Raw genomic sequence first — 57,671 nt, 5'->3', positions numbered from 1 at the left:
CGAAAGAGCCGTTCGTGCAGCAAGCGAGCGACTGGATAGCGGATGTGTTTTATGAACGGCTGCCCGAAGCCGGGTTCGAGGTGCGCGACGAGCAAATTTTCATGGCGTTCCAGCTGGAGCGGGCGTACAACGAGAAGAAGACGATTCTGGCAGAGGCCGGCGTCGGCACGGGCAAGACGCTCGTCTATCTGCTCTATGCGGTTCTGTATGCGCGCTATACGCGCAAACCGGCGATCATCGCATGCGCGGACGAGTCCCTGATCGAGCAGCTCGTGAAGGAAGAGGGCGATATTGCGAAGCTGGCTCGCCATCTGGACCTGACGATCGACGCCCGGCTTGGCAAGTCGCCGGATCAATATATTTGCTTGAACAAGCTGGACGGGGCGCGATTCGAGCGTGAAGAAGACGGAGAGCGGTTCATGGAGATGTACGACAGTCTTCCGGCGTTCGTACGTCAACCGGATTCCATGCAGACGTTCCGTCCCTATGGGAACCGGAAGGATTATCCGGATTTGACGGACGATCAATGGCGCAAGGTCGGCTGGGATGTCTTCCAGGACTGTCTCGTGTGCAGCCAGCGCCATCGGTGCGGCCAGACGATCTCGCGCGAGCACTTCCGCAAAGCGGCGGATATCATCATCTGCTCGCACGACTTCTACATGGAGCATGTATGGACGTACGAAGCGCGCAAGCGCGAAGGCCAGCTGCCGCTGCTGCCGGAACACAGCTCGGTCGTCTTTGACGAAGGCCATTTGCTCGAGACGGCAGCCCAGAACGCGCTAACCTATAAGCTGAAGCATGCCGTATTCGAGAATATCGTCACGCGGTTGTTGGAAGGCGAAGTGCGGGAGAAGCTGGCGTATGCGGTCGAGGATGCCATCGCCCAGAGCGAGAAGTTATTCGATTTGCTCGAGCGCAGCAGCCGCGCCGTGACGGGTTCGAACCGGAAGGATGTCGTCATTACGGACGCGCTGCTGAGGGAAGCGAACCGATTCAGATCGTTGTTATCGGAGATCGAGGAGGAGCTTGTCTTCGAGAGCGGCCTGTTCACCCTCGACGCCTACCACGTAACGATCGTGGAAGAGCATATCGAGATGATCCAGTTGGCGCTTGGGCTGTTCGTGCAGCCGAAGCAGCTGATCAGCTGGGTAGAGGAAGACCGTGACGGCTTGTCGCTCGTCATTATGCCGAAGAAAGTGAAGGAAGTGCTGGAAGAGCGGGTATTCAGCCGGAAGATGCCGATCGTCTTCTCATCGGCGACCATGTCCGTCGGGGGCTCGTTCGATTACATGGCCGGAACGCTAGGCATACGCGACTATCTCTCGTTCTCCGTCGCTTCGCCGTACGATTATCAAGCCCAGATGAAAGCCGCGCTGCTGCCGGATCAAGCCGACGCAGACAAGACCCAACTTGCGCTCGACCTGCTTCGTCTGACTGAAGGAAGGGCGCTCATCCTGTTCCCGTCCGAAGAACAGCTCCGGCATTTCCGGGCGTCCATCGGACAGCATCCGGAAGCGGCGGGCTACCGTTTCCTCTATGAGGGCAGCGCCGAGATCAGTTCGCTGATCTCGACCTTCCAACAGGACGAGCATAGCGTGCTGTGCGCGGTCACGCTGTGGGAAGGTCTCGACATTCCGGGACCGTCGCTGTCGCACGTCATCGTGTGGGAGCTTCCATTCCCGCCAAGCGACGCCGTCTTCGCCTCCCGTCGAGCGGATGCCGCGCATCCTTTCGAAGACGTAGACATGCCATATATGCTGCTGCGTCTGCGTCAAGGCATCGGCCGACTGATTCGTTCGCGCGAGGACGAAGGGTATATCTCCATCATGGGGCAAGCCCTTAATCAAACGGAGGTACGGTCGCGGATCGCCGCATTCCTGCCTCCGGGAACAGAGAGGAACGACTTATGCTAACCATTTCATCGTATACGGCTGAGCTGATCAAAGACCCGTTCGGCATTCTGTCTGGCACCCGATACGAATACGTGCTGAATCTCGATATTCCCGAGGACGATGAGCTGCACCATGAGCTTGGCGTTTATGTACGCGTCGTTTACAAGGAGCAGGATGGAGAAGGATCGATCGTGAAATACGACCTTCATGAACGGTCGACCGACCGTTATCTGGATTTCGACCTCGAAGAAGAAGAGGAGGCGTTCCTGCTATCGTTCTGCAAGGAGCGGACGGCGGAAGCGGAAGGCTAATAGCGCTAGCGGACAATGGACGTCTAGTCCGGCAGCATACGCCAAGCGTACAATCGCGAGATCGCGGGCTTTCTTTTTGCTCGCTAGATTGACGTTGCAATGAAACGTTTGCCGCACGAAGCGGCAGCCGCACCCTCGCTTAAGCGAGGGTGTTTTTTCATTGTTTAGGCATGCTTATGTGGTGGATCAAAACGTAAAGCGTGTCCGCGCAAGCGGACGTAAGCGAAGGTCAGTACGAAAGTACCAAGAGAGACGAAACGAAACAGGGTACCACCCCAAGGCGAAACGTAACGAACGAAGCTCGAACAAGAGCCAGTCCGAAGGACTAGCGGGCTTCCTTCGAAAGGACAGATCAACGACGGCCGCATACCGAGTCACGGTTATTCCGGGTGTCCAGAGGGACGGGTCCCTCGGAACCCCCTGGCGAGGGGGCTTGGGGGTGGAGAAAAACAAAAAAGACCTCCGACAGGGGCCTTATTTGTACAGCATTCTTCGGTTCAGCTGAACGTTAGTGCCGTATTTCTCGATCAGCCGCGCGGATTCGGCTTTGACGTATAGATGGATTTCTTTCAGGCGCTGATTGACGGGGCGGAGCGTCTCTTTCACTTTGCCGTCCACGATCACGTCGAACACGATCAACGTTATTCACCTCCTTCATCTTATGCTTTACCCAGCATAACGCCGACATATGAAGCAGTTGTCAAATCAATGTTAGCTTGCGGTCAATTTTCGGTTACATTGTTACCTTGGCGTTAAACTCGCTCGAGCCGAAACATTGCCATAATATGCGGTTTCGACACGAAAAAGACTGGCGGATAGCCTGTTTTATCGTTTTTTAAGGTGATTTTGACGAAATGGTGAAATGACGAAGGTGCACGGACGGATCGGAGCGCTTGTTGAATAGAATGTTGATGGGATGTCGTGGCATGTTGTGATAGGGTTGAATAGATGAAAAGCCCCTTGACGCAAGGGATCGTCAGTAACGGATCCGAATTGGCGCCGAGCAGGGGCTTTGGTGTTTCTTTAGAGGGACTTCCTTGCAAATCGCTACGGTCGCCGCGATAACGGGATGTTGGCAATGGTTAGGCGCAGGCGCGAAGGGTACGAGGAACGTCAAGCAGGGGCGTGTCGTTTACTGTTTGACTGTTAGCCTTGCGCTTGTACGACGTAAATCTCCGGTTTGAACGGCGCTTGCAGCCAGCTGCTCGCCGCGGCGAAGAACGATGTGAAATGCTCGCTTTTGCCGTGCAAGTCGATCGCTTCTTTGCTCGCCCATTTCTCCACGAAGAGGAAAGTGCCTGGCCGTTCAGCGTCTTCGTAGAATTTGTAACCCAAGTTGCCTTCTTCCTTAAGCGTCGCGTCGACAGCCGTGCGGGCCTTATCGAGGAACTCCTCGCGCTTGGCAGGGTCAATTACGAGTTCAGCGTGAATAATAATCATGCGGGTCATCTCCTAGTTGCCTGTAGGGCTGAGTTTAGTGGTGATTTGATTTGTATTGTACACCTCCATTAGAATGGAGAAAATTTAATGATATTAACCCTTCCTTCAGGGAGAGTTAAGCAGGAGCGATTATGCATATCGAACAATTGGAAAGCATCGTGGAAGTGGCCAGACTCGGTTCGTTAACCGCTGCCGCGAATAAGCTTCACGTGACGTTGTCCGCCGTCAGCCAATCCATTTCGAATTTGGAGGCGGAGCTAGGCGTGACATTGTTTACGCGTTCGCGTCAAGGCGCGACGCCGACGGCGGAGGGGCAAGCGGTCATTGCCAAAGCCTACGAGGTCATCGAGAAGCTGCATGAGCTCCGTGAAGAAGCTGGACGGTTCTCGAACGAGCAGTCGGGCGAACTGAAGCTGGCGACGATTCCTGCGCCGCTGTCCTTGTATATTGAGTCGATTTTGGGATTCAAGCGGGATTACCCGCAAGTTCAGCTCGAAGTGACCGAGAAGGGCTCGGAACAAATCGTGGAGGACGTCCTTCACGGTCGTGTCGATATCGGGCTTGTGATCTGGAGGGAGTCCGAGGCTCTTCAGCACAAAGGCTTGGCGTTCGGCAAGCTGCTTGAAGGCAAAATGGTCGTCTGCTCGGGCCGGAATTCACCGCTTGCGCTGACCAAATCGGTCAAGCCGGATCAGCTGCTCGGGCAACCGATCGTGTTGTATAAGGACGAGCATCTGCGTCGTTTCATGGATGAGTTCCAAGCCCGATACGGTCAAGTCGACGTGCTGTTCTCCACGAACAACCGGGATGCGATCATGCGGGCGATCGGCGAGGGGGCCGCTGTTACGGTCGGCGTGGACTTCTCGTTCTATAATCTGCCGGAACAGAAGCAGGATGACTTTCGCATACTCGATTTCGATATGCCTGACACAGAAAGGCTATATCTGGGGTGGATTCGTTTAAGCGAAGCGCGATTCGGAAACCCCGCCAAGCTGATCATCCAGCGTCTTCAGCATGCGTTGGAGAAGCTCTGAGCCGGAGGAAGCTTCGGCTTACGGCAATAGCCATGCCTTTAGTGAGAGTTAAGATAACGTAATGAAACGTAAATATGCATAAACATTCGCATACCACGCAACTAAAGGCGCTGTCATCATGATGTCCAAGTCGGCCGCGCTCGAGCTTGCTCCTTACGGCATTCGGGTCGTCGCGGTGGCACCAGGTGCTGTCGATACGCCGATTATCCAAGGTTACAAGGACAGCGGGCTGTTGGACAGCATGCGCGCGAAAGTCATGGGCGGCGAGTTGACCAAGCCGGAGACGGTCGCCAACGCCGTATACTTGGTCTCGCTCGAAGAGGCGGAGGCGATCAACGGCAGTGTCGTGATGGCCGATCAAGGTTATGCTTCCTTCAAATAATGAATAATCGTTCGAAAGCATACGCATCCACAGACCTTCCTTCACGGGAGGTCTATTTGCCTATTCTGAATCTCGAATTTCTTAATTTTGGACCGTTATTTTTTGCCTGCATAGGCAGGTTCCTTCCTCGATATGTTGAATATTCCTATCAGACACCGAGATTGAAGGGGGAAAGACGTAAAATGAACAGGGAGCCAGACACGCTGCCGGAAGCGCTTTCGCTTTCGGAACGGCAAGCTTACTGGTCGCCGGATCGAGTAAGGCATTATTATGTTCGCTTCGATGCGAATGGCGAGAAGACGTATGCATGTCCGCATGCTATATATAAATTTTACGAAGGCGACATGGAACAAGCGGGGAATTCGGCGACTGCTTGCGATAGCGGCTGGATGCGCCGCGGACTAGCGGAGATTGTCAGCCGCGCACAAGCGATCGGAGGTGCGCGGGAAGCCGAGGTAACCGATCCCCATACAGGCGAAATCTATCTGATTCGCGTCTATCCGGACGAGCAGGGCTTCTCCGCATTCATCGAACGTACGTCCGCATCCGGCACGCTGATGTCCGCAGCCGAGCAGATGGTCCAATCCCTCTTCGAGCATAGCCCGGATGCGGTGTATTTGCTCGATATGAAAGGCAAATATATTCAAGTCAATGCGTCTTGCGTGCGTATCTCCGGCTATTCGGCAGCGGAGCTGATGCAGCGCGATTTTTCGGGGCTGGTTGTCCCCCAGGATTTTCCTCGGGTAAGAGAGCATTTCTACCGGGCGGCTGAAGGCGCGGCGCAGAGCTATCCCGTTCGCATTTATCGGGCGGACGGCGCAATGCGCAATTTGCTCGTGAACAATTTCCCCATTATCGATAACGGCCAGATCGTCGGAGTCTATGGCATCGCCAAGGACGTTACGGGCGAATACGTCACCGAAGCGCTCTTGCGCAAGAGCGTCTCCCTGCTCGAGCAATCGCAGAGCATTGCGCACATCGGCAGCTGGGAGATGGATGCGAAGAGCAAACGGATGTATTGGTCGCAAGAGAGCTTCCGAATCTTCGGCATGCCGCCGTCGCGCGACGGCCATGTTGACCATAAGGGGCTATTAAAGGCGGTTCTGCCGGAGGATGCGAGTCGCGTATTAGAAGCATGGCGGGATGGCTGGCGCAACCATTCGTTCCAGTCGGAGTGCCGCATCGTGCGTCCGAATGGCGAAGAGCGCATCGTCTTCGTGAAGGGGCAGGTCAACGCCGGCGATCATAGCCGGATGACCGGCATCTTGCAGGACATTACCGTGCTGAAGAGCACCGAACGCCAGCTGTTGGAGAGCGAGCAGCGCTCTTGGTCGATCATCCATCATCATCCCGACGGGGTGTGCGCGCTGGATCTGGACGGGTCGCTGATCGGTGCGAATCCTTCGATGGAACGTCTGACTGGATATAGCGCCGAAGAATTGAACGGCCAAAGTTACGCGATGCTGCTTACGCCTTCCGAGGCGGAGCGGGTATCCAGGGAATATATGAATACGGCGGACGGCCAGGAGCTGCAGCGCATCGATTCAGAGCTGTTGCGCAAGGACGGGCAAGTCATCGTCGTCACCAATACGGTTGTGCCGATTATCGTGGGCGGCCGGAGAGTCGGGACGTACGTCATCATCAAGGATATGACGGACGCGCTCGAAACCGAGGAGCTGCTCCGCAAGTCGGACAAGCTCAAGGTGGTCGGTCAGCTGGCCGCGGCGGTTGCGCACGAAATCCGCAATCCGCTTACCGCGCTGAAGGGCTTCGTGAAGCTGCTGCAATCGCAGTACGACGAGGCGAAGGTGCCTTACTTAGGCATTATTCAGGAGGAGTTGTCGCGAATCGAGTTTATTTCGAGCGAACTGCTCGTACTCGCCAAGCCTCAGGTAAGCCGCGTCGCCCAAGTGGACGTGCGAGAAGTGCTGGAACAGACCATCATGCTGCTTGCCACGCAAGCAGTGATGAACAATATCGAGATCAGCCTTGTTGCCCAGGATGAAGCCGCTTTGATCTTAGGCGACGGTAATCAGTTGAAGCAGGTGTTCGTCAATTTGCTCAAGAACGCGATTGAAGCCTCCAGTCCGGGCTGTTTGATCGAGGTGGGTATTCATCTGACCGAAGAGGAGCTGCGTCTTCGCTTTGCAGACCAAGGCTGCGGCATGCCGGCGGAGATGGTAGGCCGTCTCGGCGAACCGTTCTATACCACGAAGGAGAAAGGAACCGGGCTTGGTTATATGGTTATGCGTCGAATTATCGAATCGCATCACGGCAAGCTCGCGATCAGCAGCAAGCTCGGCGCCGGCACGACGGTAGAGGTGATTCTGCCAAGGCGCCTGCAGGAACAGCCGATTCATCGAGTGCCTGCAGTCTAAGGTGGAACAGGACGCCCGCCTCGGCAATGTGACAACCCTAATCTCTTTCTAGTACAATAGAGTTCGTAGATACATACATTTCCATACCTATCTAACCGGGAGAGGACAATTCGGATGTCAGAGCAGGAACGGAATCAAGACGGAGGAAGAGAGCAGTTGGATACGGCAGAATTGCTGAATGCACTCATGGCGCTGAAGAAAGGCAACTTTTCGCACCGCATGTCTTATGATTATACGGGCGTTGCCGGGAAAATCGCGGATACCTTTAACGATATTATGGACATGCAGGAATCACTCGTGAACGAGATTCAGACGGTCGCGCGGGTCGTCGGCAAGGAAGGCAAGCTGTCGCGGCGGTTCGAGCACAAGAATAACGGAGGGTCGTGGGAGACCGCGGTCGAGTCGCTGAACGGGCTCGTCACCGATCTGATCCAGCCGACGAGCGAGATGGTTCGCGTTATCAATGCGGTCGCGCAGGGCGACTTGACGCAGAAGGTCGACCTCGAATTCGAGGGCAGGCCGCTGACGGGCGAATTCCTCCGTTCGGCGAGCAACATTAACATGATGGTCAATCAGTTGAGCACCTTCGCTTCGGAGGTGACGCGCGTGGCCCGCGAGGTCGGCACGGAAGGCAGTCTGGGCGGCCAAGCGGACGTGCGCGGCGTCTCCGGCACGTGGAAGGATTTGACCGACAGCGTCAATAACATGGCGAGCAATCTGACCGATCAGGTACGCAACATCGCGGCCGTGACGACTGCCGTCGCCAATGGCGACCTGTCCAAGCAGATTACCGTTAACGCGAAAGGCGAGATTCTGGAGCTGAAGAACACGATTAATACGATGGTCGAGCAGCTCTCGACGTTCGCCTCCGAGGTGACGCGCGTGGCGCGCGAGGTCGGCACGGAAGGCAAACTCGGCGGGCAAGCGGACGTGAAAGGCGTCTCCGGCACATGGCGAGATTTGACCGAGAACGTAAACTACATGGCGAGCAATCTGACTGAACAAGTACGAAACATTGCAGTCGTGACGACTGCCGTCGCCAACGGCGATCTGTCCAAGCATATTACCGCTGACGTGCAAGGCGAAGTATTGGAATTGAAGAACACGATCAACACAATGGTGGATCAGCTCTCGACCTTCGCCTCCGAGGTGACGAGGGTGGCACTGGAGGTCGGCACGGAAGGGCGCCTTGGCGGGCAAGCCGAAGTAACGGGCGTTGCCGGCACATGGCGTGAGCTGACCGAGAGCGTTAACTATATGGCGAGCAACTTGACGAACCAGGTTCGCGGGATCGCGGAAGTGACGACGGCCGTCGCCAAGGGCGATTTGTCCAAGACGATCACGGTCGATGCCAAGGGCGAAATTCTTCAGCTGAAGAGTACGATTAACACGATGGTCGATCAGCTGAGCAACTTTGCTTCGGAAGTCACGCGGGTGGCGAGAGAAGTATCGACGGAGGGCAAGCTGGGCGGCCAAGCGCACGTGCAGGGCGTATCGGGGACGTGGAAGGATTTGACCGACAGCGTTAATTTCATGGCCTCCACGCTGACCGACCAGGTGCGCAATATCGCGGACGTGACGACAGCCGTCGCGAAGGGCGACCTGTCCAAGCAAATTACGGTCAACGCGAAAGGCGAGATTCTCGAGCTGAAGAACACGATCAATGCAATGGTGGATCAGCTCTCCACGTTCGCCTCCGAAGTGACGCGCGTGGCGCGCGAGGTAGGCACGGAAGGCATTCTCGGCGGTCAAGCGACCGTACGGGGCGTTGCGGGTACATGGCGCGACTTGACCGAGAGCGTTAATAACATGGCTTCTAATTTGACGAATCAGGTGCGCAATATCGCGGTCGTCACGACGGCGGTCGCGAACGGCGATCTATCCAAGCAAATTACGGCCGACGTTCAAGGCGAGATGCTGGAGCTGAAGAACACGATCAACACGATGGTGGACCAGCTCTCGACGTTCGCCTCCGAGGTGTCCAGGGTCGCGCGCGAGGTAGGCACGGAAGGGAAGCTGGGCGGCCAAGCGGAAGTTAAAGGCGTAGGCGGGACATGGAAAGATCTAACGCAGAACGTTAATAACATGGCCCGTAACTTGACGGATCAAGTGCGCAACATCGCGGGCGTGACGACAGCTGTTGCCAGAGGCGACCTCTCGCGCAAGATCACCGTCGACGTCGAAGGCGAGATGCTCGAGCTTAAGAACACGATGAACACGATGGTGGACCAGCTCTCGACATTCGCATCCGAAGTCACGCGCGTGGCGCGCGAGGTCGGCACAGAAGGCAAGCTGGGCGTGCAGGCAGACGTGAAGGACGTCTCCGGTACGTGGAAGGACTTGACCGATAGCGTCAATAACATGGCTTCGAACCTGACGAATCAGGTACGGAACATCGCGGGCGTGACGACAGCGGTCGCCAACGGCGACTTGTCGAAGAAGATCACGGTCGACGTCAAGGGCGAGCTGCTCGAGCTGAAGAATACGATCAATACGATGGTGGACCAGCTCAACTCCTTCGCTTCCGAGGTAACGCGAGTAGCGCGCGAGGTCGGCACCGACGGCAAGCTCGGCGGACAAGCGCAAGTGCGCGGCGTCGGCGGCACGTGGAAGGACTTGACCGACAACGTTAATATCATGGCGACGAACCTGACCGATCAGGTGCGCGGCATCGCCAAAGTCGTGACCGCCGTCGCGAACGGCAACCTGAAGCAGAAGCTGACCGTCGATGCCAAAGGCGAGATCGCCGAGCTGACGGACACGATCAACAACATGATCGACACGCTGGCGACCTTCGCCGACCAAGTCACCACCGTGGCGCGCGAAGTAGGCGCGGAGGGCAAGCTGGGCGGGCAGGCGAATGTACCGGGCGCGTCGGGTACATGGCTGGACCTCACGTACAACGTTAACTATATGGCGAGCACCCTGACGACGCAGGTGCGGGCGATCACGAACGTGGCGACCGCCGTGACGAAAGGGGATCTGTCCCGTTCGATCGACGTCGCGGCGGCCGGCGAGGTTGCCGAATTGAAGGACAACATCAACGAGATGATCCGGAACCTGAAGGAAACGACGCGCATCAATACCGAGCAGGACTGGCTGAAGACGAATCTGGCCAAATTCTCGCGCCTGCTGCAAGGGCAGCGCGACCTGCTGGCGGTCAGCCGGATGATCCTCTCGGAACTGGCACCGCTCGTCTCCATGCAGCACGGCGTTATCTATATCAACGATAGCGAAGGCGGCGAGCCGGTACTCAAGCTGTTCGCCAGCTACGCGTATCAGAACCGGAAGCATCTGTCGAACGCCTATCGTCCGGGCGAAGGGCTCGTCGGCCAGTGCTTGATCGAGAAGCAGCGAATCCTGTTGACCAATGTGCCAAGCGACTATGTCGTCATCTCTTCAGGGCTTGGCGAAGCGACGCCGCTGAACATCGTCCTGCTGCCGATCATATTCGAGGATCAGGTGCTGGCGGTTCTGGAGCTCGCTTCCTTCCGCGCGTTCAGCGAGATCGACATCGCGCTGCTGGATCAGCTGACCGAGTCGATCGGAATCGTCATGAACACGATGCAGGCGAACCGCAGAACCGAGGAGCTGCTTATCCAGTCGCAGACGCTGGCCGAAGAGCTGCAGAAGCAGCAGCTTGAATTGAAGGATACGAACGAAGAGCTGGAGGATAAGGCGAAGCTGCTCGTTATCCAGAAGGCCGAAGTCGAGAGCAAGAACAACGAAGTCGAGCTCGCGAAGCGCTATCTGGAAGAGAAAGCGGAGCAGCTGGCCACCACGTCGCGCTACAAATCCGAATTCCTGGCCAATATGTCGCATGAGCTGCGCACGCCGCTGAACTCGCTGCTGCTGCTGGCCGAGCAGCTGGCCGAGAATCCGGATCAGAACTTGACGGACAACCAGGTCAAATACTCCTTGACGATTCAAGAATCGGGCTTGGACCTGCTTAACCTCATTAACGATATTCTCGATCTGTCCAAGATCGAGTCCGGCACGGTGACCCCGGATTATTCCGAGGTGTCGACGGCCGAGCTGGCTAACGGCTTGGACCGCACGTTCCGGCCGATCGCGGAGGACAAGAAGCTGGATTTCCGGATCATCGTCGAGCCAGACGTGCCGAAGCACATCGTGACGGACGTGAAGCGTCTGCAGCAGATCTTGAAGAATCTGCTCTCGAACGCCTTTAAATTCACGGATCGCGGGCAGGTAGCCATGTACGTCCGCGGTGCCGACCAAGGGTGGAGTCCGGACAATATCCATCTGGCGCAAGCGGATCATGTCCTCTGCTTCACCGTAAGCGATACGGGCATCGGCATCTCCGACGAGAAGCAGCAGATCGTGTTCGAAGCGTTCCAACAGGCAGACGGAAGCACCAACCGCGAATATGGCGGCACAGGGCTCGGACTTGCGATTTCCCGCGAGATTGCCACGATGCTCGGCGGAGAGATCACGCTCTCAAGCGTCGTCGGCAGAGGCAGCACGTTCAATCTGTATCTCCCCGTCGAAGGCGCGAATCATAGTCCGAACCCGGGCAGGTCGAAATACGTGCCGGAAGTGATCGATGTCGTACCCGCGCACAAGACGCGAAGTTACGCGCTGGAACTCGAGAAAGGCATCGAAGACGACCGCCACGACATTCAACCGGGCGACCGCGTCTTTCTTATCATCGAGGACGATAACAAATTCAACGAGATTCTGATCCAGCTGCTGCATAAGAAGGGGATTAAGGCTGTAGTGACCACGACGGGCAGCAATGCTCTGGAGATGGCGCGCAAATATCGGCCGGTCGGCATCACGCTTGATTTGCGGCTGAAGGACACGGACGGCTGGCTGGTCATCGACCAGCTGAAGAGCGATCTGGATGTCGCGCATATACCGGTGACGGTTATTACAGTCGAAGAGGACGAAATCGCGCTCAAACAGAAAGGCGTGTTCGATTTTATCCGCAAGCCGGTCACGAACGAAGAACTGGAGAATGCGCTGGATAAGCTGAACGGCTACGCTTCTGTCGAGGTTCGTCAAATGCTCCTTGTGGCGGGTCCCGAGGAGCGACGCACGCAATGGGTCGAATTGCTGGCTGGCAAGGACGTTCGCATCGTAACCGTCGATACCGCCCGCAAAGCGTTGAACCAGCTGAAGACGAAGACGTTCGATTGCGTACTGCTCGACAACGAGCTGCCGGACATGGAAGCGCCGCGCTTCGTGAAGGAGATGCAGAAGCAAGCAGCGAATAAAATGAAGCCGGTCGTCGTGTACCGCAGCCGCAAGCTTCCGGCCGAGGAAGAACAGGAACTGGACGAGCTGGAGAAGTCGGCGGTGTTGAAGGAAGCGAAGACGTCGCTCCAGATTATCGAGGCGACTTCGCTCTTCCTGCACCGCAAATCCGAGAATTTGCCGGAATCGTCGAAGGAAACAGTCGTCAAACTGCATTCCTCGGACGAAATGATCGCCTACAAGAACGTGCTTGTCGTTGACGACGACATCCGCAATATTTTTGCGCTGACGACGATTCTGGAGCGACACCATATGCGTGTTATTCCGGCCGAGAACGGTCAAGACGCGATCGACACGCTGAAGCGGAATCCGGACATCGACATCGTGTTGATGGATATCATGATGCCGATAATGGATGGTTACGAGACGACTCGCCTCATCCGGCGCGATCCGCAATTCGCGGGATTGCCGATCATCGCGCTCACGGCCAAAGCGATGAAAGGCGACCGGGAGCTGTGCCTGGAAGCGGGTGCGTCCGATTATATTACGAAGCCGGTGAACAGCGCGCAGCTGCTGTCGATGATCCGGAGTTGGCTGGATAAGGGCGAGAACGAGGCATAAGAGCTGCAAGTCGCGGGCGATTCGAATGGCGTCAACCATAACCGACAAGGGGTGGCAGCATGTTTGAGAAGGATTTGCTGAAAGGGAAGGTCGTTCTGATTACCGGCGGCGGCACGGGACTCGGCCGCGCAATGGCAGAGAAGTTCCTCGACTTGGGCGCTAGAATCGCGATCGCCAGCAGGCGCGAAGAAATTCTCGCCCAGGCGGCCGCGGAGATGGGAGGCGAAGGTCGGGAAGTCTTCTATACCGCATGCGACGTCAGAGATCCGCACCAAGTCGCGAGCATGATCGATGCTACTGAACGTCATTACGGCGCGATCGACGTGCTCGTCAACAATGCGGCCGGCAATTTCGCCAGTCCGACCGAGAAGCTGTCTCCCCGCGCGGTCGACGCCGTGCTGAACATCGTGCTGCACGGTACGTTCTATACGACGCTCGAGCTCGGGAAGCGATGGATTGATCAAGGGCGCGGGGGAACGATGCTGAACATCGTAACGACGTATGCGTCGACGGGTTCCGGCTATGTCGTGCCATCTGCCGCGGCCAAGGCCGGCGTGCTGGCATTGACCCGTTCGCTCGCGGTCGAGTGGGCGCCGCATGGCATACGTCAGGCGGCTATCGCACCCGGCTTGTTCCCGACGGACGGCGCTTGGAGCAGACTGGCGCCAACGCCAGAGCTCTCGGCGAAGCTTGTGAACCGCGTGCCGCTTGGCCGCGTCGGCGACAAGGAAGAGCTGACCAACCTTGCTGCGTACCTCATCTCGGACTATGCCTCGTTCGTGAACGGCGAAGTCGTTACGATCGACGGCGGCGAATGGCTGAAGGGCGCTGGCCAATTCAACGATCTGGCCGAAGTGACGCCGCAGGAGTGGGATGAGCTGGCTGCGTTAACCCGCAAAGGGAAGTAATCTCGCCGATCCATATCCGTAAAATAAACCTCTTCGCGCTGGCGGTGAACTTGTTCACCCGCCGGAACGAAGAGGTTTTTGTTTTTGTGTTGCGCTCCTTAGTGATAGTAAGAAGATCATTCACAAGATTCGCGAGAGTTTGCGGTAGTCCCGCGGAGCCAACCCTTCGTGACGTTTGAATACCCGGCTGAAATAATGCAAGTCTTCATAGCCAACCTGGTGGCCGACCTGCTCTACCGTCAAGTCTGTCTCTCTAAGCAGTCTTCTTGCTTCCCGATGACGGATGAACGCGAGGTATTCGCCGGGCGGCTTGCCCGCGATGCCCTTGAACAGCTTGGCCATATGGTCCTCGTTCATGTTGAGCTTGGCCGCGAGCGACTTATTACTCCAGTCCGCCTCCGGCGCTCGTTCCATCGCTTCCATCATCTCGGCGATCCGGCTGCCGTGCACGGTCGCGTTGGCTTTGGTGCGTGCGAATTGGGCGCGAAGCAGGTTAGCCAGGATATTCATCATGAGCGCCTTGCAGACGAGTTCATAGCCAGGGCGGCGCATCGCGAACTCATGGACGAGCTGTTCCATGAGGGAGACGGCGTAATGTCCGGGGGTATAGATCGGATTGTCCGACAACGGGGAGAAGTCAGGGGCTACAGCTTCTACCGCGAATTTGTCCGATTGGGGATGGTCCTCGTTCACGACCATGTCATCCTCGCCCTGCACCTCCAGCTCGTCGAAGAAGTCGAAGTGGATGCCGATGAACCTGGCGTGCGGCTCGGAGACGATCTCGTTCTGATGAAAGACGCCCGGCGACAAGAAGAGGAGTTGTCCGGCCGTCAATTCATAGGTTCGGTCGTGCATATGTGTTCGCGCCGCGCCGTGACTAACATACAACAGCTCGAAGTCGTACAAGCGGCGCAAATTCATTTTGCCGGGGGGCAGCGTCTGCGTCTGCGCGTAATGGATGCTGGGCGACCAATCGCGATAAGGCGACAAGCGGCGCGACGCCTGTGCGGCATATCGCTCGTTCTGTTCAGTCATCGGGCGTGTCCACTGCTCCTTCATTTCACCGGAATCGTCCAACTTATATCTACATTCGCTAAATTCAGAATTACTTCATCCCATTATAATATAGTCATCAAGCGATTTCATCATAACGGGTGATGAATTCGATCATCACGAAATTGTGCAAATGGGAGGCGGAACGAATGAAGAAGGGCATCAACGCATGGTCGTTTCGGTCAGGCATGTCAGCAGCGGAATGTATCCGTCTTGCGAAGTCGGCGGGCTTCGAGGGCATCGAATTGGCGCTGAACGAAGAAGGAGAGCTCGGGCTGCAGACGACGGAGAAGGAAGCGCTGCAGATCAAGTCGCTGCTTCAAGAGTCCGAGCTCGAGATCAGCGGCTTCGCGACAGGGCTGTACTGGTCGTACTCGATGACGAGCGAGTCGCCGGACATTCGCAGCAAGGCGATCGACGTGTGCAAGAAGCAGCTGGAGCTGGCGGCAATTCTTGGCGCGGATGCCATTCTGGTCATTCCGGGCGCGGTCGGCGTCGACTTCATACCTGGCAGTGAAGTCGTGGACTATGAACGCGCTTACGAACGCGCGCTCGAGGCGATTACGAGCTTGGCTAACGATGCGAAGCAGACTGGCGTCCACATCGGCATCGAGAACGTGTGGAACAAATTCCTGCTCTCGCCGCTCGAACTGCGCGGGTTCATCGACGCGGTCGGCTCCGATTATGTCGGCTCCTACTTCGATGTAGGCAATGTGGTGCATAGCGGCTATCCGGAACAATGGATACGTATTCTCGGTAAACGGATCAAGAAGGTGCATTTCAAAGATTACCGGCGCCAAGCCGGCGGGCTGCACGGGTTCGTCGATCTGCTAGCCGGCGACGTGGATTATCCGGCCGTCGTGGCGGCGCTCAAGGCGGTGGGCTATGACGGGTATGTCACGGCCGAAATGATTCCGCCTTACACGCATCATGGCGACCAGATTATTTACAATACGTCGGCCGCGATGGATGCCATTTTGGGCAGAGAACGTCGTTAACGCAAAGCTGGATCAAGAACGCCATTACGAGGAGGATTCAACATGGTAAGAGTAGGATTGATCGGCTTCGGCTTCATGGGCCGCATGCACTTCGATAATTACAACCGGCTGGCGTCGGAAGGATTCCCTGTCCAGCTGAAAGCGATTTGCGACATTCGTATCGAAGAGCTGAAGAACGCCAAGGCGGACGGCAATATCGCGACCGCTCAAGACGTTTATGATTTGGCGAACTATCAGCTCTACGACGATATCGAGTCGATGCTGGCAAGCGAGGAGCTGGATTTGATCGATATTACGCTCCCGACGCCGCTGCATGCCGATTTGACTTGTCGCTTATTAGAGCGAGGTTATCATGTCTTGTGTGAGAAGCCGATCGCGCGGACATTAGCCGAAGGCGAGCGAATGGCAGAGACGGCGGAGCGCACGGGCAAGCAGCTGTTGATCGGGCAATGCTTGCGCTTCTGGCCAGCTTACGAATATTTGAAGGCTTGCGTTGAAGACGGCCGCTACGGCGCGGTGAAAGCCGGCTTCTTCTATCGCGGTTCGGGCGCGCCTCAAGGGTGGTTTCTCAATGGCGAGTTAAGCGGCGGATGTCTGCTCGATATGCATGTTCACGATACAGACATGATCCACTGGTTGCTCGGTAAGCCGGAACGCGTCTCGACGATCGGCCGCAATGTCATTCCAGGCAGCGGATACGATATCGTGTCGACGCAGTACGCCTATCCGGATGGGGCGGTTATCAATGCGCAAGCCGACTGGACGTTCGCGGGCGAGCATGGCTTCATCATGGGATACCGGGTCAACTTCGAGACATGCACGATCGTGTTCGAACGCGGCCTGGTGCAAGTATATCCGGCTGACGAACCGTCGTTCAGTCCAGAGCTTGCGTCCGATGACGGATACTACCGTCAGATTCGCTACTTCGTGGACGTCGTTGGCAAGGGTGAGGCGAATACGATCAGCACCGCCGCTTCCGCCGCTGGAAGCTTGGCGATTATCGAGGCGGAGCAGCAATCCGCCGATAACGGTTCGGCATGGGTCGACGTGCGCGCTGCTGTTCGCGGGTAATGGATCTCGGACGCCATTCATTAACGGCCTGAAAGGATCGTACGATAGGAATCCAAGCTGTTATGTCGGTGGAGGATGCGCCGGTATCAGGCGAGTGACTTGTTTTGCCGTCAGCCGGCTTCAATGGAAGCCGGCTGATTGTTATGCTCGGGCTGCTTCGGTTATTTAAGCGCATGAATGGTTGTGATGACTGACAGATTCACATGGCGCTAGTAAGATAGAGGTGACGGTTAGCTAGGAAAGGGGCAAGTTGGATGTCAACGACGCATCTGCCGAAGCAGTACGTATACCGCTGCAACAAAATCCCGGCGCGCGGACCTCAGTACAGGAGTCCGAAATCCATACCTTGGCATTTGTTCGATTCGGTGCCGCTTGTCGATACGGTGACGTGTGCTCCGCCATTGGAGCCAACGCGTGTTAGCGCATGTTGGGACGAAGAGTTTCTGTATTTCCGTTTTGTTTGCCAGGATGCCTACATGATCTCCGATTTTACCGAGCGCGACGATCCTCTCTATGATCAGGATGTGGTCGAGATTTTCATAGACGAGACCGGCGCGGGGAAGGAATATATGGAGATCGAAGTCAGCCCGAACAACGTCATCTTCGATGCGATGATCGAGAACGGCGGCAAAGGCGATATTGTATACGGGAACCGGTCATGGAACATTGATGGGTTGGAGACCGAAGTCGCGGAAACTGCAGGGAGCTTGAGAATCTACGATATTCGTATTCCGATGGCCGCATTTCGCAAACCTGCCGAAGCCGGCGACTGCTGGCGGGCGAATTTCTATCGGATCGATGAGCAGGAAGACGGCACGCGGGAATACCAGGCGTGGAGTCCGACCGGCGTCGTTAATTTTCATCTATCGCAAATGTTCGGATCACTGCAATTCGTATAAGGAATTCAAAAATGAAAGAGGAGCCGCGTCTGTAATAGGAGGCGGCTTTTTGCTATTTATCTCAGTCAGAATCGATTTTAAAAAAATGAGTGATTACTCACTTTACTTTATGTGAGCTATGATGCTACAATGAATTCGAAAAATGAGTGATTACTCACATTTTCTTGAAAGGTGTGACCGCAGCATGGCGACAGATGTAACCACCATCCATGATCAGCCGGTACTATCGCTTGCAGGCGTGACCCGATCCTTCGGCAGCCGCACAATCCTGGACGGCATCTCGCTGGACGTGGACAGGGGCGAGCTGCTTGGGCTGCTCGGGCCATCGGGTTCGGGCAAAACGACGCTCATCAAGCTGATTACCGGCATTGACCGGTGTGACACGGGCGACATTAAGCTGCTCGGCGAGCGGATGCCGAAGCTTGCGATGCTAAGCCGTATCGGTTATATGGCCCAATCCGACGCCCTCTACAACGAGCTTTCAGCTAAGCAGAACCTTCGTTTTTTCGGGAAGCTGTACGGATTGCAAGGCGAGCGTCTTCAAGCCCGCATTCAGGCGGTTATGCGCATCGTTGATTTGACGGAGCATCTCGGCAAGCCCGTCGCGGCATACTCGGGCGGGATGAAACGTAGACTGTCTCTCGCCATTGCCCTTCTGCATGAACCCGAGGTGCTTATATTGGATGAGCCGACGGTCGGCATTGATCCGGTACTGCGCCTGTCAATATGGGAAGAGCTGCTGGGTATGCGGGACAGCGGGACGACGATTATTTTGACGACGCACGTGATGGATGAGGCGGACCGCTGCGATCGGATCGGATTGCTCCGGGGCGGCCGGCTGACCGCCGTCGACACGCCGGAGGCGCTGAAGCGCCGCAGCGGGAGCGCGACGATCGAAGAAGCGTTCATCGCCCTCGGGGGAGGTGAGGCGCAATGAGATCACGCGCGCTCGCGCTTCGGATCATGCAGCAGTTCGTCCGGGATAAGCGGACGCTTGCTCTTATATTCATCGCGCCGCTGCTTGTGCTTACGCTGATGTATTTCGTCTTTAACGGGAAGCCGGCCGAACCGGACGTCGGCGTAATCGATATGCCGGCATCGGTCGCGGCGAAACTGGAGTCGGCCGGTGCGAACGTTACGACATACGACGACCGCGAAGCGGGGATGGAGGCGCTTCGCGTAGGGGAGCTCGATGCGCTGCTGGAGATAGACGGCGGGAATCCGTACGTCGTGCTCGAAGGCAGCGATCCCGCGGTCAGCAAGGGCGTGCAGATCGTCCTTCAACAGGCGATGGGGGAGGAGGGGGGCGGCTCGATCCTGCCCGCTATTCGTTACCTCCACGGCAAAGTCGACATGACGAGTTTCGATTCGTTTGGCCCGGTGCTGGTCGGGTTCTTCTCCTTCTTCTTCGTCTTCCTGCTGGCTGGGGTCTCCTTCCTACGGGAGAGAACGACGGGAACGCTGGAGCGTCTGCTGGCGACACCGATCCGCCGCGGGGAAGTGGTGGTCGGTTATTTAACCGGATTCGGGTTGTTCACGCTGCTTCAAGCCGGACTCATCGCCTGGTATGCCATCTACGTACTCGGTCTCTATATGGAGGGCTCGATCTGGCTTGTGCTGTTGATTAATCTGCTGCTGTCGTTAACGGCGCTTACGCTCGGCACGCTGCTCTCGTCTTTCGCAAGCAGCGAATTTCAGATTATCCAGTTCATTCCGATCGTGATCGTGCCGCAAGTATTCTTCTCGGGGCTGTTCAGCTTGGAGACGATGAATGTATGGATGCAGAAACTGAGCTTTCTCATGCCGCTCTATTATGGAGCCGATGCGCTGCGAGGCATAATGATAAGAGGCGAGGGGCTGACGGACAATCTTGTTAATGTTCTGGTGCTGCTGGGCTTCTCGGTTCTATTCGCACTGCTCAATGTGGCGGCACTAAGGAAGCAGCGTTCGATTTAACAACCCAATGGGCCCATGCTATCATGGGAGAATGAAGCTGCTAGGGCAAGTAGGAGGAATCATAGGTGGCAAACGCATACGAACCATGGATCGAGGAGCTGCTCCGCATCGAATCGGAAGGCGAGCGGATGACCGCGAAGCAGCGGCGGATCGTCGAATCGGCCGTCGAGGTGTTCGCGGAGAAGGGCTTCGCCGCATCGTCGACGAGCGAGATCGCGCAGCGCGCGGGCGTTGCGGAGGGCACGATATTCCGCCATTACAAGACGAAGAAGGATTTGCTGCTGTCGATCGTCACGCCGGGCATTGTCAAACTGCTTGCGCCTTTCTTGCTCCGCGAATTCAAGAACGTGCTGGAGACCGGTTATGACAGTTACGAACAGTTCCTGCGCGCGTTTATCGAGAATCGGATCGCTTTCGTCGAAGAGAATGCGAGCATGCTCAAGATCGTCCTGCAGGAGCTGCCGTTCCATCCGGATTTGCAGCGGACGCTGGAGGAGGTTGTCGTCTCGCAAGTGCTCGAGCGGGTAACTCGCGTCGTGAAGAAGTTCCAAGGCGAGGGTCAGCTGATCGGGCTGCCGCCGTTAACCGTCATCCGATTGTCGATCGGAACGATTATGGGCTACATTCTGATGCGTTCCTTCCTCACGCAGCGCGGCGCGGGGTGGGACGATGCGGCAGAACGGCAGGCGACGATCGATTTTATTTTGAAAGGGCTCGCCCCTTAACGCGTAAGTTAGAGACCTTAGGACGATGGCGTCCGGGGTCTCTTTTTCGTTCCCGCATACATAAAGAGCGGTAGTTCCATCCACAATACAACGGGTTAATCATCTATTCGAGGAGGAACTACCTATGGCATCGCAATTTCAAGCACAACAGCAATTCGGCACAGCTCAGTACGGCGCGCACGAGATTCTCGAAATTCACGAGGTGTTGGCGGCATCCATCGACGCCATCAATATGTTCCAAGTGTACCGTCCGTTTGTGCAAGATCCGCAGTTGGCCCAAATTCTGGACAATCAACTACAGTTCATGACGCAGGGCTATCAGACGTTTGTTCAACTCATTAACGGTCAAGGCGCTGCACAGCCTTCACAATTCCGTGCGCCTAAGAACGTGCAGCCGGTTCTTGGCTTGCGTCAGCCGGCTCCCGCGGCGCCGAATCAGCCCGGAGAGCAATTGGACGATCGCGACGTCGCTTGCGCGGCGCTGAACTGCCACAAGAACGGCGCAGTGAAGAAAATGATGGCCGCTCAAGAGTGTACGAATCCGCAGTTCCGCGCGTTCCTGCAGCAGTCCGCCGTGAACTGTTCCGAGCAAGCGTATGAATTGTGGCAATATATGAACCAAAAAGGGTATTACCAAGTGCCGACGCTGCAAGAGAATACGACGCAGACGATGATTCAAACGTTCGCGCCTGCTCCGCAAGGCGCTTTCGCCATCCGTTAAGCCGCATAAGAAGAGCCTCCGGGGAAGAAGCTGCAGCTTCTTCCCCGGAGGCTCTTGCTTGTTCGATTCGGGTAATGATCAGAACATTCAGGAAATACGCTCGCGTTCGGGAAATAGACGCGTCGTTATTTCCCGGGCGAGCGCACGACTCGACACATTCAGGGAAGTTTTTCGGTACATTGTCAAAATATCAGAGTGCGTACGCTCGAAACAGCTGTCTTATCGTCCGGATGGATTCCGGCGGATCCGAGCGTCCAGCACGAATGTGCCGAAGGGGATAAAGGCGAGAATAAATGCCAGCGCAACCTGCTTCCAAGTCCACCGGGCGTCAATCGCAGCATGGATCAGTGCGAGCATATAGAGCCCGAACAGCGCGCCATGAATGCCCCCGACGAGCGTGACGGCACCGGGCATGTCCGCCCAATACTTCAACGGCATCGCGATGAACAACAACACGAGAAACGATAACCCTTCCACAAACGCGATCAAGCGAAATCTTCCTACAGCCGTTTTCAACGTCATCAATGACAGCCTCCAAGATGATATCATTTCATTCCCTTAAATATTACGATAGCGTTGGTACAATAGCGTTGACTTGTTTGACAAATTGGTGTACTTTATAACAAATATTCGCCAATAACGCCGATCAAGGAAAAAAGCTTATACGACACCGCGCCCCAGAGAAGGAATCCCAGGCTGAGAGATTCCCGCGCGGACGAAGCATCCCGCCTTGTAGTTGCCGCAGCGAACCGCATTCGCGCCTAATAGCTGCGGCCGGGGTATCCCCCGTTACCAATACCTATGAGGACCAGTCTGCCCTCTTGCCGTACGCGCGAGGGGAGTAGGTCGAATACGGGGTGGTACCACGAGCGCGCTCGTCCCTTTTACAGGGGAGGGGCGCGTTTTTTTGCGTTTCGGGCATAAAGAAGGAGAGATTATTATGAAACAGAGTCAATTGCTTGCGCCAACGCTGCGCGACGTCCCGGCGGATGCAGAAGCGGTAAGCCACCAGCTGCTGCTGCGCGCCGGTTATATCCGGCAGCTCGCCGCCGGCGTCTATTCGCTGCTTCCGCTTGGCAGACGAACGCTGCAGCGAATCGAATCGATCATTCGGGAAGAGATGGAGTCGGCCGGGGCGAACGAGGTGCTGCTTCCGGCACTGCAGCCGGCGGAATTATGGCGCGAGTCGGGCAGATACGAGGTATACGGCGATGAACTGATCCGGTTGACCGACCGGGGCGGCCGGGAGTACGCGCTCGGCCCAACCCACGAGGAAGTCGTCACGTCGCTTATTGCACAAGAAGTGTCGTCGTATCGCAAGCTCCCGCTGACGGTCTTTCAAATTCAAACGAAGTTCCGCGATGAGCGGCGGCCGAGATTCGGGCTGCTTCGCGTCCGCGAATTCCTCATGAAGGACGCCTACTCGTTCGATGCCGATTGGGAAGGATTACATCGCAGTTATGAGACGATGTATGCGGCCTATCATCGGATTTTCAGCCGATTGGGGCTTCGATATCGGGCCGTATTGGCGGATGCGGGCGCCATCGGCGGCGAGGGCGGCACGCATGAATTCATGGCGCTCGCGGACGTGGGGGAAGACACGATCATCGCTTGTACCGCATGCGAATACGCGGCCAACCTGGAGAAAGCGGAAGCCGCGCCGCTATCGCATGCCATCTCTCTTGACGAGCATGATGGCGGGACGCAGGCGCTTCACAAATTCGCGACGCCTGGGATCCGAACGATCCAGGAGCTGCGGGACCGGATGGGAATCGAGCCTTCGCAAGTGATCAAGACGCTGCTCTACTTGGCGGATGGCGAACCGGTCGCCGTGCTCGTTCGCGGCGATCATGAAGCCAACGAGACCAAAATCATGAACGCGCTGGGCGCTACCTCGCTTGAGTTGGCCGATGCTGATACCGTGCGCAACGTGACCAGCGCGCCGGTCGGCTTCGCCGGACCGGTCGGGCTTCGTGCGCGCATCATCGTCGACCGTGAAGCAGCGGCAATGACGAGCGCCGTCACGGGGGCGAACGAAGAGGATAGCCATTACCGGAACGTCGTGCCGGGCCGTGATTTTCATTTGGAAGCGGTGGCCGACCTGCGCAACGTCCAAGCAGGCGAAGCGTGCCCGCAATGCGGGAAGGAACTAGCTGCGCATCGCGGGATCGAGATTGGCCATGTATTCAAACTGGGGACGAAATACAGCTCCGCCATGCAGGCATCATTCACCGATGCCGAAGGGAAAGAGAACCCGTTCATCATGGGCTGCTACGGCATTGGCGTTACCCGCTTGTTGTCTGCTATGATCGAACAGCATCACGATGAACGCGGCATCGTGTGGCCGGCTGAGGCAGCGCCATTCGGCGTACATCTTCTGCCGGTATCGATGAAGGACGACGTGCAGCGCGAGCTCGCGCTCAAGCTGTACGCGCAGCTCCGCGCAGCTGGCATGGAGACGTTGTTGGACGATCGCGATGAGCGGCTTGGCGTGAAGCTGAAGGATGCAGATTTGATCGGCATACCGGCACGGATCGTGATCGGGAAGGGAGCCGCGGAAGGTCTGGTGGAATTCAAGTCTCGCCAGGAGTCGGATGCGGAACTGTGCTCGGTCGAGGATGCCTTGGTTCGGGCGAGCGCCATCTTGGGGAAATAGGCTTGGCAGCAACGAAAGGAGAAGGACGACGATGTTTACGTTCGAAGGACAAACCGTGCTTATTACCGGCGCGACCGGCGGGATCGGGCGGCATCTGGCTTACGGGTACGCAGCGGCCGGAGCGCGGACAATCTTGACCGATGTGGAGGAAGCAGCAGGGCAACGACTCGCGGAAGACATTCGGCAAGCCGGCGGGCAGACCGTATTCATTGTGGCGGATCTCGGCTTGCCTGCTCAAGTCGAAATGTTATTTAACCACGTGAATGAATTGGGCGGCGAGCTGGATATCCTCATTAACAACGCGGGCTTCGGCATCTGGAAGTCGCCGCTCGAGCTTACCGTCGAAGAGTGGGATCGCGTCGTGAACGTCAATCTGCGGGGGACGTTCTTGTGCGCGAGGGAGGCGGCTGTCCGGATGAAGGCGCAGGGCAAGGGGAGAATCGTCAATATCGCCTCGACCCGTGCCGCGATGTCCGAGCCGAACGGAGAAGCTTACGCGGCGACGAAGGGCGGTATCGTCTCGCTGACGCACGCCCTTGCCGTATCGCTCGGGGGCAGCGGCATTACGGTCAATTGCATCAGCCCTGGCTGGATCGAGAACGGCGATTACGACGCGCTTCGCACGGAAGACCACACGCAGCATCCTTCCGGACGGGTCGGCAAGCCGGACGATATTCTGAAGGCGTGCTTCTATTTGACGGGTGCGGGCAATGATTTTGTCACGGGCATTAATTTGACGGTCGACGGCGGCATGACGCATCGGATGATTTACGCGGAGTAATGGTAGGAATGCCGAATAAAGCGCGCCTGGCGAATGGACGACATTCGCTTGGCGCGCTTTTGACGTTGCGACCGCGGCGTCAAGCGCGTAATCGCGTTATTTGGATTCTTTCTGGCGGTCGATGGCTTCCGACATCGTTTTGTCCGTCAGATGGGCGTAAATTTGCGTCGTCTCCGGTGAGGCGTGGCCGAGCTGCTCCTGGGTCATGTACAGATCATTGCGCAGATAATAATCCGTCGCGAACGAGTGGCGGAGCTTATGTACGGATAAATACGGCTTGCCGAAACGCTTGGCGTATTTGATGACCATTTCCTGTATGGCCCGTTTCGTCATGCGCGAGCCTTCCGTCTTGCCGTTGGCAATCGCCAGGAACAGCGCTTTCTCGCGTCTGGGCGCCTTGTAGTGGCTATCTCGAAGCGCGATATAATGTTGAAGCTCGCGAATCGCTTCTTGGCGGAAGTAGACCGGCGTCTTGAACGTATCGTCGTTCTTGCCTTTGCGGAACACATAGAGCAGCTTCTTCTTCATATCGAAGTCGTCTACGTTCATATTCACGACCTCGGAGACGCGAAGGCCGGAATTCAAGATCAAGCTAATGATGCAGGTATCGCGAACCCGGTTCTGCGTGTAGGAGTAGAGGGCTTGCTTGTTATCCGCGACCTCAATGGCGTAATCTTCATGAATGAATCGAATAAATTCGTCGATCTCGTGCTCTTGCAGCAGCTTGCCTTCCAACTTGGCGGCCGTATCCTTCGGCTTATGAGTCCGCTTGATCGACACTTTCGCCATGACGTTGCGCTTGAGCAGCGGGTAGAAATTCTCATCCTCCGCGATCTGGCTCAAATAATGAAAGAGCGAGCGGAGCGAGGACAGCTTGCGCGTAATCGTCGTGCGGCTGTTCGCATGCTCCTTGCGCGTGGCGAGGAACATTTTGAAATGGTCGATGCTGTCCATGTGCAATCGTTCGAGCTCTTCCAACTTCACATCGCGAACGGCGGGTCCTTCCGCGAGTCCTTCCGCAAGCAGCCACGAGAAGAACGTCTCGTAATCGCGCACGTATTCGAGCAGCGAAGAGGGCGAGAGATCGGGCAGCTTGTAGCCGATGAATTTCTCGACGTACCAGGGCATGGCCGGCACCTTCCGGTCCAGTTCCTGCCGGTCTTTAATCTTGATGATGTTCATGCGCTTCACCTCTTGTCCATATTGTAGCAGAGGCGAGCGGTCATTGAAAATGCGCGGACAGCGGGAAAACGGCAGTTCGGACGAAAGCCGATCCTGCCGTTCGCGGCCGTTACGGGTTGTTGGCGTGCTGCTTGGTCGGCAGCTTGGAGGAAGGAGTGCCTTTTCCGTGATTCGCCTTGTTCTTCAAGGCCTTCTCCTGCGTATCGTGCACCTTCGCCACGAAGTCGCTCGTTGATCCGTTCATGGATTCGCTCATCGTTGTCATTCGTCCTTTCGCCAGAGAGTCGTCGGATAGGGCATCAAGGAAGCGGCGCGCCAAAGATGGCAGACATCTGCTTCAGCGGTAGATTGCCCGAAATAACGTTTGCGGAAGCGTGCCAAATTGTTGCAGAAGGCATCGGCAAGAAAGCCATATTTCGGCGATTTCGGGGGATTTCCGTACAGGCAAAAAGCGGCGTCCAGGCAAAAAAATATCCGATATTGTGATAGTTTGCGCATCTTTTGGGGTATACAACATATACATATCAAATGCCTGACGACGCAACCGTAACGTTAGAGCTTAACCAAGGCAGGAGTGGCGATACTTATGATGATGAAAAATATATGGAATCCGACGCACAACGAAATCCGCAGATGGGCACACGAAGGGACGAGCCTTCCCCATCCGCATTGGGCGATTACGCTCATCGACTTCAACAACTTGCCCGTCCTGATCGAGCTGGCCGGCGACGATACGTGCAAGCATCAGTCGTTCTTCCAAAAATGCCTGTACGCTTTCACCGGCTCCGTCATGGAGAAGCGCAATCTGCATGAGGTGCAGCGCCTAGAGACGACGCTCGAGAATATGGAGAATTTCGAGCAGCCCGACTCGATTCGGGAATGGATCGGTTTCTCGCAGGGCATGCTGCTCGGCGAGCAAGAAGAGCTCCCGGTCTGGGAACTGGCCTACGGAACCAATCAGACGTCCATTTACGCGGCGAATGAAGCGTAATTGTAGTTATTGGTTTGCACACATACACGTGAATTCCGAATGTTCACGATAAGAACCGTTTCGCAATCGGCGAGACGGTTCTTCATTTTGCACGCTTGGCGTTCTCGTGCGCCTGTATCCAAAAGTGACATGAAAACACCACTAATCGCCCCCGTTCCGCATGATTGCATACCCATGGTACACTCACCCTACAGCATAACCTGGCCGCAGCCGGGGATAGGAGTGTTAACTATGGCTAAAACCTACCAATATCCGTTCCAGGACGCGTCCTTGCCGCTTGAAGCGCGGGTCGAGGACCTCGTCTCCCGATTGACGCTGGACGAGAAAGTGCGGCTCATGCCGCAATATATGGCCGCGATCGACCGTCTTGGCATCGGACCTTACAAGCACGGCACGGAAGCGGCGCATGGCATTGCCTGGCTTGGCGAAGCGACGTCGTATCCGCAGCCAATCGGGCTGGCTTGTACGTGGGATACGGCACTGCTCAAGAAGATCGGCTCCGCGATTGGCGACGAAGCGCGCGTCTTCTACAAGCGCAATCCGGCCATTAACGGCCTGACGTTGTGGGCGCCGACGGTCGACATGGAGCGCGATCCGAGATGGGGCCGCACGGAAGAAGCGTATGGCGAAGATCCGCATCTGACGGGTGAACTGTCCGCCGCGCTTGTCCAGGGCATGCAGGGCGACCATCCGTTCTACTTCAAATCGGTCGCGACGCTGAAGCACTTCTTGGGCAACAACAACGAAATTAATCGTGGCAGCTGCTCGGTCTCGATCGATCCGCGGAACATGCACGAATATTATTTGAAGGCATTCGAGCCGGCGTTCGTCAAGGGCGGGGCGCAATCGATGATGACCGCTTACAATTCGGTCAATGGCACGCCCGCGCTGCTGCTCGAGGACGTCAACCGCACGGTGAAGGAAAAGTGGGGAATGGACGGCTTCGTCGTGAGCGATGCCGGGGATATGATGGGAATCGTGAACGACCATCACTATTATGAGACGTACGCCCAAGCAGTCGCGGAGACGATCAAGAGCGGCGTCGACTCGATTACGGACGAATTCGAACCGGTCTGCGCCGCGATCCGCGAGGCCCTTGCCCAAGGATGGCTCGAGGAGTCCGATCTTGATCGGGCGCTGCGCAATACATTCCGCGTGCGGATCCGTCTGGGCGAGTTCAATCCGGAAGATAATCCGTATGAGGCGATCGGTGAATCCGTCCTCCTCTCTCGGGAGCATGCGGCGTTGTCGCGCGAAGCGGCGCGCAAGTCGGTCGTCCTGCTGAAGAACGAGGGAGGTCTGCTGCCGCTGAACGCCCAGAAGCTGGACAAAGCGGCGGTTATCGGTCCGCTGGCTGACATGGTTTACCGTGACTGGTATTCCGGCACATTCCCATACAAAGTAACGCCGCTTGGGGCAATCCGCAATAAGCTGGCAGGCAAGACGGTCGCATTCGAAGACGGCTGCGATCTCGTGCGTTTCGCAAGCTCGGACGGCCGCGAACTGTCTGTCGAGAATGGAGAAGCTCACAGAATCATTGCGGCCGAGGGCGAAGGCGACATTTTCCACGCGTCGGATTGGGGTTGGGGCGCGCACACATTCATCTCCCGTACATCCGGCAAATATGTCACGATGGCGAACGACGCGACGCTTACGGCAGGCGCGGACGACATTTGGGGCTGGTTCGTGAAAGAGATCGTGAACGTGCATCCGCAAGCGTCTGGCGAAGTGAAGCTGACGTCCTGGAACAAGCGGGCGCTCGAGCTGCGCGGAGATGAATTGGCGCTGTCGGATCGCCCAGGCGCGGATCACGCCGCTTCGCTGCGCATGATCCAAGTGAAGGATGGGCTAGCCGATGCCGTGCGCGCGGCGAAGGAAGCGGAAGTGGCGGTCGTCGTGGTCGGCAATCACCCGCTTATTAACGGCAAAGAAGAAATCGATCGCCCGGATCTGACGCTAGCGGAATCGCAGGAGCGTCTCGTGCGCGAGGTGTACGCCGCGAATCCGAATACGGTCGTCGTCGTGGTCGGCAGTTATCCATTCGCGCTCAATTGGGCGCAAGAGCACGTGCCGGCGATCGTGTACGTGTCGCATGCGGGCCAAGAGCTGGGCAACGCGATCGCGGATATCCTGTTCGGCGACGCCGCTCCGGCCGGACGTCTGAACATGACGTGGTACAAATCGGCGGAGCAGCTGTCCGACTTCATGGAGTACGATATTCGCAAGGGCAAGAAGACGTATCAATATTTTGACGGGGAAGTGCTGTATCCGTTCGGTCACGGCCTAACGTATGCGACGTTCGAATACGGCAATTTGCGTCTGAGCACGGACCGGCTTCTAGCGGATGCTGCCGTTACGGTCTCGGTCGACGTGACGAACGCGAGCAGCTTCGCGGCCGAAGAGGTCGTTCAGTTGTATGGCCGAGCGATTCAATCGCGCGTGGAGCGTCCGATCAAGACGCTGCTCGGCTTCGAGCGCATCTTACTTGCCGCCGGAGAGAAGAAGACCGTGCAATTCGAGTTGAACGCCGAAGCGCTTGCTTTCTGGGACGTTACGCGCGACCGTTATTGCGTCGAGAATGGCACCTATGAGATTCAGCTCGGACGCTCGTCGGCGGATATCGCGATTTCGGCCGCGCTTGAGGTTGATGGGGAGACCGTTCCCGCTCGCGATATGAGCGATTGGACCCGCGCCGAGAATTACGACGATTACGATCGCGTCTATCTGGATGAGAGCAAAGAAGGCGGTACCTGCATCGTACCGACGACGAATGGCGCATGGCTAAGCTTCCGCGACGTGGAGCTAGGCGGCGGGGCAAGCCGATTCGAGGCGCGCACGGCGGCCGTCAAAGGCGGCGGACGTATTGAGATTCGGTTGGGCGGCGTAGATGGCGAGGTCATCGGCCAAGTCGAAGTGATCGCCAGAGGCAGCCAGCAGTGGGATACGGTATCGTGCGAGTTAAGAGGAGCACGCGGAAGACAGGAGCTTTACCTGATCCTAACGGGCCATGTGCGAATTAGCCGCATTCGCGTGCAGTAGACAGCAGCCTCTATTCAAGATAGTGCCAACAATATAGGCATTGCGAACAAGCCACCCATACGGGCGGCTTGTTCGTCGTTACACCGCACCGCAATGCGGCTAACGCGTCCCCGCTTGAAGGAGGTCAGGTGCTCGGAGCCTGCATCCTGCCTGTGAAATATGCTATAATGGCAGACAGACTATTGGACATGGCGGGTGAGTACAAGATGGAGAAGACGGCGTTGGAAGCGTGCGAGGCGGCATGCGAGGGGACGACAGCCGATCTGGCGGCGATACGGGGCAAGCTCGTGACGGAGCAATCCGCCGTACAGCTGGCCGACCTGTTCAAGGCGCTCGGCGACCCGACTCGCGTGAAGATCATCCATGCGCTGCAGCAGAGCGAATTATGCGTGCATGATTTGACGCAGGTGCTGGATATGGGGCAGTCCGCGATTTCGCATCAGCTTCGGTTGCTGCGCAATCTTCGGATCGTCAAACGCCGCAAAGTCGGCAAGACGGTGTTCTATTCGCTGGATGACGATCATGTGGAACAGCTGTTCATGCTGACGCTGCAGCATTTGATCCATTCATGACGACAGCGGAGAAGGGGAATTCGATCCGCGATGCAAGGTCGCCGAAGCGGGGCGCGCTTCTCGCAGCCATGTCCGTCGCGGCACTATTCGTGCTGGCGGGTATTGTCTATTTGCTGATTGGGCTGCCTGACGTGGATAAGCCGAGCGGGTTCGCGGATTACAACTATGAGCGGTACGCGTTCCCAAGCGGCGTCGCGCTGCATGTGCTGAAGACTTCGCCGGACAATATTAAGCTTGAGCGGATCAACGCGAACGTGACGGATACGGCGTTCTTCGGCATTAACGGCGGTTTCTTTTATGAAGGGGCGCTGCTTAGCATTGCCGTGCATAACGATGTTCCCGTGAATACGGAGTCAGGATACGGCTCGGGAGACGAGAATGCCAAATATGCGAGAGGCACGTTAGTATGGGATTCAGCGGCCGGCAAGTTCAGCGTGCAGGCCGTACGCCGGGCAGCTGACATCATAGTGACGGACCGGGGCGACTACTGGGCGCAAGGCGGTATTAGTTTGGATTTGAGTCCCGGTCCTGCGAATCTGTGGCGGTGGCGGGCGGATGCCGAGCGGATGCCTTTCCCGGACGACCGCAGGCTTCGGTCGGCTGCGGTGTACGACGATCAGGGAGCGCTGCTGCTGATCGTCAGCGAGAATACGGCGACGGCGTCGGAATTCAGACAAGCCATAGTGGATTATGACATGCATGACGAGGATGTCGCATTGGTGGGCGGCATCTTCCTGGACGGCGACGGTTCGTCTCAGCTCAGAAGCGCGGAAGCCGTGCTTACGGGCGACCGCAGACAAGTCGTTCAGATGATTCGATTGCTTCGCTAATAGAAACATGTAAAGGATGATAGCAGCATGAATACGAAACAAGCGACGACCAAAGACGACCTCGAAGCCGTCTACAGAATTCGAAAGATCGTATTTGTGGACGAGCAGGGCGTGTCCGCGGAGGAAGAGTACGACGAGCACGAAGAAAAAGCCGAGCATGTGCTCGTGTATCATGAAGGCCGGCCTGTCGGGACAGGACGCGTTCGTGTCGTGGAAGATATGGCCAAGATGGAACGGATTTGCATTCTTCCCGATTACCGCAAGCTCGGCTTGGGCCGTCATATCATGGACGCCTTGGAGAGCATCGCGCAGGCGAAAGGGCTGAAGAAAGCAAAGCTGCACGCGCAGACGCAAGCGGAGCCGTTCTACGAGAAACTCGCGTACAAACGGATATCCGACGTATTCTTGGAAGCCGATATCCCTCATGTGGCGATGGTGAAAGCACTCTAACTTATACATTGTACGAACGCTTGGAGAAGGCGGATGTCCGATATGGATATCCGCCTTTTTCGCATTGGATGCGCCGGAAGTGTTATGCGAGGCGATTAAAGGTTCATTTGTCATAATCAATGTCATGATATCTTACATATATATTGATTAAACGAGTTTGTTGCTCTAATATGTAAGGAATACTCACATTAAATTCTAATCAGATCCGGCATATGGCCGAGAAGAGGAGGCGCTGTCTGTGGATTATCACCCAATACTGCAAGCGATTCGTCAGGAAGACGCGCCTGCCGTGCTGGCGACCATCGCGTCAGTGACCGGTCATTCCTATCGGAAGGCCGGTGCGGCGATGTTGTTCCGGCTGCAGGCCGGTTCGATCGGGAGCATCAGTCCCGGCTGTTTGGAAGCGGATTTGCTCGCGCGTGTACCCCATGTCTGGCAGACGGGCAGGATGGAGCGCGTCGATTATAATATGAATCCCGATGAGGACGCGATTTGGGGCGAGTCGGTCGGATGCGGCGGCGCGATCAGCGTCCTGCTGGAGCCCGTACGAGGACATCTATGGGATTGCTTGACTGAAGCCGGACGCCGAATGGAACAAGGCGAGACGACGCGCTTGATTCGCGAGGTGCGCGGCGGACTGCCGCATTACCGATTGGAGAGCGGTTCTGCCGCCGAGTTAGCGTCCGAAGATGCTCGTTTTCCGCAGACGCTCTTCGTTCCGAGACCTACGCTGCTGTTATTCGGCGCTGGCGAAGACGCGATCCCAATCAGCTGCCGGGCCCAGGAGGCCGGCTTTCGAGTCGTCGTAGCGGATTGGCGCGAGAGATTGCTGACACAGGATCGTTTCCCGGGCGCGACGCTGATCGCGGGCGCGCCGGAGTTGATTGTCCGCCAGGCGGGTATTCGGAGCGGAGATTACGCCGTGATCAGCAGCCATCAAGCACAGCGTGATCGGGCGATGCTTGCGGAGCTTGTTCAGCTCGATATGGCCTATGTCGGCATAATAGGATCGCAACGAAGAATTCGCACCTTGACCGAAGGTATGGACGGGAAACGTTTAACGGCGATTCACGCGCCTGCGGGTCTTCGGATCGGCGCGGAGGGACCGGATGAAATCGCCGTTAGCATCGCGGCCGAGCTGATCGCTGTTCGCGCGCAGCGGCGGGCGCAACGAGCCAAAGGGGGAGAGGGCAGTGAAAATCGCAGGCATTTATTTGGCAGCTGGGGCCAGCAAACGAATGGGAGAACCAAAGCTGTCGCTCGAGCTGTCGCCGGGCATTACGCTCGGCAGCCGCGCACTTAGGGAGATGTGGCGCTGCGGGATTAGTCCGATCGTCGTCGTCGTCAGACCCGATGATCCGCTGCTATGGCTGTGCGAACGCGACGAAGCGAGGGCCGTGCTGCCGGAGCTTCGCATCGCGCCTTGCAGGGATGCGGCGCAAGGCATGTCGCGTTCTCTCCAAGCTGGTATCGAAGCGCTGCGCGGCGAGCAGCCCGATGCGGTGCTCATTGCGCTGGCTGATCAGCCATTCGTCTCCTCGCTCCAGCTTCGCAGACTGATGAAGATTTACCAAGCCAACTCCTCGCTCGATTATGTCGCCTCCGGCAAAGGCCAGACGCCGATGCCTCCCGTGATCTTGAGCCGTTCCCTCTTTCCCGCCATCCGCAACTTAGAGGGGGACGAAGGCGCGAGGCGTATCTTTCGCGATCCGGAATATAGGGGAATGGTCGCGCGTTTCGCAGCCGAATGGTCGTTCGTGGATGTGGATACGCCAGAGGAGCTCGGGCACGCCAGAACTCTGTGGCAGGCGATTCAGACGAAAGCGAAAAGTGGGACTTAGCGAGGAATCTTGATTGTGTCATATAACATAACGTGTGGTTTGTGCAATATGCACAAATAGGTGGCGTTGTTTCGTCAGTCTCTCTATAAGCATGTAAGATAAGTTGACGTGATGTTTTGGCGGAGCTATATTTTACCTAACAACTAGAGCTTGCGCCGATGACACATAGAGACATGGGGAGGAAGCACATGAAACAATGTAACCGGTTTGTGATGTTTGCGCTGGCGATGATTATGACGGTTGTTCTGGCATTGGCGGGTTGTACCGGCTCGAGTAACGAGGGGGCGACGAGCGCGGGCTCTGCAGGGAATGGCGCGAGTGACGTGAACAATACCGCCGCCGACGCCGGAGGGGCGAAGAAGCTGCCGCGAGTGGCGTTCGTCTACATCGGCCCGCCGGGCGACGGCGGATGGACGTACCAGCATGATCAAGGCCGCAAATACATGGAAGAGCAGACTGGCGTGAAGGCCGATACGGTCGAGAACGTGCCGGAGAGCGCGGATGCCGAACGCGTGATTACGGAGCTGGCGCAAAATCACGATATCATTTTCACGACGAGCTTCGGCTACATGGATTACACGTTGAACGTTGCCAAGAAATTCCCGGATGTCGTTTTCGTCCACTGCGCGGGCTACAAGACGAACGACAACATGGGTACGTATTTCGGTGAGAACTACGAAGCCAGTTACTTAAGCGGCATCGCCGCCGGCAAGATGACGAAGAAGAACCACATCGGTTACGTAGGCGCGTTCCCGATTCCGGAAGTCATTTATAACATTAATGCCTTCGCGCTTGGCATCCAAAGCGTGAATCCGGATGCGAAAGTATCGGTCGTCTGGTCCAACACATGGTTCGATCCGACCACGGAGCGTCAAGCGGCGGTCAGCTTGCTTGATCAAGGCGCGGATGTCTTGCTGGCCTATCAGGATTCTCCTGCCACGATTCAAGCGGCTGCAGAGCGCGGGGCGTTCGCGGGCGGTAACGATTCGGATATGTCTCGCTTTGCGCCTGACTATTATTTGACGAATCCGATTTGGAACTGGGGGCCTTATTACGCGAAGGTCGTCAAGGCTGTTCAAGACGGTACGTGGACCAATGAACAATATATGGGTTCGATGAAGGATGGAATGGTCGGTCTGGCCCCGCTCGGCAAGAATATTCCGGATGACGTCAAGCAGCTCGTGGAAGATGCGCAGGCGAAAATATTGAGCGACGAGCTTCATGTGTTCAGCGGTCCGATCGTCGATCAGTCGGGCGCCGAGAAACTGAAATCGGGCGAGACGATGGAGCTTGACAAGATTCTGGAGATGAACTGGTTCGTCCAAGGCGTCGAAGGCTCGATTCCGCAATAGTGCGCTGAAGCTGCAAGCGAAGAACGACTCCATAATTAACCAAGAACAAATCCCTTACTATAAGGGATTTGTTCTTTATCGGGCCGCTTCGGCGGACGAACGTCAATGGGCAAGCTGGAACAAGAGCAGGAGGAGAAGGCATGAACAGGGCCAATTCGGTAGAGATGCGCCAAATTGTCAAAACATTCGGGCAAGTCGTGGCCAACGATCACGTCGATTTCAGCGCCAGAACGGGCGAAATCCATGCGCTGCTCGGTGAGAACGGTGCAGGCAAAAGCACGATGATGTGCATGCTCTCCGGCGTGTATCGGCCAACGAGTGGCGAAATCGACATTCAAGGCGAACCGGCGCGCATCAAGACCCCCAAGGATGCGATGAAGCTTGGCATCGGCATGGTATTTCAGAACTTCCGGCTGGTGCAGACGCTAAGCGCGGCGGAGAACATCGTGCTCGGCGAGCGTTCCGCATTCTGGCGGGGAGCGCGTTGGATGAGAGCGAAGATGGAAGAAATCGAAGCGCTGGCCGACCGCTTCGGCTTGCCTTTCCCGGTCGACCGGCCGATCTGGCAGCTGTCAGTCGGCGAGCAACAGCGGGTCGAGATCGTCAAGACGCTGTACCGCGGAGCCGATATCATCATCTTGGACGAACCGACGTCGGTGCTCACGCCGGGCGAGGCCGAACAATTGTTCTTCACGCTGCTGCATATGAAGTCGGAAGGCAAGACCGTCATCATGACGACGCATAAGCTGAAGGAAGTGATGGCCGTCTCGGACCGTATTTCGGTCATGCGCAAGGGACGGATGATGCACACGCTCTCCAAGTCGGATACCGACGAACGGGAATTGGCTCGGCTGATGGTCGGTAACGAAACGGCGGCCAACCTGCACCGCCAACCGCGTCGAAGCAAGCCTGGGAACACCTTGCCGCTGCTGGAAGTCCAATCACTCGATGTGTATGCGGATCATGGGCGTAAGGCGCTCGATCGGCTCGATCTTACGATTCGCGAAGGCGAAATCGTCGGCGTTGCGGGCGTGGCAGGGAACGGTCAACGCGAGCTGGCCGAGGTGCTGACCGGCCTGCGGGGATGGAGGAGCGGCGCGATCCGATTCGACGGCAAGCCACTGGCGAACGGGTCGGTGCGCGGCGCGATCGAGGCGGGCATCGCCCATGTGCCGGAGAATCGCATGAAGAGCGGGCTGGCAGGAAGTCTTGGCATCGTCGACAACCTGCTTGTTAAGTCGTACGCCAGCGCGACACGATCCAAATACGGATTTCTGCGCAGCGCGGATAATCGGAGTTGGTCCCAATTCCTCGTCGAGAAATTCGACGTCAAGACGCCGGATCTAGAGACGCCGGTGAGGTCGCTCTCTGGCGGCAATCAGCAGAAGCTGCTCTTCGCGCGAGAAATCCATCAGAATCCGAAGCTGATGGTTGCTGTACACCCGACGCAAGGGCTCGACGTCGGCGCGACGGACGGCGTCCATCGGCTGCTGTGCGAGCTGAGGGATAACGGTCGGAGCGTGCTGCTCATCTCCGAGGATTTGGACGAAATAATGCTGCTGGCTGACCGCATCGTTGTCCTCTACGGCGGCGCAATCGCGGGAGAAGTCAGCCGGGAGCTCGCGGATCGGGAGCAGATCGGCCTCTGGATGGCAGGCATGCGGAACGAAGAAGAGGAGGCAGCCCTATGAGTAAGCAGCAAGCCATGCCATCCACGGCAGCAGCCCCGGAACCGGATAGTGCCGCCAAACCTCGCTTGCGGCTGGAAATCGAACGGAGCTACAACGGTCAAGGCTCGCCATGGTGGGTCACGGTCGTATCCGTTATGTTGGCGCTGGTCTTCTGCGGTATCTTCATCGCGGCGAACGGGATGAACCCGGTTACTGTTTATGCCAAAATGATCGGCGGCGCGTTCGGCTCGTCATTCGGGATGACCGAAACGCTCGTCAAAGCGATCCCGCTGTTGCTATGCGGTCTTGGCGTCGCATTTGCCTATCGGATCTCGATTTGGAATATTGGCGCGGAGGGGCAGTTCGTGATTGGAGCAATGGCTGCGACAGCGGTAACGGTGTATTGGCCATCGCTGCCTTCTTATGCGGCCATCCCCCTAATGATCGTGCTGAGCATCGCGGCAGGCGGCATTTGGGGCTTGTTAACCGCGATACCCAGGACGCATTTTCAGGTGAATGAGTTAATCACCTCGCTCATGCTGAACTATGTTGCGCTGCTCGCGCTCGACTACGTCGTATTCGGTCCGTGGAAAGATCCGAAAGGGTTCAATTTTCCGGGCACCCCGATGTTCACCGAAGCGCAGTCGCTGCCGCTGTTCGGCGACAGCCGCCTTCATTTGGGCTTGGCTTTCGCAGCCGTGGCCGTCATCGTGTACGCGGTCGTCATCAACTATACGAAATGGGGCTACGAGCTGCGGTTGATCGGCGCGAATAAAGAGGCTGCGCGGAATGCGGGAATCGGCATCAAGAAGCAAATTATAATCGTCATGCTGATTAGCGGCGGAATGGCCGGCTTGGCGGGTATGAGCGAAGTATCCGGCGTCACGCACCGGCTCATGTACGGCATCTCGCCGGGCTACGGGTATACAGCCATCATCGTCGCTTGGCTGGCGAGGCTGAATCCGGTTGGGCTCGTCATCTCCTCGGTGCTGTTCGCCGCCCTGATCGTCGGAGGCTACAGCGTCCAGACGATCGGCCTGCCTTCATCGATTTCCGAGATGATCCAGGGGGCGATGCTGTTCTTCTTAATTGCAGGCGCCACCATTAGCAAAATTCGAATCCGCCGCAAAGGCTGAAAGGGGAGATAGCGCCGCATGGACTTTATTACGCAATTGTTGGTCGCCGCCATTTCCTCCGGGACGCCGCTCCTGTTCGCGACGCTTGGCGGAATCTTAATCGAACGTTCCGGCATTATCCAGTTGGGCGCAGAGGGGCTCATGCTGATGGGCGCCGTTACGGCATGCTTGACGTACCTCAAGACGGAGAGCCTTGTCATCACGCTGCTGGCGGTACTTGCCGTATGCGCGGCTATCGGCTTGATGCATGCGTTCATGACGGTGTCGCTGCATACGAACCAGATCGTAAGCGGACTTGCCATCACGTTGTTCGGCTCTGGGCTTAGCGCCTATTTGGGCAAAGGAGTCAGCGGCACACCGCTGCCGATGTCGGTGCCGAAGGTGGAGCTGCCATGGCTGGAAGGGATTCCCGTTCTCGGAGACCTGTTCAGTCGCCTTGATGCGCTCACATGGTTCAGCTTTGCGCTTGTGATCCTCCTGCACGTGTACATTCACCGAACTTCCTGGGGACTTCACATGCGGGCGCTTGGCGACAATCCTTCGACTGCCGATGTCATGGGCATCCGGGTGCAAGCCTTCCGGTATGGCTGCGTCGTGATCGGCTCGGCGTTGATCGGGCTGGCCGGCGCCGATCTGCTGCTCGTCTATTCGCCGACTTGGATCGAAGGGATGACGTCCGGCCGAGGATGGATTGCCGTGGCGCTTATTATTTTCGCGAGATGGAATCCGATCCGTGCCTTGTTCTGCGCGTATTTCTTCGGAGCGCTCGATACGCTCGGCTTCCGTATTCAGCTGTTTGGCAGCCATATCCCGCCGTATTTTCTGAAAATGATTCCGTACCTCGTGACGATTCTCGTCTTGATGGCGCTCGGGTATCGCAACCGCAACAAGCCTTCCGGCTCGCCGGAAGCACTCGGGACGCCGTATATCCGCGAGCAGCGATTTTAACGTAGAGAAGGAGGGTATCGTATGTCGAACCGACACCCTGACATGCCCGTCATGCCTGTCGTACAGCGGCCCCAAGAGATCGGCGAGGCTTATCGGATGAAACAAATGCTCGGATCTTCTGCCGTGTATACGGCAGGCGGTACGCTTCTGCGGACACAGTGGGAAGCGGGCACGGCGGCTGTTCCGTCGCATTTGATCGATTTGAGCGCGATTCCGATGTTAGTCGGCTTTCACCTGGAACTAGGCGAGCTCGTCGTTGGCGCTTGTTGTCCGCTCAGCGCGCTGCGCCAAGACGCGCGCGTCCAAGTTGCGTTCCCTCTGCTTACCGAAGCCATTCGCAATATTGCCGCACCATCGGTACGGAATTTAGCGACGTTAGGCGGGAATGTCGTTTCTCGAATCGGGGACTCGCTGCCTGCGCTGCTTGTTGGAGGAGCGGAGCTAATCTGGCTTGGTAAGAGCGGGCTTCAAGCCGAATCGCTCGAAGACTGGCTGGCCAACGAGAAGGGGACGGAGGAGGATCGCCTGCTTATCCAAATCCGATTGACGCGGGATGCGGAGATCCCCCTCACCGGACGTGATGCGAATCAGTCAAGTATGGCTGAACGATACGCACCCGCTGCCAGTCGCCCGGCAGTCATTCGGGCTTATCATAAAGTCGGGCGCCGCGAAGCGTTCACGCCCTCGGTCGCGACATTGGCGGTAACGGGGGAATGGGACGCGAAGAATGGGCAGATCAACAACCTTCGCATTGCGGCCGGTGGCGGCCAGACCGTTCCTTATCGGCTTGAGCGGACGGAGCGGATGCTCGAGGCACATCCCGAGCCGCTCGGGGAAGATTGTGCCGCCGAGGTACACCGGACGGTGATGGAGGAGTTCGAGCCGAAGGGCGATGGGTTTGCTTCAAGCAGCTATCGCAAGATGACTGTAGCGAATTTGCTGGTTGCCGAGCTTTGGCGACTTAGGGAGCGTTTGGGATAAGGAGGGGATAGCGATGGCGTTAAACCGTGATTCAAGCGGCGCTCGTTGGCGGATACGACCGGATGGTCCGGCCAAGGTTACGGGCGCGTTAACGTACTTGACGGATATGAGCTTGCCCGGCATGCTGCACGGTCGCGTGCTGCGAAGTCCTCATCCGTTCGCTCGCATTCATTCAATTAATACCACGAAGGCTCAAGCATTAGAAGGTGTCTGTGCGGTATTGACCTGGCGGGACGTGCCGGGATTGAACGGATACGGCATCGCCGTTCAGGATCAGCCCGTGCTCTGCCGTGATTACGTGCGTTATGTCGGGGATGCGGTCGCGACGGTTGCCGCGGATACGCCGGAACTAGCCGAATACGCATTATCGCTCATTGACGTGGAGTATGAAGTGCTCCCACTCATTGATGATCCGGAAGCCGCGCTGGCCGATGACGCGCCGAAACTGCATCCGCATGGCAACGTCTTGCATCGGGCTGGTTACGAGCGAGGCGATGTCGCTGAAGGATTCGAGCAATGCGTGCATGTCGTAGAAGAAACCTATGTAACGCCAAGGCAAATGCACGCTTACATGGAGACGGAGGGCGGATTGTTCGTCCCCGAAGCTGACGGCAGGCTGACGGTATACGCCCCTACGCAGCACGGCCTGATGGACCGGCTGCAGCTTTCCCGCATACTCGATAAGCCTCAGGCGGACATCCGAATCGTATCGAGCCCGATTGGCGGTTCGTTCGGGGGCAAAGACGAATTGAACGTTCAACCGTACGGCGCGCTGCTCGCCTTGCATACAGGGCGTCCGGTCAAAATCCACAACTCCCGCGCGGAATCGGTTCGCGCCGGCTTGAAGCGGCATCCGATGAAGATCAGGATGAGAACCGGCATCGACGCATCCGGCTGCATCTTGGCGCACGACGTGCATATAATCGCCGATACAGGCCCTTACGCGACGCTTGGAGCTGAAGTGCTGAATTTCGCGGTCGAGCACGTCATCGGCCCCTATCGATACGAACATGTGCACGTATCCAGCGTGTCGGTTCACACTAACAACGGCATGTCCGGCGAATTCCGGGGATTCGGCGGCAATCAAGCGATTTTCGCGTTGGAAGGACAGATGGATCGGCTCGCCCGGCTTGCCGATATTGACCCGTGGGAATTCCGGCGACGGAATATGAGACGCGCAGACGATCCGGGGCCGTTCGGGCATCCCATCGCGCTGACGAACGGCGCGGAGCAAGTTTGGCGGACGCTCGGACAATCAGCGTTGTTCGCAAGACGCGGGCTGTGCGCGGATGCGGCTTGCGATCCAACATCTCCGCCCTGGATTCGCAAAGGAATTGGAGCGGCGTTCGTCATGCATGGCGCCGGACTCGGCTTCGGCATCCCTGATCCGGCAGGCGGTCGGCTTCGGCTAGCGCAGGACGGGAAGATCGAAGCGCTGTTCGGCTACGAGGAGTTCGGCCAAGGGTTGATCGCTACCTTGGAGCTGATGTTAATTGAAGAGTTCGGCTTCGCGCCGGATGACTTCCGCATTGTCATCGGGGACACCGACCGGGTGCCGGACAGCGGCTCGACGACGGCATCCCGCGCGACCAGCATGATGTGGCAGTCGCTGCGGCGGATGCGCGAACCATTCCGTGCCGCGCTTCTAAGAGAGGCGGCCGCCCAGTTGGGTCGGCCCGCGGAGGAACTTACACTTGGCGAAGGCGGCGTGCTGGAGATGGGGGGCGCGATGCGTCTGGTCCTCGCATACAAGGATCTTGCTATCGGGACGAACGAAGAAATAGCGGTCGAGACGAATTTTATTTTTCCGGCATCGGATACGAAGCGAGTAGGCGCGCATTTGCTTTACACGTACGCGGCGGTCGCCGTTGAAGTCGAGGTGAATACGCTGACCGGCCGCGTTCAGGTCACGGACCAAAGCCATGCGATTGCGGCCGGACCGGTCATGAATCCGCAAGGTTATCTCGGGCAAATCGAAGGGGGCAGCAGCATGGCGCTCGGCTATACGCTTACGGAAGAAGCGCTCATGGAGCAAGGACACTATATGACGAAAAACTTCGATACTTATTTAATTCCGACGATATCGGATTCCCGCGGCGGATTCGAAGTCTTCCCAATCGAAGACCTGCCCGAGGGCGACCCCCATGGGCCAAGGGGCGTAGGGGAAATCGGTTCAGTTGGACTCGCGCCGGCAATTGCGGAAGCCATATTCCAAGCCGTCGGTAAGCGGGTCACGAAACTCCCGATCGATCCTTCGGAGCTGCTGCAGTCCGCCGTTGCTATAGGGAAGGAGGTGAGCGGCTAATGCTCGAACAATCGTTGAACGACAGCGGGAGACGGACGCTGCAATGCTCGCTGAACGGTTTGTCCCTCACACTTGACGTACAGCTGAGTAAACGGCTTCTTCATATTTTGCGCGACGATCTAGGCTTAACCGGCACCAAACGTTCTTGCGAGATCGGACGATGCGGCGCCTGCATGGTTCTCGTGGACGGCAAGCCGGTCAATTCCTGTTTGACCATGGCTTATCAATGCGAAGGCAAATCGATCACGACGATCGAAGGAATCTCCGGCAGCGGATTGGACCCGATACAGCAAGCATTTCTGATGGAAGGCGGCTATCAATGCGGGTATTGCACGCCGGGCATGGTCGTCTCGGTCAAGGCGCTTCTTCAAGAGAACGAGAATCCGAGCGACGAAGAAATCGAGGAAGCGTTGTCCGGAAATCTATGCAGATGTACCGGCTACGGGGGCATCAAGAGAGCAGTCAAAACGGCGATCGCGATGTTGAAAAGTGAATGATTAATAACATTAATAAAATATTAATAAACTCTCATGAACCGCATCTCGAAGCATTCCCGTGCTAATATGTTGCTCGTTGAGGCAAACAAGCATCATGCATAGGGGGAATACACGATGATGATCAAACGTGCATTGGTCATGTTGATGGCCTGCTTTATATTTACGGCATCGGCAGGAATCTCGGCGGAACGAGTTCATGCGGCAGCACCGGCTACGCTCAAATTGGGCAGCACGAGCGTCGACGTGCCGGATTTGCAATTCCGTCTGCAGCTGCTCGGTTACTATACCACGACGATCGGAACGAAATTCAATCTGTCGACGCAAGTAGCGGTTCGCCACTTTCAACGGGCTTACGGTCTGCCGGTTAATGGCATAGCCGGTCCCGCAACGTGGACGAAGCTGAAGAAGCTCACGGTCAGCAAGCCGGAACTGGCGAAGATGGCGCGTGTAATCTACGGCGAGGCGAGAGGCGAGTCCTATACCGGACAAGTGGCGGTAGGCGCGGTTATTATGAACCGTCTGCAATCGCCGCTATTCCCGAATACGATCACGGGTATTATCATGGAGCCTTATGCGTTTACGGCGGTGGCTGACGGACAATACTGGCTGCTTCCGAATCAGACTGCCTTTACGGCAGCGCGTGCAGCGGTGAAGGGCAACGACCCGACGAGAGGCGCATTGTTCTACTACAATCCGGTGACCGCGACATCGACCTGGATGAACTCGAGAACAGTGACGACGAAGATCGGGAATCACTTATTCACCTTGTGATTAACGGCATTAAACAAAATAATTAATGATATTAAAAATCCGCAGAGATGCGGATTTTTTTTCGTTTCTGCTTGTCCACCTGCGCAACATTGCGGCCGTCCGAAGCGTTCAAGTAGTAGATTGCGATTTGGCGCATTTTCCCAATCAAGCGCATCTATCTCGGTTAAAGGAGCGATGGACGTGAAAAGATGGCTAATCGGTTTTATGGCCGCCGCAATGATCGTATCCGGCGGTACCGCCGTTTCGGCTGAGGGCGGATCATCCGCGAAGAAAGGCAGCTCGGAATATGCGGCGTTCTGTCGAGATATTCTGGCTTCACTTCAGGAGAAGTTGAATAAGGCAGATGATGATCGTACCAAATGGCAAATTCGGTATTACATCGATTACTTCAAGAAAGAGTGCAGCGCTAACGACAGTTCTTCGACCTCCGACGCGGCGAAAGTTGCCAAAGACAAGGAAGCGCTTCGCATCGGCTACCGGGAAGGCGACTCCGCCGGGAACGTAACCGGACCGCTCTCGCTGCCAAGCCGTGGCGCGAATGGTTCGAAGATCACTTGGCGATCCTCCGATAGGTCCGCTATTTCCGACAACGGTCAGAAGGTAACGCGTCATGCCAAAACGGACAAAAAAGTTATAGTGATGGCCACGCTCCAGCTCGGCCGCGCGAAGGAAACGAAGACATTCGAGCTAACGGTGAAGCGACAGGGCTTAACGTCTTCGCAGAAGGTGGCGTTGGACGCGGCATCGCTAGCCATTTCGTTCAACGGCGATGACCGCGCGGACTATGTGACGCAACCGCTTAAGCGCCTGCCGGTTAAGGGAAGCAACGGGAGCGACATCAAATGGTATTCGAGCGCGCCGCAACTCGTCTCGGAGGATGGCGTCAGCGTCAATCGACCGCCATATGGATCCGGGGATGCGATCGTCAGGCTGACCGCCGTTGTCCGCAATGGCAGCGCCGCGCAGGTGAAATCTTTCTCGCTGACCGTCAAACAGCAGCACACGACAGACGCCGACCGCGTAAGGCTCGACAAGAACAAACTATCGATCGATTTCGGTGGCAATGACAATGCGGACAGCGTGACGAGGCCGCTCGACAATCTGCCGTCGACCGGAGAGAACGGTTCGAAGATCGTCTGGTCGTCCAGCGCGCCTAGCGTGTTGTCCAACGACGGCAAAACATTAAAGCTGCCGAGCGGGACTTCGTCCATTAAGGTGTATTTGACCGCCATTCTTACCGTCGGAGGCTACTCGGACGTCAGAGTATTCGAATTGACTGTCAAATCCTCATTGTCGGACGCCGAGCGGGTAACGGCCGATATGAATGCGCTATTCGTGCAATTCGGATCAGGCGATAACACCGCAAGCGTGACCAAAGCGATCGGCCTGCCGGACAAAGGCACGAACGGTAGCGCCGTGACTTGGCGTTCCAGCAACCCAAGTATCATCTCGGACAATGGCAAAAGCGTAGTGCGTCCCGCGAACGACACGCTCGTCTACATGCTCGCGACGGTCAAGTACAACGACGTTTCGGACGTCAAGGTGTTCTCTTTGGTGGTAAAGGCGCGCTCGTAATCCGAACGTTTCGTGCGATTTGACCGTTTGACAATACGAAAGCCGGGAAACCCTAATAGGGACCCGGCTTTCGCGATGTTCGGTTATGTAGCGGGGATCGGCAGCTCGTTCATGACGAAATCGTATAAATGCTGTTCTTTGCGCGGCGTTAGCGCTCCGCTGTTATCGAACACGAGGATCGAGGAAGCGGGAAGCTCCCAATTGATTTGGGGCACGAAATCCACCCGTTTCGCAAAATCGTCCCAATGATCGAGCTTCCATTGATCGCGTTCGGTTTGGCGGTCGACGATGCGAAGCTTCTGGAGTTCCATATTTTCAAGTGTGACGACGATCACTTTGACGTCGATCTGCGACTTTTTGAGCTTGGCGGCTGTCAGGACGTCCTCGATCCATTGCTTGTTCTTGAGCTCGGCGGTGAAAGGGGATATCATAAACACGTTCTGGCCAGCGGCCAAATTTTCGATACATACGTCCTTGGCTGTGTCGTACTCCAAATCGCGCAGGTGCTGCTTATAGAAATCGGAGTCGCGATCCTTCGGGTCCAGACCATTCATCTCCAGCATTCGTTCGACGAATCGCCCGCCGATCGTGTCTCTGTCCAGAAAAGCCGCGGGGATTTGCTTGCTCAACACGCGCGCGAGCGTCGTTTTGCCCGTACCCGCGACGCCTACGAAGAAAATCAGTTTCTGCAATCTGTATGCCTCCATGCTGTTAAATTTCTTAATTATATTAACAGAATCGCATACATGCATCCAGGCATGAATTTAGAGAGCGTTTTCATTCAATCCCGCGTCCGGCGCGGAACGTCGAATAGACGGATCGTCGGCGATCGAAATTATGCAGAGTAAATAAGCACAATCTATCTGTTTTCGAGATGAATTGCATCTAAGGTTACTATTTGTAAAACCGCTTGCTTTTCTTTACGATGATGATGAGCAATATTGTAAAGAAACATTGAAGGTTATGGGCAATTCGAAGAAAAGCGGTTTACCAAGTCAATGGTTGAGCAAAGTAATAGCAGGCTAATTTTAATGAAGAACTAATGTTGTGTACGCTACACAATGCGGAGGTTAACAGGCATGACGGTCAATTCATCGAATCGCCAGTCGCCCTGGCAGTTGTATTACGGCCCGAACATGGGCTACATTCAGGAACAATATGAGAAATACACGCAAGATCCGTCCTCGGTAGACGCTGCTTACCAAGAGATGTTTCAGCAGTGGGGACCCCCTCCGGTTGCGGAGGCGCAGCTTGGAACGACTGGGACCGCGCCTGCGGCGACGGGAGCACCGGACCCGGCATATTATAAGAAGCTCGTCGATGCTGGCAAGCTGGTCGTTAATATTCGCACGCATGGTCATCTGGCCGCGAACATTTATCCGCTTGGAACGGACACGCCGCCGGATACGCGACTGCTGGAGCCCGAAACGTATAACTTAACCAAAGAAGACTTGGCGGCTTTCCCCGCAGCTCTGATTTGGGAAGATGCACCGGAGTCGATCAAGAACGGATGGGAAGCGATTCAAGAATTGAAGCGCGTATACACCCAGTCCTTCGGATTCGAGTTCGGCCATATCCATGCGGAAGATGAACGCAATTGGCTGACGCGTCAAGCGGAGACGGGTATGGCGGCCAAGCCGCTTACGTCCAAGGAACGCACGGATTTGTTGAAGCGTCTGATGGAAGTGGAGAATTTCGAATCATTCCTGCACCGTTCGTTCGCCGGCAAGAAGTGGTTCTCGCTGGAAGGGAACGACGCGCTCGTGCCGATGCTCGACGAGATCGTGCGCGAAGTCGCGCATGACGGCGCGAAGAACATCATGATGGGGATGGCTCACCGCGGCCGTCTGAACGTGCTTGCGCACGTGCTTGGCAAGCCATACAGCAAGATCTTCACGGAGTTCTTGCACGCGCCGCATAAAGAACCGTCGGAAGGCTCGGCTGGCATTAACTTCGGCTGGACGGACGACGTGAAATATCACCTTGGCGCGCATCGTTCGGTGAAAGCCGGCGAGACGGTCGAGACACGCATTACACTAGCGAACAACCCAAGTCACTTGGAGTACGTGAATCCGGTTGTCCAAGGCTTCGCGCGCGCCGCTCAAGACGACCGCACCGCGGCCGGTTATCCGAAGACCGAGTTCGGCGCAGCGGCATGCGTCATTATGCACGGCGACGCGGCATTCGCTGGGGAAGGCATCGTCGCGGAATCCTTGAACTTCAAGAAGCTGATCGGTTACGAGAACGGCGGGACGTTCCACATTATCGTCAACAACCGGATCGGGTTCACGACGCACAGCAGCGATTCCCGCTCGACGTACTATGCAAGTGATCTGGCCAAAGGTTTCAACATTCCGATTGTTCACGTCAATGCAGACGATCCTGAAGCTTGTCTCGCGGTTGTTCGCATGGCATGCGAATACCGTCATAAGTTCAAGAAAGATTTCCTGATTGACTTGATCGGTTACCGCCGCAACGGCCACAACGAGACGGACGATCCGGACGTTACTTCGCCGCTCGTGTACCAGAAGCAGCGCAACCATCCAACAGCGGGAACGCAATATGCGGAAGCGCTCAAGAAGCGTGGCCTCGTGACGGAGGAGCAAGTCGCGAAGATGAAAGAAGAGATCGTCGCGAAGCTTCAGGAAGCGCTCGAAGAGGCGAAACGCCCGCAAGAGGCAGGCGCCAAATCGCTGCCGGCTGCCGTATCCGATGCGCCGCCTCGCCGCCGCTCGGCGAACACGGCGACCGCCGTGCCGCTGGCGAACCTGAAGGCGATCAACGATGAGATGCTTAAGTGGCCGGAAGGATTCAACGTCTACGGCAAACTTGACCGGATCCTTAAGCGCCGTGCAACCATGCTGGACGAAGGCGGTAAGGTCGACTGGGGGCATGCGGAAGCGCTCGCGTTCGCGACGATCCTTGCCGACGGCAAACCAATCCGTATCTCCGGACAAGATTCCGAGCGCGGCACGTTCGCGCACCGCAACTTGGTCATGCACGATACGGTTACGGGCGAGAAGTTCTGTCCGCTGCACACGCTGCCGCAAGCAAAGGCATCCTTCGCTGTCTATAACAGTCCGTTGTCTGAGGAGTCGGTTCTTGGCTTCGAATACGGCTACAACGTATATTCGCCAGAGACGCTCACGATCTGGGAAGCGCAATTCGGCGATTTCGTGAATGCGGCGCAAGTCGTAATCGACCAATTCATTTCGTCTGGCCGAGACAAATGGTCGGAGTTCTCGAGTCTTGTAATGCTGCTGCCGCACGGTTACGAAGGACAAGGGCCTGAGCATTCCAGCGCACGTCTGGAGCGTTTCCTGCAGCAAGCTGCGAACGAGAACTGGACGATCGCGAACTTGTCGTCTTCCGCGCAATATTTCCACTTGCTGCGCCGCCAAGCCATGCTGTCCGAGACGGTCGAGGCGAAGCCGCTGATCATGATGTCGCCGAAGAGCTTGCTGCGTAATCCTAAAGTGGCATCCGCGCCATCCGCGTTCAGCGAAGGGTCGTTCCAGCCTGTGTTGGAGCAGCCAGGGCTAGGCGGCAAGCCGGAAGCGGTCGAGAGACTGATTTTCTGCTCGGGCAAAATCGCGATCGATCTGGACACGGCAATCGACGCGAACAAGGAAGATTTGAGCTGGCTTCACATCGCACGTATCGAGCAGCTGTATCCGTTCCCGAAAGTCGAGATCGAGCGCCTGATCGCCCGGTTCCCGAACTTGAAGGAGATCGTGTGGGTACAGGAAGAGCCGCAGAACATGGGCGCATGGAACTTCGTAGAACCGCGCCTGGTCGCACGTGCGCCGAAAGAGGTGCCGGTACGTTACGTTGGCCGTCAGAAACGTTCGAGCCCGGCGACCGGTTTTACGGAAGTGCACACGCAAGAGCAGCAGCGGATCATTGCTGGCGCATTCGACCGCAGTTCGCTGGCAAGCAAAGGGAAGTCTCGCGAGCCGCAAAGCGCTCGTTAATCATATCCATCGCCCAAGCGGCGAGAGTTCGCTCGAACAAGAGCAGCAGCTACGGTTTTTTCGCATGAATTGAAGGAGGATTTCGGGATGAGCGAAGTTATAGTGCCTCAGATGGGCGAATCGATTACGGAAGGTACAATTGCGAAGTGGGTCGTGAAAGTAGGCGACCAAGTCAACCAAGGCGACGTGCTGGTTGAACTCGAGACGGATAAAGTCAATTTGGAGATCAGCGCCGAGCAAAGCGGCGTCTTGGCTGAGATTATCAGTCAAGAAGGCGATACGGTAGCGGTAGGCTCCGTCATCGGACGTATTGGCGCAGCGGCAGCTGGAGGCGCACCTGCGCCTGCAGCTCAAGCGGCACCTGCAGCTGCTGAACCGGCACCTGCAGCAGTAGCGGTAGCGACACCAGCACCAGCGGCGGCACAGCCAGCGGCTCCATCGTACGATGCCGCATCGGTTGCTGCTACACCTGCAGCCCGCAAGCTGGCTCGCGAACGCGGCATCGATCTTGGCCAAGTTGCAGCAGCAGATCCGATCGGACGCATTGCGAAGAGCGACGTTAATGGGCATACAGAGCGCAAAGTAGAAGCTGCGCCAGCGCCTGCAGCTGTCGCGGCTCCAGCAGCCGCACCTGCAGCGATCCCGGGCAAGCCGGTCGAGCGCCGTCCAATGTCCCGCCGCCGCCAAACGATCGCGAATCGTTTGGTTGAAGCGCAGCGTACAGCAGCCATGCTGACGACGTTCAATGAAGTCGACATGACGGCAATTCTGGACGTTCGCAAACGCCGTAAGGACGCGTTCAAAGACAAGCATGACGTCAACCTGGGCTTCATGTCCTTCTTCACGAAGGCTGTGGTTGGCGCGCTGAAGGCTTATCCGCTGCTCAATGCGGAGATCCAGGGTTCGGATATTCTCGTGAAGCAGTTCTACGATATCGGCATCGCGGTATCGGCAAAAGAAGGCCTTGTCGTTCCGGTCGTACGCGATGCGGACCGTCTGAGCTTCGCTGGCATTGAGAAAGAAATTCTCGATCTGGCAGGCAAAGCACGTACGAACAAGCTCGACCTGTCCGACCTGCAAGGCGGAACGTTCACGATCACGAACGGTGGCGTATTCGGTTCCTTGCTCTCGACGCCAATCTTGAACGCACCGCAAGTCGGCATCCTCGGCATGCACAAAATCCAGCTCCGTCCGGTAGCAATCGACGCGGAACGGATGGAGAATCGTCCGATGATGTACATCGCACTGTCGTATGATCACCGGATCGTCGATGGCGCGGAAGCGGTTCGTTTCCTCGTGACGGTGAAGGAATTGCTTGAAGATCCAGAATCCCTTCTCTTGGAAGGTTAATAACTCTGCTTAGACAAGAAGCCCTCGGTAATGCAGCCTGCTGCTTACCGAGGGCTTCTGTGCGTGTGAATTGGAAGGATAAGAACGAGCATCCTATTGTTGGCGAAAACAGCGTGAGTTGACAGGTGACACTTTTGCCAAGGGGGTATCTTTTACGGGGGGCGACGGTTACAATAGAACAGTTGAAAAGCTATTGCGAGGTGCATGAAGGTGACAGAAGAACAAGATAAGCCCAAGTTAGTCCCGACGAAAATTTATAAGTGCAAGGATGCCGAGTGTAAAGCGTGGGTACGCGAAGAATTAGCCACGGCGGAGCCGACCTGTCCAATTTGCAAAGGGCCGATGCATCGGAGCATTCGCCACTTGCCCGCACTCCAGAACAAAATCAAAAAGAAAAAGCCGGTTAAGAAGGACTTATTCTAGCACAGCTCAAAGGAAAAAGTTTCTTGGCACCGCATTTTGATTCATGTATAGTAAGATTAAGTTAGAATTATAGTGTATTACATATTGTAAGTACTCGACGATTGGGTTGAACGCTCGGTAGAGCGGGCAGCATTCGTCGGATCGAAAATTGGTTTGCACATGCAATCGCATGGGCAGCATTTTTCGGAGAAACGATTGGGTTGAACGCTCGGCAGAGCGGGCAGCAATCACCCATCCATTCATGAACTAAAGGAGGTATGTCCCATGTGGAAAGAAATTACGACGCTTGAGGAATGGAATGGCTTGCTGGAACAGTCGGAAGGCAAGCAGCAGCTGATTTTGAAGCACAGCACACGTTGTCCGGTCAGCTCTAGCGCGCTGGAGGAGTTCGAGGATTACTTGAAAGATACGCCAAATGCGAATACGGACTACTACCTCGTCAAAGTTATCGAGTCCAGACCGGTATCGAATCAAATCGCGGAAGATTTGAACGTCACGCATGCTTCGCCGCAAATTATCCTGTTCAAGGACAAGAAGAATGCGTGGAATAGCTCGCACTGGTCGGTGACGAAGAAACATATCGCGGCCGTGTTGGACTAACGGATTGACCAAATAAAGCCCTCCTGATGCGTCATCAGGAGGGTTTTTGTCATGCTTGCGTATAGCGAACTTAACTCGTCGAACTCCGGAAGGGCGCCGGGCTCAGGCCGCCAATCCCCAAACCATATAAGCTGCAATGCCCCACATCATAAGGGCGGACAGCTTGTTCAGCACGAGCAAGAATGTACCACGATTGTCGAGTTTACCTACGAGACGTCCCGCGAACGCAAGCGATGCGAACCATACGGCAGACACCAGCATGCAGACTGCCGCGAACACGATTTTGTCCGCACCTGTATATTGCAGGGAATTCGTGCCGATCACGCCAACTGTATCGAGAATAGCGTGCGGATTGAGCAGCGAGACGGATAAGGCATAGACGATTTGCTGACGAATCGGCAGCTGCTGGCGATGGCGCTCGGCAAGCTGCGGGCTGGCTCGCCACATGCTAACCCCCATGAAGGTCAAGAAGGCGGCCCCGGCGATAAGCAGACTAATGCGAACCCAATTATGGACGAGGATAATAAGCGAGACGCCGGTTACGGCTAACGCGATCAACAGCACGTCGCAGAAGGCGGCGGTGGCGACGACAGGAAGGACGCGTCGGTAACGAGGACTTGAAGCGCCCTGATTGAAGATGAACACATTTTGAACCCCAAGCGGCAGAATGAGGCTGAACGAAAGAACAAGCGCATGGAAGATAACGGTCAACACGAAGAAGCCCCCTAAACATGATGAAGCTCATTGTAAGGGATTCGTGTTCATCTGTCTCCAACCAAATGGATGGCGCATGAACCAACCAAATCGTATAATGAACGAAATCGACTTTTGGAGGCTTGGCTATATTGGACCGTATGGACTGGCGGCCGGACCGTTCTTCCCGGGAACCGCTGCACCGGCAAATTGAGCATTATCTCAAACAAAAGATAATAAGCGGGGAATGGGCGCCCGGTATGCGTATTCCCCCTCAGCGTCAGCTGGCCGGCCTGTTCGGCGTGAATCGCAGCACCATCGTGACGGCAGTGGAGGAGCTCATCGCGCAAGGGCTGCTCGAAGGCAACGCGGGCGGAGGGACGCGGGTCGTCAGCACGGTATGGGATCTCTTGGCATCCAAGCCCATGTTGAATTGGCATAACTATATTGCGGCAGGCACGCAGCAGCCGAATTCGCAAATCGTTCAAATGATCAATCAGGCGGAATTCCGACCGGGCATCATTCGTCTTGGGACAGGCGAATTGTCGCCTGAATTGCTCCCTGCCAAGCGCATGCAAGACGTCCTCGCGGCACTCTCGATACGTGCCTTGACGCTCGGCTACGAGGAAGCGAAGGGCAGCCCGCGACTGCGCGAGGCAATATCAGAACGGATGGCGCGCATCGGCATTGAAGCCGCCCCATCTTCCATCCTGGTTGTATCCGGCGCACTGCAGGCGCTGCAATTGATATCGATCGGTCTGCTGGAACCCGGGTCGTCGATCCTCGTAGAGTCGCCGTCGTATTTGAATTCACTACATCTGTTCCAAACCGCCGGCGTGCGATTGAACGGACTGCCGATGGATAGCGAGGGAATCGTGCTGAAGGACTTGGCTCGGCACAGGCAGAACGCCCGCGATTCGATTATGTACACGATTCCGTCCTACCATAACCCGACAGGCATCGTCATGTCGGAAGCCCGGCGCAGCGAGCTGGTTACGCTTAGCGAACGGGAGAGACTCCCGGTCATCGAAGACGATGTGTATCGCGATTTGTGGCTGGACGAGCCACCGCCGCTGCCGCTCAAGGCGAGAGACGCAGCGGGGAACGTGCTCTATATCGGCAGCTTCTCCAAGTCCGTCAGCCCCGGGCTTAGGATCGGCTGGATAATCGGACCCCATTCGGTCGTGGATCGGCTAGCGGACATCAAAATGCAAACCGATTACGGCTCCAGCTCGTTCTCGCAAGCGATTGCGGCAGAATGGTTCGCGAGCACCCGGTACGACGATCATCTAGCAGAACTTAGAGCGGCGTTGCATGAGCGGCGAGCTTGCATGCTGGAATTGCTGGATCGGTATTTGACCGGAATCGCCGAGTGGACGAAGCCGAGCGGAGGCTTCTATGTCTGGGTTCGTCTGCATCCGCAAGTCTCGGTCGCGCGCTTGTTCGAGGAAGCGCTGCAATCCGGCATCTTGCTTAATCCAGGCAGCATCTACGATCGGTCGATGGGCTCGTATCTTCGGATGTCTTATGCCTATGCGACGTTCCCTGAACTCGCGGAAGGAATAGAACGGTTGGCTGGATTGATTCGAACCCAATTACAAGCGTAGGACCGACAACAATGGACACCGCTGGCCGCAATAAGCACCTCTCCAGCACACTGCTTTATATTGCTCCGATTACTTCGTCATACAGTTCGGCATGTGCATGTTGCGAGCATGATTTACTTTCGAATCGTAACCCTCGTCCCGACCGGCGCTAACGCCGACAAGGCCAGCACGTCGTCGTTATACATCCGAATACAGCCATGGGAGACCAAATGTCCGATCGAATCGGGATCATTCGTCCCGTGAATGCCGTAATGCGGCTTTGATAGTCCCATCCAGAGCACGCCGAATGGTCCGCCTGGATCTTCCTGCTTGTTGACGATCGTATACTCGCCCGTAGGCGTCCCCGTGAGCATACGCCCGATTCCGATAGGGAAGCCGCGGATGACTTTGTTCTCCTCCAGTAAATACAGCATGCGGTCCGATAAATCGACGATAATGCGATTGGCCATGGTCGCTCCCCTCCTCGTGACAGCATATGCGCATTCGGGCGTAATGGCCAGGTACAAACGCCAATGGCCGTTATCCGCTCATATTTCAGGAGAAGGCTGGCATAATAAACGGGAAATGGATACGTAGGAGGCTGCGGGGACTGCGATGACGACGACACAGGTGCAACACCTTTTAGCGGACAAAATCAAGCTGCTGCCCAAGGATGGCAAAGCGATCTACCTGGTAGGACCGATCAACCTGCCGATCAATCTCGAAGGCGAGACGCTCCAGTTCAAATGGTACTGCTGGCTCGTGTGCGAGAACACATCCGGCGGAGCGGAAACGATCATCAAGAAGCTCTCTTCGGCGAATTTGGCGGAAATGCAGCAATCGAGCGTACTGGTCTACGGGGATTTCGCTCATGCGGACGAGGCGTTGATTCGTATGCACAGTATTTGTCATACGGGAGACATCTTCGGCAGCAAACGTTGCGATTGCGGCTATCAGCTCCATCAGGCGCTTGGCATGATCGCCAAACATGGTGCCGGCGCGCTTTTTTACTTGGCGAATCATGAGGGCAGAGGGATCGGTCTGTTCAGCAAGGCGATGGCCTACATCCTCCAAGAGAACGGTTTTGATACGGTCGAAGCGAATTTGAATCTCGGTTTCGTGGACGATGCCCGCAGCTATGGCGATGCCATCCATGTACTCCGGCATCTGCGCGATAAGCCGGTCAAGCTCATCACGAACAATCCCCGCAAGATCGAGGCGCTGCGTGAGGCTGGCATGGCGGTGGAGGATCGTGTACCGCTCTGGGGCGATGTGTCGGAATACAATGAGAAATATTTGCAGACGAAAATAAAACGTTCGGGCCATCTGGAAGAAAGTTGCTGCAACGATTAATCGGGGTAATCACATAGAGAGCGATACAGCTGGAGGCGATAACCGATGGAAACGACGGATACAAGAGATTCGAAGGACGCAAGAGGACTGCCGGATTTTCCAAAGTCGTTCTGGAAAGAGACGTCGAGGACGCCGGCGCAGCCGATGCTGGGCAACAATTTGACGGTGGACGTCGCTATCGTGGGAGGCGGCATTGCCGGTATTCTGAGCGCGTACCGGCTGTCCAAGGCGGGGGTGAAAGTCGCGCTGCTCGAAGCCGATATGCTGCTAGGCGGCACGACGGCGCACACGACGGCGAAACTGACGGCGCAGCATGATTTGATCTACGACAAGCTGATCCGTAACCATGACGAGACGAGCGCGAAGCAATATTACGAGGCGAATAACGAAGCGATTACCTATGTGAAGTCACTCATTCGCGAACATCAGATCGAATGCGGCTTCTCCGAACAAGATGCTTATATCTATGCCCAATCCGTCGACACCATCAAGAAGTTGGAGAAGGAAGCGGACGCATACGCGAAACTCGGCATTCCGGGAGGCTTCACGGACAGCATGCCGTTAAATGTGCCTCATCACGGCGCGGTCGTGATGAAAGGCCAGGCCCAGTTTCACCCGCTTCAATTCGTGTCTGCGCTCGTGCCGGCTATATTGGAAGCAGGCGGCTTGATCTTCGAGCGGACTACCGTGCAGACGATTGAGGAGGAAGGGCCGCGTCCGACCGTCATCACGGAGCGGGGGCTTCGCGTTATGGCCGAGCACGTGCTCGTTTGCTCGCATTTCCCATTCTACGACAAGCACGGTCTCTATTTTGCGCGGCTGCATGCAGAACGCTCTTATGTGCTGGGCGTACGGACGGGCGAGACTTATCCAGGCGGCATGTACTTGAGCGCCGACGAACCAAAGCGCTCTATCCGCTTGGCCGAAAGCGCGGACGGCGGCAAGCTGCTGCTCGTCGGCGGCGAAGGGCACAAGACCGGACAAGGCGTGTGCACGATCGATTATTATGAATCGCTGCGAACATTCGCGCTCGAACATTTTCAAGTGGAGGATATCCCGTATCGCTGGTCGGCGCAGGATCTGGTTACGCTCGATGACATCCCGTACGTCGGGAAGTTGACGGAGGAACGCCCGCGCATCTTGCTGGCGACGGGATTCGCCAAGTGGGGCATGACGAATGCCGTGAACGCGTCGGCGATTCTTGCGGATGCCGTCCTAGAACGGGATAACGCCTACGCCGAGCTGTTCAGTCCGCAGCGCTTCCACGCGGTGCCGGACATCAAGAACGCAATCGTGCAGAACGCCGACGTCTTCAAGCATTTGGTCGCAGGGAAAGTCGAGTTGATCCGGCAATCGCCGGACGACATCGGCCACGACGAAGGCGGCGTTGTCACGATTGCCGGCAAGCGAGCTGGAGCTTATCGGGACGATACGGGCAAGCTGTATCTCGTGGATACGACGTGCACCCACATGGGCTGCGAAGTGGAGTGGAACGAAGGGGAACGCAGCTGGGATTGTCCATGCCACGGTTCGCGATTCGCCTATGACGGCGAAGTGCTGGAAGGGCCGGCGAAGAAGCCGCTGCAGCGTATCATGAAATCCTGAGAACGAAGTCCGTGCCTTATCCGAAGGGAGCACGGGCTTTTTTTTTGCGCATGACGAAAGCTCATTACCCCAATCGTCCTCAAACTTGCTCTAGGCGCCGATTTATTTTACGATGGATGATGACAGGTTGTTGATAGATAAGGAGGCGATCGCGATGAACGACCAATCCGCCATCCGCGAGCAGTTGATGGCATCCTATTATTTCCGTCATGCGACGAAAGCGTTCGATCCAGACCGTCGGATACCGGCAGAGGATTTCGAAGTCATTCTCGAAGCGGGGCGTTTGTCACCAAGTTCCGTCGGATACGAGCCTTGGAAATTCGTCGTCATTCAGAACGAAGCGCTCCGGGAGAAGCTGCGGGAAGCGTCGTGGGGGGCGCAGAAGCAGCTGCCGACGGCCAGCCATTTCGTCGCAATCTTGGCCAGACGCGATGTTCGTTACGATTCCGACTATGTTGATTATATATGCCGGACGGTGAAGGCGATGCCCGAGCATATTTTGGCCAAGGTGCCCGAAACGTACAAGGCGTTCCAGGAAGAGGATTTTCATCTGCTGGACAACGATCGCACGCTCTTCGATTGGTCCTGCAAGCAATGTTATATCGCATTAGCCAATATGATGTCGTCCGCGGCGATGCTCGGCATCGATTCATGTCCGATCGAAGGCTTCAACTTCGATCGTGTCCATGCCATCTTAGAGCATGAAGGGCTGTTCGAAGACGGCAAGCTCGATATCGCCGTCATGGTCGCGTTCGGCTACCGCGCTGCGGATCCGAAACGGCCGAAGACAAGAAGACCGGCAAGCGAAGTCGTGCAATGGTTGGAATAGAAGCGAGGAAGGCTCTAAACTGGTACCCATACACTGGACACTTCAAAAAAAGTGTTTAGTGTATGGGTACCTTTT

The 57,671-nt window shown here is 56.5% G+C and carries 48 protein-coding genes and 1 pseudogene (1 of these 49 running past the window's edge); 40 read left to right on the top strand and 9 right to left on the bottom strand.

The window, feature by feature from the left end; genetic code table 11:
- A protein-coding gene (locus ACFFSY_RS24135) for an ATP-dependent DNA helicase (protein WP_377498925.1) crosses the window boundary here: on the top strand, positions 1-1,913 show its 3' portion. Its footprint begins 28 nt before the window's first position; 1,913 of the gene's 1,941 nt are visible here — the last part of the coding sequence; its start codon lies beyond the left edge, outside the window; its stop codon occupies positions 1,911-1,913.
- Positions 1,907-2,203 carry a DUF6509 family protein gene (locus ACFFSY_RS24130; protein ID WP_377498923.1) on the top strand — a complete coding sequence of 99 codons (297 nt, stop codon included), beginning with the start codon at positions 1,907-1,909 and terminating at the stop codon, positions 2,201-2,203. The genes ACFFSY_RS24135 and ACFFSY_RS24130 overlap by 7 nt, the downstream gene beginning before the upstream one ends.
- Positions 2,204-2,677: 474 nt before the next feature.
- On the opposite strand, the gene ACFFSY_RS24125 is transcribed toward ACFFSY_RS24130, so the two are convergent.
- Together ACFFSY_RS24125 and ACFFSY_RS24120 are read right to left on the bottom strand one after the other, a co-directional pair.
- Entirely contained in the window at positions 2,678-2,842 is a 165-nt protein-coding gene (locus ACFFSY_RS24125; RefSeq protein WP_377498921.1) for a mechanosensitive ion channel protein MscL, read from the bottom strand.
- Positions 2,843-3,349: 507 nt separating this feature from the next.
- Positions 3,350-3,643 carry a putative quinol monooxygenase gene (locus ACFFSY_RS24120; protein WP_377498919.1) on the bottom strand — a complete coding sequence of 98 codons (294 nt, stop codon included), beginning with the start codon at positions 3,641-3,643 and terminating at the stop codon, positions 3,350-3,352.
- A gap of 131 nt (positions 3,644-3,774) precedes the next feature.
- Between ACFFSY_RS24120 and ACFFSY_RS24115 the strand changes: the two genes are divergently transcribed.
- The 5 genes and pseudogenes from ACFFSY_RS24115 to ACFFSY_RS24095 all read left to right on the top strand — a co-directional run bounded on the left by ACFFSY_RS24115 (position 3,775) and on the right by ACFFSY_RS24095 (position 14,183).
- Entirely contained in the window at positions 3,775-4,677 is a 903-nt protein-coding gene (locus ACFFSY_RS24115) for a LysR family transcriptional regulator (protein ID WP_377498917.1), read from the top strand.
- A gap of 82 nt (positions 4,678-4,759) precedes the next feature.
- Positions 4,760-5,059, top strand: a pseudogene (locus ACFFSY_RS24110) (SDR family NAD(P)-dependent oxidoreductase); the annotation flags it as partial.
- Positions 5,060-5,241: 182 nt separating this feature from the next.
- Positions 5,242-7,437, top strand: a complete 2,196-nt coding sequence (locus tag ACFFSY_RS24105) for a PAS domain S-box protein (protein ID WP_377498915.1) — start codon at positions 5,242-5,244, stop codon at positions 7,435-7,437.
- Positions 7,438-7,551: 114 nt separating this feature from the next.
- The gene (locus ACFFSY_RS24100) at positions 7,552-13,275 is read left to right on the top strand and encodes a HAMP domain-containing protein (RefSeq protein WP_377498913.1); all 5,724 of its coding nucleotides are present in this window, start codon (positions 7,552-7,554) and stop codon (positions 13,273-13,275) included.
- A 59-nt stretch (positions 13,276-13,334) separates the two neighbouring features.
- A complete protein-coding gene (locus tag ACFFSY_RS24095) occupies positions 13,335-14,183 on the top strand; it encodes an SDR family oxidoreductase (protein WP_377498911.1) in 849 nt (282 codons plus the stop codon).
- Between the two features lie 120 nt (positions 14,184-14,303).
- Here the strand turns inward: ACFFSY_RS24095 and ACFFSY_RS24090 are convergent, their stop codons facing one another.
- On the bottom strand, positions 14,304-15,218 hold the full coding sequence (locus ACFFSY_RS24090; RefSeq protein WP_377498909.1) for a helix-turn-helix domain-containing protein: 915 nt from the start codon (positions 15,216-15,218) through the stop codon (positions 14,304-14,306).
- Between the two features lie 167 nt (positions 15,219-15,385).
- On the opposite strand from ACFFSY_RS24090, the gene ACFFSY_RS24085 reads away from it, so the two are divergent.
- The 7 genes from ACFFSY_RS24085 (at position 15,386) to ACFFSY_RS24055 (ending at position 21,606) form a co-directional block, all read left to right on the top strand.
- Positions 15,386-16,234, top strand: a complete 849-nt coding sequence (locus tag ACFFSY_RS24085; protein ID WP_377498907.1) for a sugar phosphate isomerase/epimerase family protein — start codon at positions 15,386-15,388, stop codon at positions 16,232-16,234.
- Positions 16,235-16,276: 42 nt separating this feature from the next.
- Positions 16,277-17,305: a Gfo/Idh/MocA family protein gene (locus ACFFSY_RS24080; RefSeq protein WP_377498905.1), complete on the top strand. Its 1,029-nt coding sequence runs from the start codon at positions 16,277-16,279 to the stop codon at positions 17,303-17,305.
- A 254-nt stretch (positions 17,306-17,559) separates the two neighbouring features.
- Positions 17,560-18,204: a carbohydrate-binding family 9-like protein gene (locus ACFFSY_RS24075; protein WP_377498903.1), complete on the top strand. Its 645-nt coding sequence runs from the start codon at positions 17,560-17,562 to the stop codon at positions 18,202-18,204.
- A gap of 184 nt (positions 18,205-18,388) precedes the next feature.
- Entirely contained in the window at positions 18,389-19,141 is a 753-nt protein-coding gene (locus ACFFSY_RS24070) for an ABC transporter ATP-binding protein (RefSeq protein ID WP_377498901.1), read from the top strand.
- Positions 19,138-20,160, top strand: coding sequence for an ABC transporter permease (locus ACFFSY_RS24065; RefSeq protein ID WP_377498899.1), 1,023 nt, complete (start codon positions 19,138-19,140; stop codon positions 20,158-20,160). The genes ACFFSY_RS24070 and ACFFSY_RS24065 overlap by 4 nt, the downstream gene beginning before the upstream one ends.
- 65 nt (positions 20,161-20,225) lie before the next feature.
- Complete coding sequence (locus ACFFSY_RS24060; protein WP_377498897.1) at positions 20,226-20,885, top strand: TetR/AcrR family transcriptional regulator; 660 nt, start codon at positions 20,226-20,228, stop codon at positions 20,883-20,885.
- A gap of 124 nt (positions 20,886-21,009) precedes the next feature.
- Positions 21,010-21,606 carry a spore coat protein gene (locus tag ACFFSY_RS24055; protein ID WP_377498895.1) on the top strand — a complete coding sequence of 199 codons (597 nt, stop codon included), beginning with the start codon at positions 21,010-21,012 and terminating at the stop codon, positions 21,604-21,606.
- Between the two features lie 219 nt (positions 21,607-21,825).
- On the opposite strand, the gene ACFFSY_RS24050 is transcribed toward ACFFSY_RS24055, so the two are convergent.
- Positions 21,826-22,128, bottom strand: a complete 303-nt coding sequence (locus ACFFSY_RS24050; protein WP_377498894.1) for a DUF3817 domain-containing protein — start codon at positions 22,126-22,128, stop codon at positions 21,826-21,828.
- Positions 22,129-22,546: 418 nt separating this feature from the next.
- On the opposite strand from ACFFSY_RS24050, the gene ACFFSY_RS24045 reads away from it, so the two are divergent.
- Positions 22,547-24,262 (top strand): proline--tRNA ligase, encoded by a 1,716-nt coding sequence (locus ACFFSY_RS24045; RefSeq protein ID WP_377498893.1) that lies wholly within the window; start codon positions 22,547-22,549, stop codon positions 24,260-24,262.
- A gap of 31 nt (positions 24,263-24,293) precedes the next feature.
- Positions 24,294-25,043: an SDR family NAD(P)-dependent oxidoreductase gene (locus tag ACFFSY_RS24040; RefSeq protein ID WP_377498891.1), complete on the top strand. Its 750-nt coding sequence runs from the start codon at positions 24,294-24,296 to the stop codon at positions 25,041-25,043.
- 96 nt (positions 25,044-25,139) lie between these two features.
- On the opposite strand, the gene xerS is transcribed toward ACFFSY_RS24040, so the two are convergent.
- Complete coding sequence (gene xerS / locus ACFFSY_RS24035) at positions 25,140-26,225, bottom strand: tyrosine recombinase XerS (protein WP_377498889.1); 1,086 nt, start codon at positions 26,223-26,225, stop codon at positions 25,140-25,142.
- Between the two features lie 109 nt (positions 26,226-26,334).
- Complete coding sequence (locus tag ACFFSY_RS24030; RefSeq protein WP_377498887.1) at positions 26,335-26,481, bottom strand: DUF4023 domain-containing protein; 147 nt, start codon at positions 26,479-26,481, stop codon at positions 26,335-26,337.
- 330 nt (positions 26,482-26,811) lie between these two features.
- On the opposite strand from ACFFSY_RS24030, the gene ACFFSY_RS24025 reads away from it, so the two are divergent.
- From ACFFSY_RS24025 to ACFFSY_RS23950, 16 genes are all read left to right on the top strand, one after another.
- On the top strand, positions 26,812-27,216 hold the full coding sequence (locus ACFFSY_RS24025; protein ID WP_377498885.1) for a hypothetical protein: 405 nt from the start codon (positions 26,812-26,814) through the stop codon (positions 27,214-27,216).
- Between the two features lie 231 nt (positions 27,217-27,447).
- A complete protein-coding gene (locus ACFFSY_RS24020) occupies positions 27,448-30,255 on the top strand; it encodes a glycoside hydrolase family 3 protein (protein ID WP_377498883.1) in 2,808 nt (935 codons plus the stop codon).
- Positions 30,256-30,461: 206 nt separating this feature from the next.
- Positions 30,462-30,827, top strand: coding sequence for an ArsR/SmtB family transcription factor (locus ACFFSY_RS24015; RefSeq protein ID WP_377498881.1), 366 nt, complete (start codon positions 30,462-30,464; stop codon positions 30,825-30,827).
- Positions 30,824-31,657, top strand: a complete 834-nt coding sequence (locus tag ACFFSY_RS24010; protein ID WP_377498879.1) for a hypothetical protein — start codon at positions 30,824-30,826, stop codon at positions 31,655-31,657. Before ACFFSY_RS24015 ends, ACFFSY_RS24010 begins: the two co-directional genes overlap by 4 nt.
- 27 nt (positions 31,658-31,684) lie before the next feature.
- Entirely contained in the window at positions 31,685-32,107 is a 423-nt protein-coding gene (locus ACFFSY_RS24005) for a GNAT family N-acetyltransferase (protein ID WP_377498877.1), read from the top strand.
- 238 nt (positions 32,108-32,345) lie between these two features.
- Positions 32,346-33,410 (top strand): XdhC family protein, encoded by a 1,065-nt coding sequence (locus tag ACFFSY_RS24000; protein ID WP_377498875.1) that lies wholly within the window; start codon positions 32,346-32,348, stop codon positions 33,408-33,410.
- Positions 33,346-33,948, top strand: coding sequence for a nucleotidyltransferase family protein (locus tag ACFFSY_RS23995; RefSeq protein WP_377498873.1), 603 nt, complete (start codon positions 33,346-33,348; stop codon positions 33,946-33,948). Before ACFFSY_RS24000 ends, ACFFSY_RS23995 begins: the two co-directional genes overlap by 65 nt.
- 188 nt (positions 33,949-34,136) lie before the next feature.
- Entirely contained in the window at positions 34,137-35,300 is a 1,164-nt protein-coding gene (locus ACFFSY_RS23990; protein ID WP_377498871.1) for a BMP family ABC transporter substrate-binding protein, read from the top strand.
- Between the two features lie 140 nt (positions 35,301-35,440).
- Positions 35,441-36,991, top strand: coding sequence for an ABC transporter ATP-binding protein (locus tag ACFFSY_RS23985; protein WP_377498869.1), 1,551 nt, complete (start codon positions 35,441-35,443; stop codon positions 36,989-36,991).
- Positions 36,992-37,005: 14 nt separating this feature from the next.
- The gene (locus ACFFSY_RS23980; protein ID WP_377499268.1) at positions 37,006-38,106 is read left to right on the top strand and encodes an ABC transporter permease; all 1,101 of its coding nucleotides are present in this window, start codon (positions 37,006-37,008) and stop codon (positions 38,104-38,106) included.
- Positions 38,107-38,124: 18 nt separating this feature from the next.
- A complete protein-coding gene (locus tag ACFFSY_RS23975; RefSeq protein WP_377498867.1) occupies positions 38,125-39,054 on the top strand; it encodes an ABC transporter permease in 930 nt (309 codons plus the stop codon).
- A gap of 21 nt (positions 39,055-39,075) precedes the next feature.
- On the top strand, positions 39,076-40,035 hold the full coding sequence (locus tag ACFFSY_RS23970; protein WP_377498865.1) for an FAD binding domain-containing protein: 960 nt from the start codon (positions 39,076-39,078) through the stop codon (positions 40,033-40,035).
- A gap of 13 nt (positions 40,036-40,048) precedes the next feature.
- On the top strand, positions 40,049-42,340 hold the full coding sequence (gene pucD, locus ACFFSY_RS23965) for a xanthine dehydrogenase subunit D (RefSeq protein WP_377498863.1): 2,292 nt from the start codon (positions 40,049-40,051) through the stop codon (positions 42,338-42,340).
- Positions 42,340-42,837 (top strand): (2Fe-2S)-binding protein, encoded by a 498-nt coding sequence (locus ACFFSY_RS23960; protein ID WP_377498861.1) that lies wholly within the window; start codon positions 42,340-42,342, stop codon positions 42,835-42,837. The genes pucD and ACFFSY_RS23960 overlap by 1 nt, the downstream gene beginning before the upstream one ends.
- A 117-nt stretch (positions 42,838-42,954) precedes the next feature.
- Complete coding sequence (locus ACFFSY_RS23955; protein WP_377499266.1) at positions 42,955-43,608, top strand: cell wall hydrolase; 654 nt, start codon at positions 42,955-42,957, stop codon at positions 43,606-43,608.
- 180 nt (positions 43,609-43,788) lie between these two features.
- On the top strand, positions 43,789-45,183 hold the full coding sequence (locus ACFFSY_RS23950; RefSeq protein ID WP_377498859.1) for an immunoglobulin-like domain-containing protein: 1,395 nt from the start codon (positions 43,789-43,791) through the stop codon (positions 45,181-45,183).
- An 83-nt stretch (positions 45,184-45,266) separates the two neighbouring features.
- On the opposite strand, the gene ACFFSY_RS23945 is transcribed toward ACFFSY_RS23950, so the two are convergent.
- A complete protein-coding gene (locus ACFFSY_RS23945; RefSeq protein WP_377498857.1) occupies positions 45,267-45,875 on the bottom strand; it encodes a P-loop nucleotide/nucleoside kinase family protein in 609 nt (202 codons plus the stop codon).
- A gap of 387 nt (positions 45,876-46,262) precedes the next feature.
- Between ACFFSY_RS23945 and ACFFSY_RS23940 the strand changes: the two genes are divergently transcribed.
- From ACFFSY_RS23940 to ytxJ, 4 genes are all read left to right on the top strand, one after another.
- Positions 46,263-49,157 carry a 2-oxoglutarate dehydrogenase E1 component gene (locus ACFFSY_RS23940; protein WP_377498855.1) on the top strand — a complete coding sequence of 965 codons (2,895 nt, stop codon included), beginning with the start codon at positions 46,263-46,265 and terminating at the stop codon, positions 49,155-49,157.
- A gap of 87 nt (positions 49,158-49,244) precedes the next feature.
- Positions 49,245-50,507, top strand: a complete 1,263-nt coding sequence (odhB, locus tag ACFFSY_RS23935) for a 2-oxoglutarate dehydrogenase complex dihydrolipoyllysine-residue succinyltransferase (protein WP_377498853.1) — start codon at positions 49,245-49,247, stop codon at positions 50,505-50,507.
- Positions 50,508-50,711: 204 nt separating this feature from the next.
- Positions 50,712-50,930, top strand: a complete 219-nt coding sequence (locus tag ACFFSY_RS23930; protein ID WP_377498851.1) for a cold-inducible protein YdjO-related protein — start codon at positions 50,712-50,714, stop codon at positions 50,928-50,930.
- A 264-nt stretch (positions 50,931-51,194) separates the two neighbouring features.
- Complete coding sequence (ytxJ, locus tag ACFFSY_RS23925) at positions 51,195-51,530, top strand: bacillithiol system redox-active protein YtxJ (protein ID WP_377498849.1); 336 nt, start codon at positions 51,195-51,197, stop codon at positions 51,528-51,530.
- 102 nt (positions 51,531-51,632) lie between these two features.
- Here ytxJ and ACFFSY_RS23920 read toward each other — a convergent pair whose 3' ends face one another.
- Positions 51,633-52,244, bottom strand: a complete 612-nt coding sequence (locus ACFFSY_RS23920) for a LysE/ArgO family amino acid transporter (RefSeq protein ID WP_377498847.1) — start codon at positions 52,242-52,244, stop codon at positions 51,633-51,635.
- Between the two features lie 140 nt (positions 52,245-52,384).
- Here ACFFSY_RS23920 and ACFFSY_RS23915 point away from each other — a divergent pair, with 140 nt between their 5' ends.
- Entirely contained in the window at positions 52,385-53,830 is a 1,446-nt protein-coding gene (locus ACFFSY_RS23915) for an aminotransferase-like domain-containing protein (protein WP_377499264.1), read from the top strand.
- A 113-nt stretch (positions 53,831-53,943) separates the two neighbouring features.
- Here the strand turns inward: ACFFSY_RS23915 and ACFFSY_RS23910 are convergent, their stop codons facing one another.
- Positions 53,944-54,279 (bottom strand): L,D-transpeptidase, encoded by a 336-nt coding sequence (locus ACFFSY_RS23910; protein ID WP_377498845.1) that lies wholly within the window; start codon positions 54,277-54,279, stop codon positions 53,944-53,946.
- Between the two features lie 145 nt (positions 54,280-54,424).
- Here ACFFSY_RS23910 and ACFFSY_RS23905 point away from each other — a divergent pair, with 145 nt between their 5' ends.
- From ACFFSY_RS23905 to ACFFSY_RS23895, 3 genes are all read left to right on the top strand, one after another.
- Entirely contained in the window at positions 54,425-55,162 is a 738-nt protein-coding gene (locus ACFFSY_RS23905; RefSeq protein WP_377498843.1) for a GTP cyclohydrolase II, read from the top strand.
- A gap of 45 nt (positions 55,163-55,207) precedes the next feature.
- Complete coding sequence (locus ACFFSY_RS23900; protein WP_377498841.1) at positions 55,208-56,767, top strand: FAD-dependent oxidoreductase; 1,560 nt, start codon at positions 55,208-55,210, stop codon at positions 56,765-56,767.
- Positions 56,768-56,921: 154 nt separating this feature from the next.
- Complete coding sequence (locus ACFFSY_RS23895; RefSeq protein ID WP_377498839.1) at positions 56,922-57,596, top strand: NAD(P)H-dependent oxidoreductase; 675 nt, start codon at positions 56,922-56,924, stop codon at positions 57,594-57,596.
- Positions 57,597-57,671: the final 75 nt, after the last annotated feature.

The organism is Paenibacillus aurantiacus, assembly GCF_042431225.1.
Taxonomy (GTDB): domain Bacteria; phylum Bacillota; class Bacilli; order Paenibacillales; family Paenibacillaceae; genus Paenibacillus_Z; species Paenibacillus_Z aurantiacus.
This window is presented reverse-complemented; position numbering and strand designations above follow the sequence as displayed.

Coding starts and splice junctions, on each gene's coding strand:
- ACFFSY_RS24130 (WP_377498923.1), top strand. CDS start 1,907: ATGCTAACCATTTCATCGTATACGGCTGAGCTGATCAAAGACCCGTTC.
- ACFFSY_RS24120 (WP_377498919.1), bottom strand. CDS start 3,643: ATGATTATTATTCACGCTGAACTCGTAATTGACCCTGCCAAGCGCGAG.
- ACFFSY_RS24115 (WP_377498917.1), top strand. CDS start 3,775: ATGCATATCGAACAATTGGAAAGCATCGTGGAAGTGGCCAGACTCGGT.
- ACFFSY_RS24105 (WP_377498915.1), top strand. CDS start 5,242: ATGAACAGGGAGCCAGACACGCTGCCGGAAGCGCTTTCGCTTTCGGAA.
- ACFFSY_RS24100 (WP_377498913.1), top strand. CDS start 7,552: ATGTCAGAGCAGGAACGGAATCAAGACGGAGGAAGAGAGCAGTTGGAT.
- ACFFSY_RS24095 (WP_377498911.1), top strand. CDS start 13,335: ATGTTTGAGAAGGATTTGCTGAAAGGGAAGGTCGTTCTGATTACCGGC.
- ACFFSY_RS24090 (WP_377498909.1), bottom strand. CDS start 15,218: ATGACTGAACAGAACGAGCGATATGCCGCACAGGCGTCGCGCCGCTTG.
- ACFFSY_RS24085 (WP_377498907.1), top strand. CDS start 15,386: ATGAAGAAGGGCATCAACGCATGGTCGTTTCGGTCAGGCATGTCAGCA.
- ACFFSY_RS24080 (WP_377498905.1), top strand. CDS start 16,277: ATGGTAAGAGTAGGATTGATCGGCTTCGGCTTCATGGGCCGCATGCAC.
- ACFFSY_RS24075 (WP_377498903.1), top strand. CDS start 17,560: ATGTCAACGACGCATCTGCCGAAGCAGTACGTATACCGCTGCAACAAA.
- ACFFSY_RS24070 (WP_377498901.1), top strand. CDS start 18,389: ATGGCGACAGATGTAACCACCATCCATGATCAGCCGGTACTATCGCTT.
- ACFFSY_RS24065 (WP_377498899.1), top strand. CDS start 19,138: ATGAGATCACGCGCGCTCGCGCTTCGGATCATGCAGCAGTTCGTCCGG.
- ACFFSY_RS24055 (WP_377498895.1), top strand. CDS start 21,010: ATGGCATCGCAATTTCAAGCACAACAGCAATTCGGCACAGCTCAGTAC.
- ACFFSY_RS24050 (WP_377498894.1), bottom strand. CDS start 22,128: ATGACGTTGAAAACGGCTGTAGGAAGATTTCGCTTGATCGCGTTTGTG.
- ACFFSY_RS24045 (WP_377498893.1), top strand. CDS start 22,547: ATGAAACAGAGTCAATTGCTTGCGCCAACGCTGCGCGACGTCCCGGCG.
- ACFFSY_RS24040 (WP_377498891.1), top strand. CDS start 24,294: ATGTTTACGTTCGAAGGACAAACCGTGCTTATTACCGGCGCGACCGGC.
- xerS (WP_377498889.1), bottom strand. CDS start 26,225: ATGAACATCATCAAGATTAAAGACCGGCAGGAACTGGACCGGAAGGTG.
- ACFFSY_RS24030 (WP_377498887.1), bottom strand. CDS start 26,481: ATGAGCGAATCCATGAACGGATCAACGAGCGACTTCGTGGCGAAGGTG.
- ACFFSY_RS24025 (WP_377498885.1), top strand. CDS start 26,812: ATGATGATGAAAAATATATGGAATCCGACGCACAACGAAATCCGCAGA.
- ACFFSY_RS24020 (WP_377498883.1), top strand. CDS start 27,448: ATGGCTAAAACCTACCAATATCCGTTCCAGGACGCGTCCTTGCCGCTT.
- ACFFSY_RS24015 (WP_377498881.1), top strand. CDS start 30,462: ATGGAGAAGACGGCGTTGGAAGCGTGCGAGGCGGCATGCGAGGGGACG.
- ACFFSY_RS24010 (WP_377498879.1), top strand. CDS start 30,824: ATGACGACAGCGGAGAAGGGGAATTCGATCCGCGATGCAAGGTCGCCG.
- ACFFSY_RS24005 (WP_377498877.1), top strand. CDS start 31,685: ATGAATACGAAACAAGCGACGACCAAAGACGACCTCGAAGCCGTCTAC.
- ACFFSY_RS23995 (WP_377498873.1), top strand. CDS start 33,346: ATGGGAGAACCAAAGCTGTCGCTCGAGCTGTCGCCGGGCATTACGCTC.
- ACFFSY_RS23990 (WP_377498871.1), top strand. CDS start 34,137: ATGAAACAATGTAACCGGTTTGTGATGTTTGCGCTGGCGATGATTATG.
- ACFFSY_RS23985 (WP_377498869.1), top strand. CDS start 35,441: ATGAACAGGGCCAATTCGGTAGAGATGCGCCAAATTGTCAAAACATTC.
- ACFFSY_RS23980 (WP_377499268.1), top strand. CDS start 37,006: ATGCCATCCACGGCAGCAGCCCCGGAACCGGATAGTGCCGCCAAACCT.
- ACFFSY_RS23975 (WP_377498867.1), top strand. CDS start 38,125: ATGGACTTTATTACGCAATTGTTGGTCGCCGCCATTTCCTCCGGGACG.
- ACFFSY_RS23970 (WP_377498865.1), top strand. CDS start 39,076: ATGTCGAACCGACACCCTGACATGCCCGTCATGCCTGTCGTACAGCGG.
- pucD (WP_377498863.1), top strand. CDS start 40,049: ATGGCGTTAAACCGTGATTCAAGCGGCGCTCGTTGGCGGATACGACCG.
- ACFFSY_RS23960 (WP_377498861.1), top strand. CDS start 42,340: ATGCTCGAACAATCGTTGAACGACAGCGGGAGACGGACGCTGCAATGC.
- ACFFSY_RS23955 (WP_377499266.1), top strand. CDS start 42,955: ATGATCAAACGTGCATTGGTCATGTTGATGGCCTGCTTTATATTTACG.
- ACFFSY_RS23940 (WP_377498855.1), top strand. CDS start 46,263: ATGACGGTCAATTCATCGAATCGCCAGTCGCCCTGGCAGTTGTATTAC.
- odhB (WP_377498853.1), top strand. CDS start 49,245: ATGAGCGAAGTTATAGTGCCTCAGATGGGCGAATCGATTACGGAAGGT.
- ACFFSY_RS23930 (WP_377498851.1), top strand. CDS start 50,712: ATGAAGGTGACAGAAGAACAAGATAAGCCCAAGTTAGTCCCGACGAAA.
- ytxJ (WP_377498849.1), top strand. CDS start 51,195: ATGTGGAAAGAAATTACGACGCTTGAGGAATGGAATGGCTTGCTGGAA.
- ACFFSY_RS23915 (WP_377499264.1), top strand. CDS start 52,385: ATGGACTGGCGGCCGGACCGTTCTTCCCGGGAACCGCTGCACCGGCAA.
- ACFFSY_RS23910 (WP_377498845.1), bottom strand. CDS start 54,279: ATGGCCAATCGCATTATCGTCGATTTATCGGACCGCATGCTGTATTTA.
- ACFFSY_RS23905 (WP_377498843.1), top strand. CDS start 54,425: ATGACGACGACACAGGTGCAACACCTTTTAGCGGACAAAATCAAGCTG.
- ACFFSY_RS23900 (WP_377498841.1), top strand. CDS start 55,208: ATGGAAACGACGGATACAAGAGATTCGAAGGACGCAAGAGGACTGCCG.
- ACFFSY_RS23895 (WP_377498839.1), top strand. CDS start 56,922: ATGAACGACCAATCCGCCATCCGCGAGCAGTTGATGGCATCCTATTAT.